Source organism: Streptomyces sp. NPDC091377 (assembly GCF_044757045.1).
GTDB lineage: Bacteria > Actinomycetota > Actinomycetes > Streptomycetales > Streptomycetaceae > Streptomyces.
Genome location: NZ_JBIVUE010000020.1, coordinates 55,931 through 112,939, shown reverse-complemented (window position 1 = coordinate 112,939; position 57,009 = coordinate 55,931). Strand labels below are relative to the sequence as shown.

Below are 57,009 nucleotides of genomic sequence, written 5' to 3'. Positions count from 1 at the left end.
GAGTAGCCGCGCACGCTCTGGGTGTAGAAGACGGAGAAGAAGGTCACGCCCATGAGGGCGAAGAAGACCAGGGCGATGACCGCGACGGCGGCGGAGAAGACCTTGTTCCTGAAGTGGCCGATGTCGATGGAGGGGTGGTCGCTGCGCTTCTCGAAGATCACGAAGGCGGCCAGCACAGCGAGTCCGGCGGCGATGGTGCCGAGCACGGTGACGTCCGTGAAGTCGGCGAGTTCGCCGCCGCGGATGATGCCGTAGACGAGGAGGACCAGGCCGACGACGGACAGGACGACGCCGACGGGGTCGACACGGCCGGGCCGGGGGTCGCGGGAGTCGGGGACGAGCCAGAGCATCAGGGCGACGGCGACGATCACGATCGGCACGTTGATCAGGAAGACCGAGCCCCACCAGAAGTGGTCGAGGAGGATGCCGCCGGTGATCGGGCCGATGGCTATGGCGAGGCCGACGCCGCCGGCCCAGATGCCTATGGCCTTGGGCTGCTCCTCGCGCTCGAAGACGTTCATCAGCACGGCGAGGGTGGCGGGCATCACGAAGGCGGCGCCGAGCCCCATGAGGGCGCGGAAGCCGATCAGTTCGCCGGGGGAACCGGCGGTGGCGGCGAGCGCGGAGCCGAGGCCGAACACGACGAGCCCGCCGAGCATCACCTTCTTGCGGCCGAGCCGGTCGCCGAGCAGCCCGGCGGAGAACAGCAGCCCGGCGAAGACGAGGGTGTAGGCGTTGATGGCCCACTCCAGCTCGCTCTGACTGGCGCCCAGGCCGGTGGGGGCGGGGGTGGAGATGGTCTTGACGGCGACGTTCAGGATCGAGTTGTCGAGCACCACGATCAGCAGGCTCAGCATGAGCACGCCGAGAATCGCCCAGCGGCGCCGGTGGACCGCTTCGGGGACCCGCGGGGCGGGGGCGTCAGGTGTAGTCATGACCCCAGAGCGTAGGCAACTTACGATACGAGACCGTACCGTATCGTAAATCTTTTACCGCCTTCTTACGTACTTTCGACGTGAGGTGGGTCCCCTGGTCCTCACTGGGCCGAGATGCCACCATGGAGGGGATCCGGGGACGCCGTGAGGGCGCCTCGAGATGACGTAAGGAGCGTTGCCATGACGCAGCTCTCGGCTGCCCAGACCGCCTCGCGGAAGGCCCCCGACAGCGCCAGGACGCTGTACGGAGGCAAGGGCACCCGCCGTGTCACCGTCCGCGACATCGCCGCCGCCAAGGAGCGGGGCGAGAAGTGGCCCATGCTCACCGCCTACGACGCGATGACCGCGTCCGTCTTCGACGAGACCGGCATCCCGGTCATGCTCGTCGGGGACTCGGCGGGCAATGTCCACCTCGGCTACGAGACCACCGTGCCCGTCACTCTTGACGAGATGACCATGCTGTCCGCGGCCGTGGTGCGCGGCACCAGCCGTGCCCTGATCGTGGGCGACCTGCCCTTCGGCTCCTACCAGGAGGGCCCGGTGCAGGCGCTTCGCTCGGCGACCCGGCTGGTCAAGGAGGCCGGGGTGGGGGCCGTGAAGCTGGAGGGCGGCGAGCGCTCGCACCGGCAGATCGAGCTGCTGGTGGAGTCCGGGATCCCGGTGATGGCCCACATCGGCCTCACCCCGCAGTCCGTCAACGCCATGGGCTACCGGGTCCAGGGGCGCGGCGAGGAGGCGGCGGCCCAGCTGCTGCGGGACGCCAAGTCGGTGCAGGACGCGGGCGCGTTCGCGGTGGTCCTGGAGCTGGTCCCGGCCGAGCTGGCCGGCGAGGTGACCCGCACCCTGCACATCCCGACGGTCGGTATCGGCGCGGGGCCGGAGACGGACGCGCAGGTCCTGGTGTCGACCGACATGCTCGGACTGACCGGCGGCCGGGTGCCGAAGTTCGTCAAGCAGTACGCCGACCTGCGCGATGTCATGGGCGCGGCGGCGAAGGCGTTCGCCGAGGAGGTCATCGACGGAACGTTCCCGCAGTCGGAACACTCCGTCCACTAGACCCTCCGGGTCCGCCAGGCCCACCGGGTCCACCGGGTCCGCCAGGCCCACCAGGTCCACCAGCCACCGCCGCACCACCCGGGCGGCCCACCGACCCTCCCCCGTCGGCGGGCCGCCCGGCGCTTCCGGAGATCCGCGGGACGGCTGGAGGGCGGCGGGAGGGCGACCCGGGGACAGCCGGAGGACGGCCCGGAGACAACCAGAGGACGAACCCGGGGACAGCCGCGAGATGGCCGGAGGGCGACCGGGGGACGGCCCGAGGACAGCCGGAAGACGCCCAGAAGACGACCCGGGAGCCGCCGGGAAACGGCCGGAAGACGGCCCGGAAGATGGCCGGAGGACGGACCCGAGAGCCGCCGGAAGACGGCCGGAAGACGGCCCGGGGGCCGCCGGGAGACGGCCCGGAAGGCGGCCGGAGGACGACCCGGGAGCCGCCGGAGGACAGCCGGAAGACGGCCCGGAAGACGACCGGAAGGCGGCCCGGGGGACGGCCGGAGGGCGACCCGAGGACGACCCGGGGGACGGCCGGAGGACGACCCGGGGGACGGCCCGGGGACAGCCGGAAGGCGACCCGGGGGCGGCCGGAGGACGAACCGGGGGCGGCCGGAGGACGAACCGGGGGCGGCCCGGGGGCCGTAGGAGGATGGTCGGGGGACGGACCGGGGGCGCTGGGGCGCCGGCAGGGGGCGGTCGGACGTCGCCGGGCTGTCGGTGCTCTGTCGGTCGTTTGTCGGTGGCGCCTGACACGCTCTGGGGCATGACGCGAATCGACAAGAACCCCACCGGCGGCGACATCGCCGTCACCGTCAGGGGACTGGTCAAGCACTACGGCGAGACCAAGGCGCTGGACGGCGTCGACGTGGATGTGCGCGAGGGCACCGTGATGGGTGTGCTCGGGCCGAACGGCGCCGGCAAAACCACCCTCGTACGGATCCTGTCCACCCTCCTCGCCCCCGACGCCGGCCGGGCGACCGTGGCCGGCTACGACGTGATCCGCCAGCCCCGCATGCTGCGCCGGGTGATCGGCCTCACCGGGCAGTACGCCTCGGTGGACGAGAAGATCCCCGGCTGGGAGAACCTCTACATGATCGGCCGGCTGCTCGATCTGCCGCGCAAGGACGCCCGTGGACGCGCCGACGAACTGCTGGAGCGGTTCTCGCTGACCGAGGCGGCCCGGCGGCCCGTCCACACCTACTCCGGCGGGATGCGGCGGCGGCTGGACCTGGCCGCGTCGATGATCGGACGCCCGCAGGTGCTGTTCCTGGACGAGCCGACCACCGGACTCGACCCCCGCACCCGCAACGAGGTGTGGGACGAGGTCAAGAGCATGGTCGGCGAGGGAGTGACCGTACTGCTGACCACCCAGTACATGGAGGAGGCCGAACAGCTCGCCTCCGAGCTGACCGTGGTGGACCGGGGCAAGGTCATCGCGGGCGGCGGGATCGAGGAGCTGAAGGCGAAGGTCGGCGGCCGGACGCTGCGGATCAGACCGGCCGACCCGCTCCAGCTGCGCCCGCTGGCCAGGGAACTGGACGAGCTGGGCATCACCGGTCTGGCCGCGACCACCGTCGACACCGAGCGCTCCAGCGTCCTGGTGCCGATCCTGAGCGACGAGCAGCTCACCGCGGTGACCGGCGCGGTCGTCGCGCGCGGCATCACCCTCAGCGCCATCACCACCGAACTGCCCAGCCTGGACGAGGTGTTCCTGTCACTGACCGGGCGCCGGGCGAGCACCCCGCAGGGCACCGAGACCGCCGAAGACCGTGAGGAGGTCGCCGTATGAGCGCCGTGACCGTCGATCTCAAAGAGACCACACCGCCGAAGGACGACGCCCGGATCTCGCCGCGCGCCCACCTGCGGCACACCGGGGCGCTGCTGCGCCGCAATCTGCTCTGGATCCGGCAGGACCCGGAGTCCATGTTCGACGCCCTGCTGATGCCGGTCGTCTTCACCCTGCTGTTCGTGTACGTCTTCGGCGGCTCGATCGGCCAGGCGCTGGGCGGCGGACAGGACGGATACGTCCAGTACGTCATCCCGGGCATGATCGCGATGATGAGCATGACGCTCTCCCAGGGCGTCGGCACCGGCTTCAGCCAGGACTTCAACTCCGGGGTGATGGACCGCTTCCGGTCGCTGCCGATAGGACGCGGCTCGGTGCTGTTCGCGAAGATCGCGGTCGAGCTGGGCCGGATGCTGTTCGCGACGGCGATCCTGATGGTCGTCGCCGTGCTGGTGGGCTTCGACATCGACAGCTGGACCGGGCTGCTCGGGGCCGTCGCGCTGTCCACCGCGTTCGCCTCGGCGATCATGTGGGTCTTCCTCACCCTGGGCGTGGTGCTGAAGAACGCGCAGTCGGTGCAGGCGATGGGCTTCCTGGTGCTGTTCCCGCTCCAGTTCGGCTCGTCCATCTTCGCGCCGACGGCGTCGATGCCGGGCTGGCTCCAGGCGTTCACCGACTACAACCCGCTCTCCACCCTCGCCGACGCGGCGCGCGGCATGATGGTGGGCGGCCCGGTGGCCCAGGACCTGTGGGTGACGCTGGCCTGGACGGCCGCGATCACCGCGGTGATGGCGCCGGTGGCGATCCACAAGTTCCGCACCAAGAGCTGACCCGGCTCCGCACGGTGCGGGCGAGGCCGTCCGGTGCGCGTCGGACGTCACAGCAGGGCCGCGGCCTCATCCGCGGAGAGGCCGCGGCCCTGTGCGTGGGCGGTGTCGTACGCCTCGTCGCCCAGGGCGGCGCGGGCCGAGGCGGTGGCGCGTTCCCGGGCCCTGCGTTCGCTGGCCGCCTCCACGTGGCCGCTGGACAGCAGGGCCGCGGCGGCCCCCAGGCAGCGGGCGGCGTCCGGGGCCCGGCGGCCGTCGTCGCCCTCGGCGAGCGCGATGGCGGCGACGGTGAGGTAGACGGCCTGCATGGTCGGCTGGATCGCCCGGGACAGCGGGTCGCCGGAGAGTTCCAGCGCCTGCCGGCAGTTGGCGAGGCAGCTCTCGTACTCCCCCTCGGCCGCGTCCAGCCATGCCTCGGCGCCCAGGATGTAGGCGTCGAAGACGGGGAACTGGGCGAGCCGGAAGTCCTCGCGCAGCCGGGTCAGCTCGGCGCGGGCCTCCTGGACCCGGCCGGCCACGGACAGCAGCCCGGACAGGTAGAGCCGGGCGGCGGGCATGGCCTCGCTGAGCGGGCTCTCACTGCGGTCCAGCACCCCGCGCAGCACCGCCTCCGCCCGCTCCACCTCGCCGCCCTCGGCCAGGGCGCCGCCCAGCCGGGCGTGGAGGACGGCCACCTGGGTGCGGGCGCCGAGCCGCTCGGCGTGCTGGATGGCGGTCTCGAAGTCGGCCGCGGCCAGCGCGTGCTCCCCGCGCCGCTCCTGGGCCTCGCCGCGGGCGGAGAGCGCCTCGGCGATGCCCCAGTCGTCCCCGAGCCGGCGGTGCAGGCGCAGCGCCTCCTCGGCGTCGGCGGCGGCGGAGTCGGCCTGGTCGGTGCGGTTGGCGAGGAGGTTGGCCCGGGTGTTGAGGGCGCCGGCCAGTTCCCACTCGTAGCCCGGGGTCTCGCGGCAGGTGCGCACGGCGGCGTCGACGATCTCCTGGAGCCGGTCGATGCCGCCGGTGAGCAGGACGGCGAAGTACCAGCTCGAGCCGGGGCTGCGGCAGACCTGCGGCAGGCCCGGCTCGTACACCTGGGCGATGGTCAGCAGCTTCTGCTGGGCCCGCTCGGTCTGCCAGAGGTCCATCTCGGTGTCCATGCAGCCCAGATGGGCGAGATGGACCCCGCGCCGGGCTTCGAGGAGCGCCTCGCCGGACAGCGGCGGCGGGGCGTCGGTGACCCGCTGCCACACGGGCCGGGCGCGGCGCGGCGGCTCGGTGAACGGGTCGGGGCCGAGGGCCATCACCTCCGCGCACCAGTTGCGGCCCTCGATCCGCAGATCGCGCATCTGCCAGTACCAGATCAGCGCGTGGGTGAGGTTGAGCGCCTCCTGCTCGTCCCGCGCGGCGACGGCGCGGCGCAGCGCGGTCCGGATGTTCTCGTACTCGCGTTCGAGGTCGGCGATGGCGGCGCGCTGTCCGCCGCCGCGCAGCCCGCGGTCCGAGGTGCGGGCGAACTCGCGGTAATACGTCAGATGCGCGCGTTCGGCGCCGGTGCGCCGCCCGGACTCGGCGAGGCGTTCGGCGGCGTACTCGCCGACGGTCTCCAGCAGCCGGTAGCGCATGCCCTCGGCGGCGTCGGGGGCGGCCACGACGAGGGACTTGTCGACCAGGGAACCGAGCGTGTCGAGGGCGGCGGGCCCGCAGACGGCCTCGGCGGCGGCCAGGTCGCAGCCGCCCGCGAAGACCGACAGCCGGCGCAGCACCTCCCGCTCGTCCTCGTCCAGCAGTTCCCAGGACCAGTCCACGACCGCGCGCAGGGTCTGCTGGCGGGGCAGGGCGGTACGGCTGCCGCCGGTCAGCAGCCGGAAACGGTCGTCGAGACGGTCGGCGATCTGGCGCGGGGTGAGCATCCGCAGCCGGGCGGCGGCCAGTTCGATGGCGAGCGGCAGCCCGTCCAGGCGGCGGCAGATCTCGGCGGCAGCCCCGGGGTCGTCCTCGATCCGGAAGCCGGGGCGGGCGGCGGCGCCCCGGTCGGCGAGCAGCCGCAGCGCGAACGGCTCGGGCAGCGGCTCCACCGGGCGCAGCAGCTCCCCCGGCACCCCGAGCGGCTCCCGGCTGGTGGCCAGCACGGTCAGCCGCGGACAGCGCGCCAGCAGTTCGGCGACCAGCCGGGCGGCGGCGTCCACCACGTGCTCGCAGTTGTCGAGGACGATCAGCATCCGGCGCGGCCCGCAGTGCTCGACCAGCCGGTCCACCGGGTCGTCGTGCCGGTCGGCGACCGCCACCCGCATCTCCTCCGCGCCGGCGCCGTAGAGCACGGTCTGCCGGGCGCCGAGCGCGGTCAGCACGGCCTCGGGGACGGCGGCCGGGTCCTCCACGGGGGCCAGCTCGGCCAGCCACACCCCGTCGGGGGCCTGGTCCCGTACGGTCTCGGCGGCCTCCTGGGAGAGCCGGGTCTTGCCCGCGCCGCCCGGCCCGAGCAGGGTCACCAGGCGGGCCGTGCCCAGGTCCCCGTGGATGTCCGCGATGTCGGCGTCCCGGCCGACGAAGGAGGTCAGCCGGGACCGCAGGTTCCCGGGCCGCCGGGCGGCGGCGGGCGGCGGCGCGGGCGGCTCGGCCCGCAGCATCTCGGTGTGCAGGGCCCGCAGCTCGGGCCCGGGGTCGGAGCCGAGGCGCTCCGCGAGCAGCCGTCGTACGGCGTCGTAGGCGGCGAGGGCCTCGGCGGTGCGGCCGGTGTCGCGCAGGGCGCGCAGCCGCAGCGCCTGGAGGGGTTCGTCCAGCGGGTGGGCGTCGCACAGGGCGGTCAGCTCGGGCAGCACCCGGTCGGCGGCGCCGAGCGCGAGGGCGGCGGTCAGCCGGGTACGGCGGGCCTCCAGGCGGCGGGTCTCCCAGCGGGCGGCCTGCGCCGTGCGGTCGGGCAGGTCGGCGAGGGCGGGGCCTCGCCACAGCGCGAGGGCGTCGTCCAGGACGGCGGCGGCCTTGGCGGGGTCGCCGTCGGCGAGTGCGCGCCGCCCCTCGTCGGCGAGCCGCTCGAAGCGGTGGAGGTCGATGTCGTCGGGGGCGGCGACGAGGCGGTAGCCGCCCTCCAGCGATTCCACGGCGTCCGCGCCGAGGGCCCTGCGCAGCCGGCCGACCAGCGCCTGCACCGCGCCGGGCGCGTCGGCGGGCGGCTCGCCGTCCCACACCTCCCCGACCAGGACGGGCACGGTGACGATCCGGCCGGGCCGCGACGCCAGCACGGTCAGCAGGGCGCGAAGGCGTGCGCCGCCGACGGGAACGGCGGTGCCGTCCGGCCGGAACGCCTGAGTGGAGCCGAGTATCCGATAACGCACCGGCCCATTGTCCCTGGGGACGGGGGACGGCGCCCGGGGGTTTACCGTGCCCGGGCGCGTCCGGGGGTACGGTCAGGGGCGCGTTGTCCCCGTCCCCGACCTCTGGAGTACGTCGATGGCCACCCTCTCCGCCCGGTCCGAGCGGCGGATCAGTCCGGTGTTCCTGGGGATCGCCGCCGTGACGGCGGTGACGGGCTGGGCCACCTGGACCGACTTCGCCGAGCAGCCGGGGCTCGCGGTGTTCCTGTTCGTGACCGGGGCGTGGATCGTGTCGCTGTGTCTGCACGAGTACGCGCACGCGCGGACCGCGCTGCACAGCGGGGACATCACGGTCGGGGCGAAGGGCTACCTCACGCTCAACCCGCTGAAGTACACGCACGCGCTGCTGAGCATCGTCCTGCCGGTGCTCTTCGTGATCCTGGGCGGGATCGGGCTGCCCGGTGGGGCGGTGTTCATCGAGCGGAGCCGGATCCGGGGCCGCTGGAAGCACAGTCTGATCTCGGCGGCGGGCCCGCTGACCAATGTGCTGTTCGCGGTGGTGTGCACGGCCCCGTTCTGGCTGGACGCGCTGGACGGGGTGCCGCGGGACTTCCGGTACGCGCTGGCGTTCCTCGCGCTGCTCCAGGTGACGGCGGCGATCCTGAACTTCCTGCCGGTGCCGGGGCTGGACGGCTACGGGGTCATCGAGCCCTGGCTGTCGCACGGGGTCCGGCGGCAGGTGGAGCCGTTCGCCCCCTTCGGGCTGCTGTTCGTGTTCGCGCTGCTGTGGGTGCCGTCGATCAACGGCGTGTTCTTCGACGCGATCTACGCGCTGCTGGAGGGGCTGGGGATCAGCGAGTTCGACAGCTACTGCGGGCGTGATCTCTACCGGTTCTGGCAGGAGGCGAACCCGGTGTGCGGGTTCGGTGCCTGACGCCGGGCGCCCGGCCGGTCAGCCCGTGGGCGACGCCGGCCGGGCGGGCTTGCCGCGCTTGAGGTAGTACCAGGTCATGTTGGACGACAGGCCCGCGAGCAGGACCCACACGATCCCCAGCAGGTTGCCCTGGACGAAGGAGACCACGGCCGCCGCGACGGCGAGGAGGCAGACGGTCAGGCTGTAGAGGGCCAGGCGGGGCATGGGGTGCGGCTCCTGTCGGGCGGTCGGCGGGGACACGGCGGGCTCGGCGGTCCCGGTGGGCTCCGCCGCGCTCCCCAGTGTCCCCCATCCCCCGACACACCGATGCCCCGCCTCGTCCGGCCCGCCGGTGAGGCGCGGCGCACCGGCCGCGGGGCTCCGGCGCACCGGCCGTGGGGTTCAGGCCCACCGGCCTGCGGGGTTCAGGCCCACCGGCCCGCGGGGCTCCGGCCCACCGGCCCGCGGTCACCCGTGAGGCCCCCCGCTCACACGTCCGTGAGTCGGAGGCCGGCGTGTGCCTTGTAGCGGCGGTTCACCGAGATCAGGTTGGCCACCAGGGCCTCCACCTGGTGGGCGTTGCGCAGTCGTCCGGCGAAGACCCCGCGCATCCCGGGGATGCGGCCGGCGAGGGCCTGGACGATCTCGACGTCGGCGCGCTCCTCGCCGAGCACCATCACGTCGGTGTCGATGCGCTCGATCGCCCGGTCCTCCAGGAGCACCGCCGAGAGGTGGTGGAAGGCGGCGGTGACCCGGGACTGCGGCAGCAGCGCGGCGGCCTGTTCGGCGGCGCTGCCCTCCTCCGGCTTCAGCGCGTAGGCGCCCTTCTTGTCGAAGCCGAGCGGATTGACGCAGTCGACGACCAGCTTCCCGCTCAGTTCGGCGCGCAGGGATTCCAGGGTCTTGCCGTGGCCCTCCCACGGCACGGCGACGATCACGACGTCGCTGCGGCGGGCGGTCTCGGCGTTGTCGGCGCCCTCGACCCCGTGGCCGAGTTCCGCGGCGGCGGCCTCGGCGCGCTCGGCGGCCCGGGAGCCCACGATCACCTTCTGCCCGGCGCGGGCGAGCCGGTAGGCGAGGCCCTTGCCCTGCGGCCCGGTCCCGCCGAGCACGCCGACGACCAGCCCGGAGACGTCGGGCAGGTCCCAGGGGTCCTTGGCGGGGGCCTTCTGTGCGGCGCTGTCGCCGGAGGTCGTAGAGGTCATGGGCCGACTCTACGTCTCGTCCCCCGCCCGGCCGGAGCCCCCGCCCCGGGTGAGCCGCGTCACGGGCAGCCGCCGGAAGACGATCCGCTCGTACGCGCTGAAGTCCCCGGTCTCGTGGAGCAGTCCGACGGTTCCGGCGTCGATCCGCACCAGGTCGGAGTAGGCGGCGGGCAGTCCGTCGGCGGTGAACACCGGGCGCCAGGTGACCCCGTGGTCGTCGGAGGCGCGGACGGTCATCAGCGCGCGGAAGTCGAACAGGCCGGGGCCGGAGAAGAGCAGCACGTCGGGGTCGCGGAGTTGGAGCGCGCTGCCCTGGCAGACGGGAGCGGTCAGCCCGGCCTGCGGGCGGAAGGGCAGGACGAGGGTCCGGCCGCCGTCGGTGGAGTGGGCGTCGGCGCGGTTGCCGGGGGCCGGGGAGTCGTTGCGGGTGTTGAAGTAGACCCGCCCGTCGGGGAGTTCCGCCGCGATGGTCTCGTTGACGTTGATGTAGCCGTTGGTGTTCTCGTCGACGTAGCCGAGGTACCAGGTCTCGCCGCGGTCGTCGCTGAGCAGGCAGTGGCCGCTGTTGTACTTGGCCTCCTTGCCGGTGTCGCTGCCGGTGGGCGGCAGGGTGTGGTTGCCGGGGACGACGACCCGGCCGCCGGTGAGCTGGATGCCGTGGCCGGGGGTGGTGGCGTACCAGCGCCAGCCGGTCCGCTTGACCTGGGCGGTGATGTCGCGGGCGGCGGACCAGGTCGCCCCCTCGTCGTCGCTGTGCTGCACCCAGACCCGGCGGCCGTCGGCGTCGGAGACCTGGCCGCGCAGGATCAGGTCCTCGGAGGCGGCGGCGGCGGAGCGGACGTGCACGAGCAGGATCCGGCCGGTGTCGAGGACGACGGGCGCCGGGTTGCCCGCGAGGTCCCCGCCGTGGTCGGCGGCGACCTGGAGCGGCCCCCAGGTCAGCCCGCCGTCGGTGGAGCGCTTGAGGACGATGTCGATGTGCCCGTAGTCCTGGGACGAGCCGACCCGGCCCTCGCAGAAGGCGAGCAGCGTGCCGGAGGCGCCCCGCACGATCGCGGGGATGCGGTAGCTGGCGTAGCCCTCCTGTCCGGCGCGGAAGGGGACGGTGACGGCGGCGGGTTCGGACATGCGCGGCTCCTCGGTGCTGCGGGTGCGGCGGGGGCGGGTGGTACGCGCCCTGTTCCCCGATCGGGCGAATTCCGGATGAACTCCGGGTCACGGGTCGCCGATTGCGGCAGGATGCGGGGGCATGGACGCCGTACGGGTCGCGCTGCTGCGCGAAGTACTCGCCGGGACCCAGTGGTTGGGCGCGACGCGCGGGTTCGCGGGCGCGCTGCGCGGGTCGGTCGTGTCGCACGGCGGCGGGCTGCTGCTGGTGGGCACGCCCGAGTACGAGCCCTGGCATCTGGCCGCCCATCTGGTGGACGAGGCCGCCTGGTCGGGTACGCCCGAACTGGCGCCGACGCTAGTGCGGCACGCGGCGCGGCCCTCGGACCCGGCTCATCTGGCGGTCGGCCTCGGCCGGATCGAGGCGGCCCGACGCGGTGAGACCCTGCTGGTGGTGGCCCCGCACCGGCCGGACGCGCCGCTCCTGGAGCGGGTGAGCGACGCCCGCCGGGCCGGGGTGACGGTGCTGGCCCTCGGTTCGGGCGAACGCGAGCTGTCCGGGATGGCGCACGAGTCGCTGGCGGTCCCGGAGAGCGCCGAGCTGGATCTGGACACCGTCCAGCACCTGGTCAGCGCGGCGGCGGGCGAGAACTGGCTGCCGAGCCCCCGGGGGCGGCGCCGGCTGCGGGACCGGGTGTCCCGGCTGGCCGACCACCTGACGGCCCCGCCACCGGCCCGGTGGTGAGCGGGGCGGGCGCCGCCGGGCGGTGTCCGTGCCCCGGGTCAGGGCGGGTGCTGCCCCGGGTCGGTGTCCGTGCCGCGGGTCAGTCCTCGTCCCGGGGCTTCTCGCCGGACCGGGCGTCGTGCCAGCGGGGGTCGGTCTCCCACTCCAGATTGCGCTCCTGGGCCGTGTCCATCGCGTGCTCGGCCTCCGCGCGCGTGGTGTACGGGCCGAAGCGGTCCTTGGCGGGGCACTCGGGACCTTCCTCGACCTTCTTGTGCTCCAGGCAGTAGTACCACTCGCCCGGCTTTCCGACCGTGCGCTTCTTGAACAGGGCCATGACCGGCTCCTTTCGCCTCTGACATGGTCCCTCATGCCCGCTGGTTAGACTCGCAGGCATGTCAGGCCAGTCGCTGCTCGTCCCAGGGGAGCTGTCTCCCACCCGTTCCGTCCCCGGAAACATCCGGCGCCCCGAGTATGTCGGCAAGCCCGCGCCGACCCCGTACACCGGCCCCGAGGTGCAGACCCCGGAGACCGTGGAGGCCATGCGGACCGCCGGCCGGATCGCCGCGCGGGCCATGGCCGAGGCCGCGAAGCTGATCGCGCCGGGGGTCACCACCGACGAGCTGGACAAGGTGGCGCACACCTACATGTGCGACCACGGGGCCTACCCCTCCACGCTCGGCTACCGGGGCTTCCCCAAGTCCCTGTGCACCTCGGTCAACGAGGTCATCTGCCACGGCATCCCGGACTCGACGGTGCTGCGCGACGGCGACATCGTCAACCTGGACGTGACGGCGTACATCGGCGGGGTGCACGGCGACAACAACGCCACGTACCTGGTCGGGGACGTGGACGAGGAGAGCCGGCTGCTGGTGGAGCGCACCCGCGAGTCCCTGGACCGGGCGATCAAGGCGGTGCGGCCGGGCCGGCAGATCAACATCATCGGCCGGGTCATCGAGTCGTACGCCAAGCGCTTCGGCTACGGCGTCGTGCGGGACTTCACCGGGCACGGCATCAGCACCGCCTTCCACAGCGGTCTGATCATCCCGCACTACGACAGCCCGCACGCGACGACGGTGATCCAGCCGGGCATGACGTTCACGATCGAGCCGATGCTGACGCTGGGCACCCATGAGTACGACATGTGGGACGACGGCTGGACGGTCGTCACCAAGGACCGCAGGCGCACGGCGCAGTTCGAGCACACGCTGGTCGTGACGGAGACGGGCGCGGAGATCCTCACGCTGCCGTAACCGTCCCCGCACATCCGGCAGGCCCGTCGCAAACGCGTCGCGGACCGCCGCAGGCCCGTCGAAGGCCCGCTCTCCTCGGAGGGCGGGCCTTCGGCCGTTGGGGCACACTTTTACCGACAGAGAGTCGGCAACCCATTGACTTAGGTAACCCTAACTATAGAGAATCGGACCCATGGACTCGTTCTCGCCGTTCGCCCCCGCCTCCCCCGTCTCCCCTTTCTCCGCCGTCATCCGCACCGCGTCCCACGAGCAGCACGTGGAGGCGGAGACCTCGACGTTCATGAGCGACCTGCTCGGCGGCAGACTCGGCGTCGACGCCTACGCGCGCTATACCGAGCAGCTCTGGTTCGTGTACGAGGCACTGGAGACCGGCGCCGAGGAACTGGCCGCGGACCCGGTGGCGGGCCCCTTCGTACAGCCCGAGCTGTTCCGGCTGGGCGCGCTGGAGCGGGACCTGGAGCATCTGCGGGGCCCCGAGTGGCGTACGGGCCTGTCCGCGCTGCCCGCCACCCGGGAGTACGCGGACCGGGTGCGGGAATGCGTCCGCACCTGGCCCGGCGGCTATGTCGCCCACCACTACACCCGCTACCTCGGCGACCTCTCCGGCGGCCAGATCATCCGTGACAAGGCGGAGAAGACCTGGGGCTTCGCCCGCAAGGGGGACGGGGTGCGGTTCTACGTCTTCGAGTCGATCGGCAACCCGGCGGCGTTCAAGCGGGACTACCGCACCCTGCTGGACCTGGTTCCGGCCGACGACCTGGAGAAGCAGCGGATCGTGGCCGAGTGCAAGCGTGCCTTCGCACTCAACACGGGGGTCTTCCGGGCGCTCGGCGAGGAGTTCCCGCTGACGGCGTGACCGCCCGGAACCGGCCGGGCGACGGTCAGCGTTCCAGGACCACCCGTCCCCCCACCTCCACCCACCCCTGCGGCTGTGGAGCCGTGAGGAGTTGTGAGCCCGCGCCCTGGGTGATGTTCAGGGCGCGGCCCAGTCGTGCCGTGAGCTGTATCGCCGCGGCCCCGGTCGCCTCGTCCTCGGCGACCCCGTCCCCCCGGCCGGGGAAGCCGCGGGCCCGCATCCGGCCCGCCGCCTCGTCCTCCCAGGCCCAGGCGTAGATCCACTCCCCCTCCGGGGGCACCTCCAGCGCGTCGACCTCGGCGGCGCTCCCGTACTGACGGAACGTGCGGGGCGCGGCCCAGTCGGCGCGCGCCTCGATCCAGCTGAACTCCCCGTCGTTGCGCGCCCCCATCACCCCGGCCTCCGTGACCAGTTCGGGCAGGTCGAGCAGCCAGGCCGCGCCGACACACGGGTATCCGGCGAAGGACAGCCGGGTGCCGGGGGTGTGGATGTCGATGATCCCGCGCTCGGGGTCGTCCACGAACACGGTCTCGCTGAAGCCGACCTTCGCCGCGAACTCCTGCCGCGCCGCCCGCTCGGGCAGCACGGATCCGTCCCGTACGACGCCCAGTTCCTTGCCGAAGCCGCCGTTCGCCGCGCAGAAGACCCGCAGCACGTCGTAATCACTCTCGTTCACGGGGGCATTGAAGCGCATGGGACCGCCCGGCACCTGGTCGGGCGCCGGGCGGTCCGGTGGATCGGCGGGGGTGGGGGTGGGGGTCAGCGGGTCGGCGGGTCGGCGGGTCAGCGGGTCAGCGGGTCACGCCTGGGTACGGCGCTTACGCACCGCCAGGACCACGCCCGCGCCCGCCACGACCGTGAGGGCCGCCGCGGTGCCGAGGGCGGCCACGGGGACGTCCGAGCCGGTGGCGGCCAGGTCGCCGGTGAGACCGCCGGAGGTGGAGCCCGTGGTGCCGGCCCCGCCCGTGGTGCCGGCCCCGCCCGTGGTGCCGCCGGAGCCGGTGCCGGAACCGCCGGTGCCACCGGTGCCGCCCGAGCCGCCTTCGCCGTCGGGGAGTTCGGCGCCCTCGGTCAGTGCCACATGCAGCGCGACCGGGTCGAGGGCCTCGCCCTTCTTGTAGAAGCCGGTGAACGCCTTCTCGCCGGCCGCGGTGACCTTCGTCGTGATGCCGCTGAGGCTGATCACGTCGTTCTTCGCGGTCAGATCGGCGGAGGGGGCCTCGAGGTCGGCGAGGACGACGTCCTCGGTCTTCTTGCCGAGGCTGGTGACATCGGCGGTGAGTTCACCGCTGCCGCCGTCCAGGGTGGCCCGCACCTCGCTGAGGGTCAGGTCGAGTCCGTACGCGCCGCCCGACTTGTGGCCCTTGAAGTTCACCGCGCCCTGGAACTCGGCGGTGAGGGTGTCGGCGTCCAGGTCGTAGGCGCCGGTCGCGTCCGGGAAGGTGAACACCCCGTTGCCCGCGGCCTGCGAGGCACCGCCGGAGACCGTGATGTCCCCCTGGGCGACGCCGTCCACGACGTACGAGCGGAAGGATTCCTTCACACCCCAGCGCAGGGTGCCGTCGGAGAGGTCGCCCTTCACCGGCGCCCCGGTCGGCGCGGTGGCGGTGGGGCTGGGGCTGGGGCTGCCGGAGGGCGAGGTGCCGCCGGTCGGGGTGGGGCTCGGGCTCCGCGTGGCGGTGGGCGACGGGGAGGGCGAACCGGTCGGGGAGCCGGTGGGCGTCGGGGTCGGCTCGGGCTCCGGCTTCTTCTTCTCCACGACCGTCAGGGGGTCGCCGGCCGCGCCCGCGTAGTGCGCGCTGCCGAAGACGTCGGCGGCCTCCTTCGTCAACGTGGTCGCCATGTCCTTCATCGCGCGGGTGACGGTGACGTCGGCTAGCGGCACGTCCTGGGTGGTGGTGCCGGCCCGGGTCACATCGGCGGTGATCTCGGCGTCCGCGGTGTCGAGCCGGACGTCGGACAGGGTGATCTCAAAGCCGTGCTGCTTGGACTCGATCTTCAGGGAGCCCTGGAAGCCGAGGGCGATGGTGTGGGCGGTGGGGTCGTAGGTGCCGGAGCCCTCGGTGAAGGTGAAGGCGCCGTTGTCCGCCGCCTGCGAGGCCCCGGCCGCCGGGGTGAAGCTGCCGCTCGCGTAAGTGGTGACGTACGTGCGGTACGTCTGCTTGATGCCCCAGGTCAGTTCGTAGCCGCTGAGCGGGACACCGGCCGCAGTGGCGGGCGGGGCGGCGGCCGTGGCCAGGGCGGTGGCGCCGAGCGCGGCGGCCGTGGCGACGGCGGCGGCCAGGGCGGTGGTACGGCGGCGGGTTCTGCTGGGCATGGGGTCGATCTCCTGATGAGTCGGGTGTTCGGGGAGGGGTGTGGGGGGGGAGGGAGGTTCAGCTGTCTGTGGTGGGGGTGCGGTCGGTGGCGCCGGTGTTGTCGGTGGCGTCGGTGCGGCCGGTGCGGTCCGTGCGACCGGTGCTGCCGGTGCTGCGGGTGCTGCGGGTGCGGGTGCTGCCGGTGCTGCGGGTGCGCAGGACATAGGCCAGGGCCGCGGCCACGGCCAGCAGCAGGGCGGCGGCGAGGGTGACGGGCAGGGTGGGGAAGCCCGAGCCGTCACCGGCGTTCGCGACCGGCTCGGTGGAGGGGTCCGCCCGGTCACTCGCGGCCGACCGCTCGGGGCCGGGGGACGCCGGGCTGCCGAGGTCGGGGAGGGCGGGGAGCTTCGCGTCCTCGGTGAGGGCGACGGCGAGGGAGACCGGGTCCATCTCGGTGCCCTTCTGATACATCCCGCCGAACGCCTCGGCGCCGCTCGCGGTGAGCTTCGTCGGGGCCTCGGTGAGGGTGACCAGACCGTCCTCGGGCTTGAGGTCCCTGGCGGCGAAGGTGACGAGGGGGACCTCACCGGCGCTCTTCACGCCCTTGCCGTCCACGTCGGCGTGGAGCGTGCCCCTGCCGTCGGTGACGGTGACCCGGAAACCGCTCAGCCGCAGATCGAGGCCGTGTGCTCCGGTGAAACGGATCTCGCCTGTGAACTCGGTTTTCAGGTCTCCGCCGGTGTACGTCCCTTCACCATCGGGGAAGCGGAACAGCGCGCCACCGTCCTGAGCGCCGGACGACAGCGTCCACTCGCCCTGGGCGATGTCCCCGGTGACGTACTCGCGATAGGTGCGGCGCACCCCCCAGTCGACGGCCCCGTCCCGCACCGGCTTCCCGGCGGCACCCCCCTTGCCCTGCGCGTCCTTCGCGCCCCCCTTCTCGCCCTTCTCCCCCTTCTCACCAGGGGACTTGCCCGCCCCCGGCGCCGAGGTCTTCGGGGTCGCCGCGATGTCCGCGGAGAGGCTCACCGGGTCCAGCGGGGTCCCGGCCGAGTAGTAACCGGCGAAGGACTTGGCGCCCTCGGCGGTGAGGGTGGCGGGCAGATTGTTCAGCGCGACGGCCGTACCGCCGCCCTTCATGTCGATCCCGCCCAGGGAGAGGGAGGCGAAGGGCACCTGACGGGACGTCGTGACCGCCCCCGTGCCCTTCGCCTTGCTGGTGACGTCCGCGTACAGGGTGCCGCTGCCGCCGGAGACGCGGACGGTGGGCCGGCTGATGGTCATGTCCAGTTCGTGGGCACCGGAGTCCGTGCGGTGCCCGAGGAAGCGCACCCCGCCGGAGAACCCGGCACGGAACGCCCCGGTGCCCCCGTCGTACGAACCGGTCGCCGAGTGGAACCGGAACTGACTCGCCCCGACCGTCGCCGCACCGCCCGTCAGGGTGTAACTCCCCTGCGCGATGGGCCCGGTGACATACGTCTGGAAGGACGCCTTGATGCCCCAGTCCAGCCGCCCGCCCTGGACCGGGCTGCTCGCGGCCGACGCGGCACCGGCCGGCAGCAGCGCCCCGAGCACGGCGAGGCACAGCACCGCGATCCAGCCGTACCGACGACCCCCGGGCCGACCCTGACGGCGGGACAGCGAGGACGGCGAGGACAGCGAGGACGGCAGGGGCGACAGGGGCGACAGGGACGGCAGAGGCGGCAGAGGCGGCGAGGGCGGCGGGGGTGGGGACATGACGGACCTCCGAACGGACGACGGCGCGCGACAGCGGGCGTGGGGGCCGCACAGGGACCGTCCACCACGCAGGGGTCAGCGAAAGAAACCGGCCAGGAACCGATGCGATCTAGCCAGCAAGGTAAGGCTAACCTAAACTCCATCGAGCGATTCCGGAAGGTCCGGTGCGGAGAGGAATGAGACGGTGCGACCCTTGCGCACACGACTGGCAGGAGCCCTGCTGGCGGTGCTCTCTCTGACCACGGCGGGCTGTACGGCCGCGACCGGCACGGGCGGCGGCACCGGCGGCGGCACCGGCCCGTCGGCCGAGGCGGCGGGTGCGGCGAAGGCGGCGAAGTCGGCCCCCGCCGACCGGATCGAGCCACTCGCCGACCCCGCCGCCCCGAAGCTCCCCGTCACCGTCGCCTCGGCGGACGGCGGGCGGCTGACCGTCCGCGCGGCCGAGCGGATCGTGCCGCTCTCCGGCTCGCTGAGCGAGATCGTCTTCAGCCTCGGGCTCGGCGAACGGGTCGTCGGCCGCGATGTGTCGGCCACCTTCGCCCAGGCCGAGAAGCTTCCGCTGGTCACGCGCGGCCATGACGTCTCCGCCGAGGGCGTGCTCTCGCTCCGGCCCGACCTGGTGCTCGCCGAGACCACGAGCGGCCCCGTGGAGGCGATGGACCAGCTCCGCGCGGCCGGGGTGCCGGTGCTGACGATCGCCCCGGCGAAGGGCCTCGCCGACATCGGCCCGCGCATCCGGGCGGTGGCCGGGGCGCTCGGCGTACCGTCCTCGGGCGAGGCGCTGACCGAGCGTTCCGAGCGGCGGATCGCCGCCGTACGGGAGGAAGCCCCGGCAGCCGGACCCGAACCGCGGGTGGCCTTCCTCTATCTGCGGGGCTCGGCCTCCGTCTATCTGCTCGGCGGGGCCGGCTCCGGGGCCGGTTCGCTGATCGAGGCGGCCGGCGGGGTGGACGCCGGGGCCGCGTCCGGACTGACCGAGGACTTCACACCGATCACCAGTGAGGCCCTGGTGAAGGCCGCGCCGGACGCGATCCTCGTCATGGCCAAGGGACTTGAGTCCGTCGGCGGGGTCGAGGGGCTGGCGAAGGTGCCGGGGGTCGCCCAGACCCCGGCCGGACTGGACCGGCGGATCGTGTCGGTCGAGGACGGGGTGCTGCTCAACTACGGCCCGCGCACCGACCAGGTGCTCGCCTCCGTGATCGACCAGCTCTACGAGGGTGAGGGAAGGTGACGGCTCTGGAGAACGCCCGCAGTTCCCCTCCCGCGGAGTCCGACGCGCCCGTCGGGAAGGCGACCGCCCCGCCCGGGGCCGCCCCCCGGGTCCGCCGCGGCCCGGCCTGGCTGCTCACCCTTCTCCTCGTCGCCGGGCTGCTGGTCCTGGTGCCGGTGGCCGCCGGGATCGGCGCCTATCCGATCCCCGTGGGGGACGTCCTCTCCTCCGTGCAGCACAAGGCGGGCCTCGGCGGCCACGCGCTGGACCGGGTCGCCGAGTCGGTGCTGTGGAACGTCCGGTTCCCCCGGATCGTGCTCGCCCTGCTCGTCGGTGCCTCGCTCGGCTGCGCGGGCGCGCTGATGCAGGGCGTGTTCGGCAACCCGCTCGCCGAGCCCGGCACCATCGGGGTCTCGCTCGGCGCGGCGGTCGGCGCGGTCGCCTGCATCGCGCTGGGCCTGAGCTTCTTCGGCAACTGGACCCTGCCCGCGATGGCGTTCGTCGCCGGGCTGGCGACCGTACTGCTGGTCTACGGGATGTCCCGCGCGGGCGGCCGTACGGAGGTGGTGACCCTGATCCTGACCGGTATCGCGGTGAACGCGTTCTGCGGGGCGCTGGTCGGGCTGTTCATCTTCCTCGCGGACACCGCGGCCGTGAACCAGATCACCTTCTGGCAGCTCGGCTCCCTGTCCCAGGCGACCTGGCCGAAGGTGCTGGCGGTGCTGCCGTGCGCGCTGCTCGGGCTGATGATCGCGCCGGCGTACGCGCGCAAGCTCGATCTGCTCGCGCTCGGCGACCGGCCCGCCCGGCATCTGGGCGTGGAGGTGGAGCGGCTGCGGATCGTGCTGATCCTGGTGGTCGCGCTGCTGACGGCGGCGGCGGTGAGCGTCGCCGGAGTCATCGGCTTCGTCGGTCTCGTCGTACCGCATCTGCTGCGGATGACGGCCGGGCCCGGGCATCGCTTCCTGGTGCCGGGCAGCGCGCTGGGCGGTGCGCTGGTGCTGCTCGGCGCCGACCTCGCGGCCCGCACCCTGGCCGCCCCCGCCGAGTTGCCGCTCGGGGTACTGACCGCGCTGGTGGGCAGCCCGTTCTTCTTCTGGCTGCTGCGCCGCACCCGTCGTAGGCAAGGAGGCTGGGCATGAGGTCCACGGTCGGTGATCCCCGGGCGGTCCGCGCCCGGCGCGCGTTCCGGCTGCGTCCGCGCCGCCCCGCTCCCCCGGCCGCCCCGGTGGCCGGGGAGGTGCTCGCCGAGGCGGAGGGCCTGACGGTGCGGCTCGGTGACCGGGAGGTCCTGACGGAGGTCGGGGTCACGGTCCGGGCGGGCGAGGTGCTGGCCCTGGTCGGCCCCAACGGGGCGGGCAAGTCCACCCTGCTGGGCGCGCTGTCCGCCGACGTCCCGGCCGTCGAGGGGACCGTACGGATCCATGGGCGTCCGGCGCCCGCGTGGCCGGCGGCGGAACTGGCGCTGCGCCGGGCGGTGCTGCCGCAGTCGGCGGCGCTGTCCTTCCCGTTCTCGGTGGCGGAGGTGGTCCGGATGGGCCGGGCGCCCTGGGCCGCGGTGGACCAGGACGACGACGAGCGGGTGGTGGCCGAGGCGATGGCCGCGACCGAGGTGACCGCGTTCGCCGCCCGCCCGTTCTCGGCGCTGAGCGGCGGCGAGCGGGCCCGGGTGGCGCTGGCCCGGGTGCTGGCCCAGCGGGCGCCGCTGCTGCTGCTCGACGAGCCGACGGCGGCGCTGGACCTCAAGCACCAGGAGTTGGTGCTGCGGCTGTGCCGGGAGCGGGCGCGGGCGGGCGACGCGGTGGTGGTCGTCCTGCACGACCTGGGGCTCGCGGCGGCGTACGCGCACCGGGTGGCGGTGCTGCGGGCGGGGCGGATCGCGGCCGACGGGCCACCGGCGGAGGTGTTCTCGGAGGGGCTGCTGTCGGAGGTGTACGACCAGCCGGTGGAGGTGCTGGCGCATCCGCGCACGGGCGCGGTGCTGGTGACTCCGCGCCGGGAGCCTTGACTCCGGCTTGACCGCGCGGGAGGGATTCTTGACTCCCCCGTGGGATCTGTTTTGGGCCACTGTGATCGGGCCGTGCTCTTACACCGTCCATGAGAGCTGAATCACTGTTCGGCCGGTTATCGGGCAAGTAAGGCTCCATTAAGTTAGGCGAGCCTTCCCAACCCTTCCGACCGCCGACAGTGATGTCCGGCCAGCCTGATGGAGCCCGTATGCGCGCCGCCGGACGCTCGTTCGCCGCCACCGCCGCCACCACCGCCACCGCGGCGGCGGTGGCGCTGACCGCCCTCACCGGCTGCACCGAGAAGGGCGGTTCGGGCGACGGCGGCAATGTCATCGAGGTGACCGCCACGGACGACGCCTGCGAGGTGTCGCGGACCGAGGTCCCGGCCGGGCACATCGAGATCGCCGTCGAGAACAAGGGCTCGAAGGTCAACGAGATCTATCTGCTCTTCCCCGACGACCGGGTGGTCACCGAACGGGAGAACATCGGCCCCGGCACCACCCAGCGGGTCACCGCCGAGGTGAAGGCCGGTGACTACCGGATCGCCTGCAAGCCCGGCATGAAGGGCGACGGCATCCGGCAGGACATCAAGGTCACCGGGGGCACCGCCGCCCCGCGCGACCCGCGGCTGGACAAGGCCGTGGCCGCCTACCGGCTCTACGCGCAGACGCAGGCGGACGAGACCCTGCCGCGCGCCCGGGAGTTCGCCGACGCGGTGAAGGCCGGGGACGTCGGGGCGGCACGCACGGCGTACGCCCCCTCCCGTATCGGCTGGGAGCGCACCGAGCCGGTCGCCGAGTCGTTCGGCGACATCGACCCCAAGGTCGATCTGCGCGAGGACGGTCTGGAGGACGGCCAGGACCCGGAGCGGGACTGGACCGGCTGGCACCGGCTGGAGCGCTCGCTGTGGAAGGACGGAAAGCTGACCGACCGCGACTCCGGGCTCGCCGATCGGCTGATCACCGACCTGACGGACTGGCAGCGGCGGGTCGGCAAGGCCGAGATCACCCCGACCTCCATGGCCAACGGCGCCAAGGAACTCCTCGACGAGGTCGCCACCGGCAAGGTCACCGGCGAGGAGGAGCGCTACTCCCACACCGACCTGGTCGACTTCAAGGCCAATGTCGAGGGCGCCCAGACGTCCTACGAGCTGCTCAAGCCGGTCGCCGGGGAGAACGACCCGGCGCTGGTCACCGAGCTGGACCGGCAGTTCGCCGCGCTGAACACGCTGCTGGACGAGTACCGCGAGGACAAGACGTCGTACGACTTCGTCTCCTACGACACCGTCGGCGCCGCCGACCGCAAGGAGCTGTCGGACGCGGTCAACGCGCTCGCGGAGCCGCTGTCCAAGCTGGCCGCCGCCGTCGTGGTCAAGTAGGGGCGGCCACCATGACGCAGCCCGTCGAAGGATCCACCGAGCGACCCACGGGAGAATCCGCCGAGCCGCCCACGGGAGAATCCGCCTCGGGCCCGTCCCGGCGTGCGCTCATCGGCTGGGGCGGGGCCGGGCTCGCGCTCGGTGCCGCCGCGGCCGGGGGCACGGCCGCGCTGGCCCGCACCGACGACGGCCCCGGGCCGTCCGGCGGCGCCGTCGCCTTCCACGGCGCCCACCAGGCCGGGATCGCCACTCCCGTCCAGGACCGGCTGCACTTCGCCGCGTTCGACGTGACGACCGAGGACCGCGCCGCCTTCGTCGGGATGCTGAAGGACTGGACGGAGGCCGCCCGCCGGATGACCGCCGGGCAGCCGGTCGGCGAGGGCGGCTACGGCGGACTGCCCGAGGCCCCTCCCGACGACACCGGCGAGGCCCTCGGCCTGAAGCCCTCGCGGCTGACCCTGACGATCGGCTTCGGTCCGTCCCTGTTCGAGCGGTTCGGGCTGGCCGGTGCCCGGCCGGACGCGCTCACCGAACTGCCGAGGTTCGCGGGCGACAACCTCGACCGCGGGCGCAGCGGCGGCGACCTCTGTGTGCAGGCGTGCGCCGACGACCCGCAGGTGGCCGTGCACGCCGTCCGCAATCTCGCCCGGATCGGCTTCGGCAAGGTCGTCGTGCGCTGGTCCCAGCTCGGCTTCGGCAAGACCTCCTCCACCACCCCGGACCAGCAGACCCCGCGCAACCTCATGGGGTTCAAGGACGGCACCCGCAACATCGCGGGCACCGAGACCGACCGGCTGGAGGAGTTCGTCTGGGTCGGCGACCGGGACGGGCCCGCCTGGATGACCGGCGGCTCCTATCTGGTCGCCCGGCGGATCCGGATGCACATCGAGACCTGGGACCGTGCCTCGCTGAAGGAGCAGGAGGACATCATCGGCCGCGACAAGGGCGAGGGCGCCCCGGTCGGCAGGGCCCGCGAGCGCGACGAGCCGTTCCTCAAGGCCATGCTGCCCGACGCCCATGTCCGGCTCGCCCACCCCGACGCCAACGCCGGGGCGACCCTCCTGCGCCGCGGCTACTCCTTCACCGACGGCACGGACGGGCTCGGCCGCCTCGACGCGGGCCTGTTCTTCCTCGCCTACCAGCGCGACCCGCGTACCGGTTTCATCCCCGTCCAGCGCGGTCTCGCGAAGGACGCGCTCAACGCGTACATCCAGCACGTGGGTTCGGCGGTGTTCGCGATCCCGCCGGGCGTCCGTGACAGCGGCGACTGGTGGGGCCGGTCGCTCTTCTCCCCCGCCACCTCCCCCGACGCCGAAGGGGCGTAGCCCGTGTTCTCCAACTATCTGATCGGTCTGCGCGAGGGCCTTGAGGCCAGTCTCGTCGTCTGCATCCTCATCGCCTATCTGGTGAAGACCGGGCGCCGGGACGCGCTGAAACCCGTCTGGACCGGGATCGGCGTCGCCGTCGCGCTGGCGCTCGGCTTCGGCTGCGCGCTCGAATTCGGCTCCCAGGAGCTGACGTTCGAGGCCCAGGAGGCGCTCGGCGGCATCCTGTCGGTCCTCGCCGTGGTCCTGGTGACCTGGATGGTGTTCTGGATGCGGCGCACCGCCCGGCATCTGAGGTCGGAGCTGCACGGCAAGCTCGACGCGGCCCTGCGGATGGGCACGGGCGCGCTGGTCGCCACCGCCTTCCTCGCGGTGGGCCGCGAGGGTCTGGAGACCGCGCTGTTCGTGTGGACGTCGGTGCGCGCGGCCGGGGACGGCACTCCGCGCCCGCTGCTCGGCGCGGCCCTCGGCATCGCCACCGCCGTGGTGCTGGGCTGGCTGTTCTACCGGGGCGCGCTCCGCATCGACCTGGCCCGGTTCTTCACCTGGACCGGCGCCATGCTGGTCGTGGTGGCGGCGGGTGTGCTGGCGTACGGCGCCCATGACCTCCAGGAGGCCGACTGGCTGCCCGGCCTCACCGACAAGGCGTTCGACATCAGCGGTGCGATCCCGCCCGACAGCTGGTACGGCACCCTGCTCAAGGGGGTGTTCAACTTCCAGCCGGACCCGACCGTCGTCCAGGTCACGGTGTGGCTGCTGTACCTGGTCCCGACCCTCGCGTTCTTCTTCGCCCCGGTAGGGTTCGCCTCCGGGAAGGGGAAGGTGACGTCAGCCGATGAGCAGGGATCGCGGTCAGCGAACGCCGCGCAGGCACCGCAGGATTGACCGGAGCGCACTGATCGCGGCCTGTGCGACGGCTTTGTCGCTCACGGCGAGCGGATGTGTGGTCGTGCACGGCGAGCGCGAGGTGCTGCCGGCGACCAGCCGGGCGGAGGCCGCGAAGGCGCTCGCGGAGTTCACGGACGCGTACAACAAGGCCGACAAGGCGTACGACAGTTCGCTGGACGCCGGTCATGTCACCGGCCCGTTCGGTGCCATCGACGCGGCCCGGCTCAAGGCGGGCAAGGCCAACAGCCCGCAGGGCAATCCGGGGCACGCGCCGCTGACGCTGTCGGACGCGCGGTTCACCATTCCGAAGAAGGCGGGCTGGCCGCGCTGGTTCCTCGCCGACGCCCGGGCCAACAAGGGCGGCGAGGCGCGCTGGCTGTTCGTGTTCACCCGCGACGACCTGGACGACCCGTGGGAGGCGGCCTACCTCACGCTGGTCGCGCCGGACGCGGTGCCCGCGTTCAAGAAGGACAAGGACGGCTGGGCCGAGCCCGTTCCGGCCCGGTCCACCGATCTGGCCATAGCGCCCGAGGATCTGAGCCGGGACTACTCGGCGTATCTGAAGAAGGGCGGCGAGGGGTTCGCCGCCGGGCCGCACACCGACGCGTGGCGGGAGAAGCGGGAGAAGAACGGCAGCCGGCCGGGCCTGGCGACGCAGTACATCGACGAGCCGCTGGGCGACGGCGACTACGCGCCGCTCGCGCTGCGCACCGAGGACGGCGGGGCGCTGGTCTTCTTCGCCACCCGGCACTTCGAGAAGCAGACCGCGCACACGGGTTCCACCGTGCCCACCCCGAACGACGATGTGCTCGCGCTGACGAAGGGCGAGATCAAGCAGTCGCTGACGATGGAGTTCGTCTCCAACGAGGTGGTGCTGAACCCGAAGCGGGGCGCCGGGGAGCAGCGGGTGTCGGTGCTGGGCCGGATCCAGGGGCTGACGTCGGCCCAGGGCGAGTGAGCCCCGGGGCGAGTGAGCCCCAGGGGCCGACGGCCGTGGTGGTGTGGTCAGCGGCGCGAGGGCCAGGCGACGGACGCGTGGTCGGACTCCGTGCCGACGTGCCGGGCGCAGGCGTCCGTGAGGTGTTCCAGCAGGGTCAGCGGATCGGGTAGCTCGTGCTCCGGGCCGCGGACCCAGCGCATGCCCTGGTCGTCGCCGAGCAGCCGGGCCGGGGGGACCAGGACGTAGGAGCCGCGGCAGTGCCAGCGCAGGCCCGGGTGCTCGTCCATGGTCTCGGGGTGGCAGTCCAGCTCACAGGGCCACCACTCGTCCTCGTCCTCGGGGGTGCCGCGGGTGAGGGTGAAGAACTGCATACGGCCGTCGTCGCTCTCGGCGACCGGGCCGACCTCCACGCCCGCGGCGAGCAGCCCCGCCAGTGCCTCGCGCCCCGCCTGGAGCGGTACGTCGAGGACGTCGTGGACCATGCCGGTGGCGGTGATGAAGTTGGCCTGCGGCTGGTGGCGGGCCCAGCGCTCGATCTGGGCGCGGTCGGTGGTGGACTGGGTCTGCCAGGCGAATGACACCGGGTGCCGTGCGGGGGTGGGACAGCCGACCCGGTCGCACGAGCAGCGGTAGCCGGGGGCCGGGTGCGCGGCGGGGGCCAGCGGCAGTCCGGCCGCGGCGGCGGCGAGCAGCAGGGCCTCCCGTCCGCCGTCGTCCGTGGAGGTCTCCTTCGGGCGACGTCCGCGCAGCCACTGGCTGATTTTGCCCTGTCGGCCGGGACGGCCGCCGAACTCCGCGCTCATCTGTCCCCTCGCCTCGCCGTTGTGCCGACAGCATGCCCTATGGTCCCACCCTCGTGCGCTCCGGGGGTGCGGAGCCGACATCCGGGAGACAGCGGAGCACCTCCGGCGGAGGTGGCATCGGGTGCCGTGCCGGGAGCTACCGGGGGGCGATCCCGTACAGCGCGTAGTCGACCAGGGCGTCCGTGTAGTCGTGGGAGAGCGGCCCGGTGAACTGGAGCCAGCGCTGGGCGAGCGGGGAGACGAAGAGTTCCAGGGCGATCCGGGGGTCCACGTCGGGGCGGACCTGGCCGGCGTCCTGGGCGGCGCGCAGGCGCTGGACGTAGAGCTGGAGGGACGGTTCGAGGAACTTGGTGAAGAACTCCCGGCCGAGCGCCTCGTCGGCGACGCCCTCGGAGGCCAGGGCCCGGGAGATCGCCTGGAAGCGGGGGTCCTTGAGTTCGTCGACGGTCGCGCGGAGCACGAGTTTCAGATCGGCGGCGAGGTCGCCGGTGTCCGGGAGGGGCCGCTGGTCGGGGGCCGCGGCACCGGTCTGCTCCGACGTCTGTTCGGCGAGGTCGAGGAACGCCTCCATGAGGACGTCGGCCTTGGACGACCACCAGCGGTAGATGGTCTGCTTGCCGACTCCGGCGCGGGCGGCGATTCCCTCGATCGTGGTCTTGGCGTAACCGCTCTCGACGACCAGTTCCATGGCGGCGGCGTAGATTGCGCGACGGGACTTCTCGCTGCGGCGGGAGGCGTCGGGGGCGGTTCGGCTCTCGGGTCCGGTGGTTGCCATGCCTCGAATTTATCAGGTTGACAAGACGCTGCGTCTCGCGAACCCTGGGGGGCGACACCGAGATGAGACGCTACGTCTCGCTTGCTGGGTGGACGCGTTGGACTCGACGGAAGGAACCCCCATGAGCCGTGGCTCAGGAAACATGCTCGGAGTCGGTGGCACTCGCGCCAACCTCGGCCGCAAGGCGCTGCGCGGCGGCAAGGGCGGCGACCGGTTCGGCGCCGACCAGGACGCGCAGGCGCAGAAGCGCGAACTGCTGCGCAAGCTCCAGGCGAAACAGCAGGAAGGCCAGGAAGGCCAAGAAGGCCAAGAGGGGCAGGAGGGCCAGGACGTCCTGAAGGGCCAGGACGGCCAGGACGGCCAAGAGGGCCAGAAGAGCCAGGTCGGCCAGGAGAGCGGACGTACCGAGGGATAGTCCGGATTCTTCCCGGATCGTCCCTGATCCCGCCCGCTACGCCCCGTGCGGGGGCCAGATGTCCCCCCACGCGGCGTCGCGGGCGGCTTTGTAGAGGTCGCCGTGACGCTTGGTCACCGTCGTACGGGCGAGCCGTTCCTCCCGCTCGCACAGTTCCAGCAGCACCTGGCCCTTGCGCAATTGCGGTTTGCGGACGACCCGGGCGGGGGCGGGCGCGCAGGGCAGGCGGGTGGCGGCGACATAGGCGAACTTCTCGTCCTCGTACGCCAGTGAGCCGCCCTTGACCTGGCGGTGCAGGGAGGAGCGGCTGACCCGGGCCGAGAAGTGGCACCAGTCCGTGCCCGGCACGATGGGGCAGGCGGCGCTGTGCGGACAGGGCGCGGCGATCCGGAACCCGGCGGCGACCAGGCGGTCCCGGGCGGCGATGATCCGGCCGTAGCCGTCGGGGGTGCCGGGCTCGATGACGACGACGGCCCGCGCGGCGGAGGCGGCGCTGTCGATCAGGGCGTCGCGGTCGTCCCCGGTCAGCTCGCCGAGGACGTACGAGACGGTCACGAGGTCGGCGCTGTCCAGGGTGAGCCCGGTGCCGATCCGGGCGCGCTGCCAGCGGGCCCCGCGCAGCGCCGGGTTGGCGGCGGCCAGCTCACGGCCGAGGGCGAGCGCGGGCTCGGCCCAGTCGAGGACGGTGACCGCCCGCTCCCCGGCCCAGGTGGCGCTGACGGCCCAGGTCGCCGCCCCGGTCCCGCCGCCCACGTCGACATGGGTGCCGGGCGTCCAGCCGGGCACCGCCTCGGCGAACGCGTCCAGCGCGGCGCTGACCGCCGCGAAGGTGGCGGGCATCCGGTAGGCGGCGTAGGCCGCGACGTCCGCCCGGTCCCGCAGGATCGGCGCGTCGGTCGGGGTCCGGCCCCGGTAGGTGGCGATCAGCCGCTCGACCGCCTGCGCGGCCTGTTTCGGCGGCAGCCCGTCGAGCAGCCCGGCGAGGGCGGCACGGAGCGATTCGGGGACGGACAGGGCGGCGTTCACCGTGCGATTCTCTCAGCTACGGGGACGGAGCCGGACCGCCGGGCTGTCCCGCCGGCCGGCCCCGGACCGCCCGCGCCAGACGGGTGGCCGCCGCTGCCCGGGGGCGGCTGTCGGCGGGGCGGCGGACCGGGTGGACCGTGTTGGCCAGCAGGATCAGGAACGTGTCGGTGGCGCGGTCGAGGACGAGGGACGTGCCGGTGAAGCCGGTGTGCCCGGCGGCGCCCCGGCCGGACAGCTCACCCATGAACCAGGGCTGGTCGACGGCGAAGCCGAGGCCGGGCGGGGCAAGGAGGAGGTCCACGAAGTCGGAGCCGAGGAAGCGGGCGGGACCGTACGCGCCGCCCGCGAGCAGGGCGCGGCACAGCACGGCGAGATCGCGGCCGGTGGAGAACAGGCCCGCGTGTCCGGCGACCCCGCCGAGCGCCCAGGCGTTCTCGTCGTGGACCTCGCCGCGCAGCATGCCCCGGTCGGCCTTGGCCCAGGGCCTGCGCTGGTCCTCGGTGGCCGCCGCGCCGGGCCGGGGGCCGTAGCCGGTGGCGGTCATGCCGAGCGGGCGGGTGATGCCGTCGCGGACGAGGACGTCCAGGGCGCGGCCCGAGACCCGTTCGAGGACGTGCTGGAGGATCAGCATGTTCAGGTCGGAGTAGAGGTGGACGCCGGGCCGGGCGACGGGTTCCTGCGCGCGCAGCAGCGCCATCCGGCCGGCCGCGTCGACGCAGTGGTACAGCGGGGCCTCGGGCCGCAGCCCGGAGGTGTGGGTGAGCAGTTGCCGTACGGTGACGCCGTGCCGGGCGACGCCCCGGAAGTCGGGGAGGTAGGCGCCCACCAGCGCGTCGATGCCGAGGGTGCCCCGTTCGATCTGCTGGACGGCGGCGAGCGTGGTGCACAGCTTGGTGAGGGACGCCACGTCGAAGGGGGTGTCGAGGGTCATCGGCACCCGCCGCTCCGGCGGGAGTTCGATCCCGGCGCCGCTCTTCGGGTCGTGGGCCGCGTACCGGACCGCGTACCCGGCCGCCTCCCGGACCGCGACCACCGGGCCGCGCCCGGCGATCACGACCACGCCGGGTGCCCAGGGCCGCGGGCCGTCGGTGAGGGCGCGCGTCTCCCGGACGAGGAGGGCGATCTCGGCCGGGTCGAGTCCGGCGCGCTCCGGGGTGCCGTCGCGCAGCCTGGCGGTGCTCAGCTCTCCTCCCCCGCGGTCGGTTCCGTGCGCGCGGGGGTCCGCGGGGCGTCCCGGCCGGTCCACGGACGGCACATTCCCAGGAAGCAGCCCACCGCCAACAGCGCGGCGGCCAGTTGGACGACGGCCATCGGGACGGCGGTGTGCTCCCCGGCGACCCCGACCAGCGGTGAGGCGATCGCGCCGATGAGGAAGGACGACGTGCCGAGCAGCGCGGAGGCGGACCCGGCGGCGTGCTTGACCCGCAGCAGGGCGAGGGTCTGGGCGTTGGGCAGGGTGAGGCCCATGGCCGACATCAGCACGAACAGGCCGCCCGCGACCGGCCACAGGCCGACCTCGCCGAAGACCCCGGAGGTCATCAGCAGCAGGGCCGTCGCGGCGAGGACGACGATGCCGAGGCCGACGGCGAGGACCCGGTCCAGGCTGACCCGGCCGACCAGCACCCGTCCGTTGATCTGGCCGCAGATCACCAGGCCGATGGAGTTGAGCCCGAACAGCAGGCTGTACGTCTGCGCGGAGGCGCCGTAGATCTCCTGGACCACGAACGGGGAGGCGGCGATGTACGCGAACAGCGAGGCGAAGGCGAAACCGCCCGCGAGCATGTACCCGGCGAAGGGCGGGTCGGCGAGGAGCCCGCGCATGGCGCGCAGCGCCTGTCCGACCCCGCCCGCGTGCCGGTCGGCCGGTGCGAGGGTCTCGGGCAGTCGCGCCGAGACGACGAGGGCGAGCAGCACGCCGACGACGGTGAGGACGAGGAACACGCCCCGCCAGTCGGTGCCCCGCAGGATCTGCGCGCCGATCAGCGGCGCCACGATCGGCGCGACCCCGGAGATCAGCATGAGGGTGGAGAAGAACCGGGCCATCTCCACACCGTCGTAGAGATCGCGGACGACGGCCCGCGCGATGACGATGCCGGCCGAACCCGCGAGGCCCTGCACCAGCCGGAAGGCGATGAGCGCCTCGACGGTGGGGGCGAACGCGCACAGCAGGGTGGCGACGACGTAGAGGGCGAGTCCGGCCAGCAGCGGGCGGCGCCGGCCCCAGCGGTCGCTCATCGGGCCGACCACGAGCTGGCCCAGCGCCATGCCGGCGAGGCAGGCGGTGAGGGTGAGCTGGACGGTCGCGGCGGGGGCGTGCAGGGAGTCGGTGACCTCCGGCAGCGCCGGGAGGTACATGTCCATGGCCAGCGGGGGCGTGGCGGTGAGTCCGCCCAGGATCAGGGTGACCAGCAGGCCGGTGCGGCGTGCGGCACGGACGGGCGACCGCCGCGTCCTCGGCGCTGTGGCGGTCGCCTGTGCGAGATCCGGTATGTGTGCCCGGCTGTCGGGCATGTCGGTTCCCCTCCCTCGGATGGTGGTCCGGTCCCTATGCTCTCAGCTCGAACGGCGTGCGAAGCTCGGACGGGGATTCGTCCGTACGGGCGGCGACGAGGGCGGAAGGAAGGCTGGGCGGCGATGACGGCTGACAGCGTGCGGTGGGGGATTCTGGCGACCGGCGGGATCGCCGCCTCGTTCACCGCGGACCTGGTGGATCTGCCGGACGCGGAGGTGGTGGCGGTCGCCTCGCGCTCCGAGGACTCGGCGCGGGCCTTCGCCGAGCGGTTCGGGATCCCGCGCGCCTACGGCACCTGGGACGCGCTGGCCCGGGACACCGACGTGGATGTGGTCTACGTCGCCACCCCGCACGCGGCGCACCGGGCGGCGGCCGGGCTGTGTCTGGAGGCCGGGCGGGATGTGCTGTGCGAGAAGGCGTTCACCCTCAACGTCCGTGAGGCCGAGGAGTTGGTGGCGCTCGCGCGGCAGCACGACCGCTTCCTGATGGAGGCCATGTGGATGTACTGCAATCCGCTGATCCGGCGGCTGACGGCGCTGGTGGCGGACGGGGCGATCGGCGAAGTGCGCGGTGTGCGGGCCGATTTCGGGCTGGCGGGCCCGTTCCCGCCCGCGCACCGGCTGCGGGACCCGGCGCAGGGCGGCGGGGCGCTGCTGGACCTCGGGGTGTACCCGGTGTCGTTCGCGCAGTTGCTGCTGGGCGAGCCGGACGGGATCACGGCGAGCGCGGTCCTCTCGGACGAGGGCGTCGACCTCCAGACGGGGGCGGTCCTGTCGTGGGAGAGCGGGGCGCTGGCCACGCTGCACTGCTCGCTCGTCGGCGCCACCGGCACCACCGCGTCGGTGACCGGCTCGCTGGGCCGGATCGACATACCGGAAGGTTTCTTCCATCCGGAACGGCTGGTGCTGCACCGGGCGGGCCGTGACCCGGAGGAGTTCGTCCCCGGCCCGGCGGACGGGCCGCGCTCCACGCTCAAGCACGAGGCCCGTGAGGTGATGCGCGCGCTGCGGGCCGGGGAGAAGGAGTCCCCGCTGGTGCCGCTGGCGGGCACGCTCGCGGTGATGCGGACGCTCGACGCGGTCCGGGAGCGGATCGGGGTCCGCTATCCGGGCGAGGCCCCCGGCGGCCGGCCGGAGGCGGACCTCACCGGGGATCGCGCGCCCGCCTGAGCCGCGGACCGGGGGCGGGGTTCCCGTAGCCTCCGGGGCCATGGATACCCATGAGGTCAAAAACGCCGGGGAAGGCGCGGGGCGCCCGGAAGGTCCGCGCAGCGCCGTCGTGACCGGGGCGGGCTCCGGGATCGGGCGGGCGGTCGCCGTCGAACTGCTGCGCGCCGGGTGGTCGGTGGCGCTGGCGGGGCGGCGCCCCGGGCCCCTGGAGGAGACGGCGGCGCTGGTGCCGGAGGGCGCCGCCCTCGCCGTCCGCACCGATGTGGCCCGCCCGGAGGAGGTGGCCGCGCTGTTCTCGGCGACGGTCGGCCGGTTCGGGCGGCTGGATCTGCTGTTCAACAACGCGGGCACGTTCGGGCCCGGCGGGGTGCCGGTCGAGGAGTTGCCGTACACGGCCTGGCGGCATGTGGTGGACACCAACCTCAACGGGGCGTTCCTGTGCGCGCAGGCGGCGTTCCGGCAGATGAAGGAGCAGGACCCGCGCGGCGGCCGGATCATCAACAACGGCTCGATCAGCGCCCACGCGCCCCGCCCCCACTCGGTCGCCTACACGGCCACCAAGCACGCGCTGACCGGACTGACCAAGTCCCTGTCCCTGGACGGCCGTCCGTACGGCATCGCCGTCGGCCAGATCGACATCGGCAACGCGGCGACCGACATGACCGCGTCGATGCAGACCGGCGCGCTCCAGGCGGACGGCTCGGTGGCGCCGGAGCCGGTGATGGACGCGGCGGACGTGGCCCGGACGGTACGGCACATGGCGGAGCTGCCGCTGGAGGCGAACGTGCAGTTCGCGACCGTGTTGGCGACGACGATGCCGTACGTGGGGCGGGGGTGAGGCGAGAGGCCGGGTGGGGCCCCTTCCTGGGCGGGGCCCGGTAGCCGGGTCAGGCGGGTGTCCGGGCCGTTCAACCGGAGCCGTCCGGTCCGCGGTATTGCGGCCGATGACGCCCCTGTGCTCAACTTTCCCTCACCAGAGCTTCACACTTGGGGGTCCGGTCCTCCGTGTCCGGCTCCAAGAGGGCGTGTCCGTGGCCCGCTCGAAGGGGGGAGGCGGCCGTCCCGTGACCCGGGAGGGGGTGGACCTCGCACGACCGCGAGGGACGCACCGGTGCATGGGACGGCCGCGCCAGCCCTGCCGTCAGCAGACCGCGCCGGGGCCCGGTAGGACCGCTCAGGCTTGACCCGTCTCGAACCGCGAGATGTGGCCGTCCGGCTCCACCACGAAGCGCCAGCGGGTGCGCATCTCGCCCCAGGTGTCGTTGCGGTAGCGGGCGACGACCGAGCGACCGCTGTCGGACTCGACGTCCAGATGGCCGTTGGAGGAGAAGATCTCCCGGTCGATCCAGTCGTCCAGATCCCGGTCGGAACCGTCGTCGGACATCGTGGCGTCGGGGGTGAGCAGGGCCAGGAAGGCGTGCCGGTCGTGGGCGTTCACGGCGGTGACGAACGCGCGGACGGCCGGATCGCTGAGCTTGGCGGTCTGAATCGTCATAGCGGCAGCGTCACACCGCCCACCGGGCGCCGCCACCCGGACCGGCCGACCGGACCCGCCACCCGAACGGACTGCCGGGGGAGCCGGGGCGGGGGCGCCGGTGCGACGGTGGAGGGACCGGGCCGACCCGAGCGCCCGCCCCGCCCCGGGAGCCATCGTGACCTGTTACGACCGACGTGATCTGGGACTGCTGCTGCTCCGGCTGAGCACCGGCGGCCTGCTGGCCGCGCACGGCGCGCAGAAGCTGCTGGGCTGGTTCGGCGGCCATGGGATCGAGGGCACCGGGCAGTTCATGGAGTCCGTCGGCTACCGGCCGGGCCGCCGGAGCGCGATCGCCGCGGGCCTCGCGGAGGCGGGCGGCGGGACCCTGCTGGCCCTGGGCCTCGCGACCCCGGCGGCGGGCGCGGCGGCGGCCGGGGCGATGACGGGCGCGGCGGCCGTGCACACGCCGAACGGCTTCTTCGTCCAGGACGGCGGCTACGAGTACGCCGCCGCGCTGGGCCTGGCCGCGACCGGACTCGGGGTCGCGGGACCCGGCCGGCTCTCCCTGGACCACGCGCTGGGCCACACCCTGGACCGGGGCTGGATGGTGCCCGCGGCGCTGGGGACGACGGCGGCGGTGACGGCGGTGGTGGTCGGTCTGCGGACCCGGCGGCTGCGCCGGGAGACGGTCGGCGAGCAGGAGGCCCTGTTCGACGAGCGGGACGCCCTGGCGGGCGAGTGACCCCACCCGGCGGACCGCCGGCCGGCCGGCCGTCCCGGCGGGACTGTCAGCGGCACCTGACAGGCTGCGCCCATGGACGAACGGAACACGACGACACGGGACACGGGGGCCGGGACGGACGGGGCGGACGGGACGGGCAGCACGGCCGGGACAGGCAGCACGGCCGGGACAGGCAGCACGGCCGGGACAGGCAGCACGGCCGGGACAGGCAGCACGGCCGGGACAGGCAGCACGGCCGGGACGGGCAGCACGGCCGGGACGGGCGGTACGGACGACACAGCCGGGGCAGCCGGGGCAGCCGGTACGGACGAGACAGCCGGCGCGGACGATGCAGCCGGCGCGGACGATGCAGCCGGTACGGACGACACAGCCGGCGCGGACGATGCAACCGGCGCGGACGGTCTCTGGGTGGCCGTGGACGCCCTGCACGGCTGGCTGGAGCAGGGCCGCGAGGGCGACCGCGCGGACCTGCTGCTGCGGTTGCTGAAGCTTCAGGAGGAGGTCGGCGAGGTCGCCCAGGCGGCGATCGGCGCGATCGGCCAGAACCCGCGCAAGGGCGTCACCCACACCTGGGACGACGTGGGCGCCGAACTCTGCGACGTGGCCATCACCGCCCTGGTCGCCCTGCGCTCCCTGACCCCCGACGCCCCCGCGGTCTTCGCCGGTCATCTGGAGCGGGTCCGGACCCGGTCCGTGGGGAGCGGGTCCGGACAGGCGCCGTGACCGCGGGGGCGGCGTCCGGTCACACGGTCAACGGCGCCCCCTTGGGCGGCTGTTGCGCGAGCCGTCCCGTGCGGTGCAGCCCGTACAGGGCCGCCGCGCAGGCCGCGCCCAGCGCGCTCAGGGCGAGCCAGGGCAGGGCGGGCAGGCCCGCGGCGCGGGCGGCGTCGAGAGCGGCGCCGGTGGCCAGGTTGCCGACGGTGATGCCGATACCGCAGATGGTGTTGTAGAGGCCGTAGTGGGTGGCCACGAGCCGGTCGCCGGAGAGCCGCACGATGGTGTCCATCTCGAACGGGTAGGCGATCATCGTGCCGACGGCCAGCAGCAGCGCGGCCAGGGTCGGCGGCACGGCGGCGAGCAGCCATCGCCCGGCCCCCGGCTCCGGCACGGGCACGGCGGTGGCGAGCAGCAGCGGCACGAAGGCCAGCCCCATCACCGCGAGTCCGAGCACCAGCGCCTGTCCGGGGGCGCAGCGCGCCGCGCACCACGCGGTGACCCTGGTCTGCCCGACGATCGTGCTCAGCCCGGACACCGCGAACAGCACGGCCACCGCCGCCGTCCCGGCCTCCCCCTCGCCGCCGAGCCGCCGTACCTCCAGCGGCAGCGCCAGATACACCTGGAAGGTCAGCACGTAGGAGCCGATCATCGCGGCGGAGAAGAGCAGGAACGGGCGGTTGGCGAGGATCCCGCGCCACTGCGCGAGCACCCCCCGGCCCTTCTCCCCCTCCGCCGTCCCCGGCGTGCGGGCGCGGCGCGGGGGCAGCGCCCGGATCTGGACGACGCTGAGCACCGCGAAGATCCCGGCCGACACCAGGCAGGTGATCCGGAAGTCCACGCCGGTCAGCACCATGCCCACCAGCGGTCCGAGCAGGATGCCCGCCTGGTAGAAGACGTTGAACAGCGCGAACGCCTCCACCCTGCGCTCCTGACCGGCCCCGGCCGCGAGATACGCCCGTACCGCCGGGTTGAAGAGCGCCCCGGCCAGTCCGGTGGCCGCCGACGCGGCGAGCAGCGCGGGCAGCGAGTCCACCAGCCCGAGGGTCGCGAACCCGGCGGTGCGCAGCACGCACCCGGCGACGATCAGCGGCTTGTAGCCGAACCGGTCGGCGAGCGTCCCGCCGAGCAGGAACATGCCCTGCTGGCTGAAGTTCCGTACGCCGAGGACCAGTCCGACGATCCATCCGGCCAGCCCGAGGGTGCCGGACAGATGCGCCGCGAGGTAGGGCATCAGCATGTAAAAGCCGAGGTTGATGGTGAACTGGTTCGCCATCAGGAGCCGTACGCCGCGGTCGTAGGACCGCAGCTGACCGAGCGTCCCCCTCACCGGCCCGCCGCCTCTCCGGCCGCCTCCGCGCCCGGCCGCCCGTCCCGCTCGCCCGGCTCGTCGCGCTCCTCCAGGGTGAGGGGGTCGACGACGGCGGTGCAGCGGGTCCAGCGGGTGACCTCCTTCTCGCCGAGCCGGCCGATCAGTTCGGGCTCGGGGGCGGGCGGTCCGGCCAGCAGGCCGTGCGCGGCGCAGTAGTCGTCGTCGTAGACCGTGCCGAGGTAGCGCTGCGGTCCGTCGGGGAAGACGGCGACGATCCGGGCGTCCGCCGGCATCGTCCGGGCCAGCCAGCCGGCCACCAGCGCGACCGCGCCGACGCTCCAGCCGCCGGTGGCGTAGTGCGAGGAGGCGAGTTGGCGGCAGGTCCACACGGCCTCGTGCGGGGCGACCCAGTGCACCTCGGAGAACTGCTCGTAGGCGACATTGCGCGGATGGATGCTGGAACCGAGCCCGCGCATCAGCCGGGGCCGGGCGGGCTGGCCGAAGATGGTCGAGCCGGTGGTGTCCACGCCCACGACGGTCAGCTCGGGGTAGAGCTGGCGCAGCACGCGGGAGACGCCCGCGGAGTGCCCGCCCGTGCCGACGCTGCACACCAGGACGTCGATGTGGCCGAGTTCGGCGGCGAGTTCGAGGGCGAGGGGGGTGTAGGCGGCGACGTTGTCGGGGTTGCCGTACTGGTCGGGGCACCAGGAGCCGGGGTGCTGCTCCAGGAGCCGGGCCACCCGGTCCCGGCGGGCCTGCTGCCAGCCGCCGGTGGGGTGCGGCTCGGCGACCACGTTGACCTGGGCGCCGTACGCCGTCAGCAGCCGGGTCATGGAGAGTTCCAGGCCGGGGTCGGTGACGAGGGTGACCGGGTGGCCGTGGACCATCCCGGCCAGCGCCAGGCCGAGGCCGAGGGTGCCGCTCGTGGACTCGATGATCCGTCCGCCGGGGCGCAGATCGCCGCGGGCGCGGGCGCGCTCCACCATGTGCAGGCCGGGACGGTCCTTGATGCCGCCGGGGTTGAAGCCCTCCAGCTTCGCCCAGAAGCCGCGTCCGGCCGGGGCCAGCGGCTTCGACACCCGCAGCAGCGGGGTGTTGCCGACCAGTCCGGACAGCGCGGAACGGCCGGGTGCGTCGGCGGTGCCGGTCGTGGCACGGGCCGAGGTCTTGGTCAGGGAATGCATGTCTGTGGGTTCACTCTCGCTCGATGACGGTGAATGCGGATGCGGTGTCATCTCGCGGCCCGGGACGACGGAACGGAGCCGTCCGCCGTGGCTCGGTGCCATGGCTCGGCGGTGGCGTCCTGCGTGGAGGTGTCCGGGCGCGCGGCAGCCGGGGCCCGGGAGGCCGGGCCGGCTGCGGGCGGAGGGTCTAGATCCGCCAGCGGGAGGTGCGGGCGAGGGCCGCGCGTCCGGTGCGGGTGCCGCGCCGTCCGGGCGCGTCCCGTCGCGGGAGCGGGGGTACGAGGGTCCGGGCCGCGGTGGCGCGTGGCGCGGGGGCGTCGGGTTCGCCGGGGGTGCGTTCCTCGGCGGACTGCTCGGTGGTGCGGACGACCAGGTCGGCGGCGCAGGTGTCGGCGCCGTGCGGGGCGTGCGGGTGGTGCGGCTGCCCGTCCGAGGCGAGCGGCGCGGAACCGGCGACGGGGGGCGGCGTCGCGGGGGTGCCGTGTTCGTCGGGCAGTCCGTGCAGCACGGAGCAGAGCACGAGCGCCGTGACGAGGGCGCCGCGGATCAGGGCGAGGAGCCTGCGGGAGGCGTGCGGGAGTCGGGGGGTCGGCACAGGGTGGTCCTCCGCGCCGCGTGCCGTGCCGCCGCCGGAGGGCGGGGACGGGCGCGGGCATGGGTGGGGGGTGGGCCGGACCGGGGCTGCCGGTGGCCCGTCGGAGAACGCTCGGGGCCCGCCGCGATGGACGGGCGGGGAGGGTCTCCTAGACCTGCCGCACCAAGGAGGCCGCTATCAGGGCGACGGGTGAGGTGCCGTGCGCGGGGGCGGCCGTGGCGGGTCCGCCCGGGGGCGCGGCATGGCTGTCCGCCCGGTCGGATTCGCGAACCGAACGGGGGAGGCACGGCGGTACGTGGGCCGTGCCCGCGCTCTGCTGGGGCTGGCCGGACAGACAGCGCTCGTCCGGGTGGGACGGGTCGCTGTCGTGCGGGTGGCCGGTGTCCCCGTCCGTCGGCGCCGGGGCCGTCGCGGGCGCGCTCGCGGCGATGCCGAGATGGCCGCCGGCGCCCTCGGCCTGCATACCGTGGCTGACGAGGATCCCGAGGAGCAGGACGACCAGGGCCGACAGCCGCAGCGACGGACCGACGCGGAGCCGGTTCGCGAACCTGCGCCGGGACGCCCGAGCCGTGACCATGCCGTGATCCTAACCGCTCGGGAACCGGTGATCGTCCGTCAGCGGCGTGCCGTCGGACAACTCCTCGGAGGAATGGCCGGTTTGCGGCGGCGAGCACGGCGAAGGGCCTCCCGACCGCGTTCGAACTCCCGTCCCCCCAGAAGGGGCCACACCCACCCAAAGATCATATGATCACTCTTAGTCGTCACATGATTACCGAAATCCACATAGGGCAGTTACGAAGCGAGGAACTACGGGGACGAGGGGATGAGGGATGGGGGGTGCAACGCCCGTGTGGACGCGTCGTGTTGCGTACCCCCTGCTGCTCCTCGCGACCGTCGCCACCGCGACCGCGGTGCTCGTGCTCGGCCTCGACCGGGCACTGTCCACGACGGCGTTCCAGTACGGCGTGATCGCCTATCTCATGATCCTGGAACGAGCGATCCCCTACGACCGCTCCTGGCACCCGACCACCCGTGAATGGGGCTGGTACGGCGTCTACTTCCTGCTCACCATGGTCGGCAGCGTCGTCGCCCAGCAGTTCGTGGACGCCCTCGTGGGTCTCCTGTCGCCGGGCGAACCGAGGGCGCCGCTGGCCGTGGAGATCCCGCTGGCGCTGCTGGTGGGCTCGCTGGCCAGTTACGCGGTGCACCGCCTGGGCCACACCGTGCCGCTGCTGTGGCGGCTGCACGGGGTGCACCACGTCCCGGAGAAGGTCAACGTCGCCAACAACGGCGTCAACCACGTGGGGGACGTGTTCGTCGCCCAGACCTTCGTCCAACTGTCGCTGAGCCTGCTCGGCTTCTCGTCGGCGACCGTGTTCGCGACGGGCCTCTTCGTCATCACCCAGGGGTACTTCATCCACGCGAACGTCGATGTGCGCCTCGGCCGGTTCAATCTGCTGCTGGCCAGCCCGGAACAGCACCGGCTGCACCACAGCACGGACCTCACGGAAGCCGGTCACTACGGCTCGGACCTGGCCGTCTGGGACCGAATATTCGGCAGCTACACCTGGTTTCCGGACCGGAAGCCGCGCGCCGTGGGTCTGTCCGCCCCCGCCTCCTTCCCGAGGACCGGGGCCGTCTTCGCCAGCCACGCCCAGTTCTGGCGAGGCCCCACGACCTGACACCGCGCCACTTCGGACACCAGTCGTCGCGTACGAGGCACCCGTCCGCGCCGGGACGCCCGTCCGTGCCGGGACCCCCGGCCCGTGCGGCACCCGGCCCCGGTGAGGGACCCGCCCCGTAGCACGCGCCCCCGTCAGAACCTCCCGCCCGCCGCGGCCGGCTTCCGCCGCGACCGGGCCGTCGCCCTGCCCTTTTCCCGCGCGCCGCCCTGCCTCACGAGGTGGGCCGGCCCGCCCAGACACCCGAAGGACTCGGCCATGTCGGATCCATGCGACGCCGTCACCCAGAACGCCGCTGCCCCTACCGCCGCCCCCGCCGCCTCCGCCGCTCCCGCCACGACGACCGACGTCGGACGCGACACCGGACGCGAGAAGATCGCGATCATCGGCATCGGCTGTCGGCTGCCCGGTGGTGCCTCCGACCACCGGACGTACTGGCAGAACCTGATCGACGGCAAAGACTGCATCACACCGACACCCAGAGACCGTTACGACACGACGACCCTCGGCGCCCGTGACAAGTCCAAACCGGGCCGCCTGGTCGGCGGGCGCGGCGGATACATCGACGGGTTCGACGAGTTCGACCCCGCGTTCTTCGGCATCAGCCCGCGCGAGGCCGCGCACATGGACCCCCAGCAGCGCAAGGTGCTGGAGGTGGCCTGGGAGGCGCTGGAGGACGGCGGGCAGAAGCCGGGCGAACTGGCCGGGCAGGACGTCGGCGTCTACGTCGGCGCCTTCACCCTGGACTACAAGATCCTCCAGTTCGCCGACCTGGGCTTCGAGACACTGGCCGCGCACACCGCGACCGGCACGATGATGACGATGGTGTCGAACCGGGTCTCGTACTGCTTCGACTTCCGCGGCCCCAGTGTCTCCCTGGACACGGCGTGCAGTTCGTCGCTGGTGGCGGTCCATCTGGCCTGCCAGAGCCTGAGCCGCCGCGAGACCGGCCTCGCCCTCGCGGGCGGCACGCTGCTGCACATGGCGCCGCAGTACACCATCGCCGAGACCAAGGGCGGCTTCCTCTCCCCCGAGGGCCGCTCCCGCACCTTCGACGCCGCCGCCGACGGCTATGTGCGGGCCGAGGGCGTCGGCATGATCGCCCTCAAGCGCCTCGACGACGCCCTGCGCGACGGCGACCCGGTGCACGCCGTGATCATCGGCAGCGGCGTCAACCAGGACGGCCGGACCAACGGCATCACCGTGCCCAGCGCCGACGCCCAGGTCACCCTGATCCGGCGGGTCTGCGCCGAGGCCGGGATCGCCCCCGGCAGCCTCCAGTACGTCGAGGCGCACGGCACGTCCACCCCGGTCGGCGACCCCATCGAGGCCGAGGCGCTGGGCCGGGCCCTGTCGCTGGGCCGGACGCCGGGCGCCGCCTGCTACGTGGGGTCGGTCAAGACCAACATCGGGCACACCGAGTCGGCCGCCGGGATCGCCGGGCTCATCAAGACCGCGCTCAGCCTCGAACACCGCAAGATCCCCCCGCACATCAACCTGGAGCGGCTGAACCCGGCGATCGACCTCGCCGCCCTGCCGTACGAGATCCCGACCCGGGTGGTGGACTGGCCCGCACACGAGGGACCCGCGCGGGCCGGGGTCAACTCCTTCGGGTTCGGCGGGACCAACGCGCATGTGCTGCTGGAGGCCGCGCCCCCGAGGGACCACGAGCGCCACAGCCCGTACACCGGCACCGACACCGGCACCGACACCGGCACCGACGCCGTACCGGCCGTACCGGCGTACTCCGTCCTCCCGCTGACCACCCGGGACGCCTCGCTGCTGCCCCGGGCCGCCGCCGGGATCCGCGCCGAACTGGACCGGGGCACCGACCCGGCCGACCTCGGGTTCACGCTGGCCCGCAGACGGCAGCACCTCGAAGCGCGGCTGTCGGTCGTGCACGACTCCCCCGAGGCGCTGGCCGAGGCGCTCGACGCGTACGGGCGCGGCGAGCCGCACCCGCGGGTGCTGACCGGGCAGCGGCGCGAGGACACCCGGCTGGTGTGGGTGTTCACCGGGATGGGCCCGCAGTGGTGGGCCATGGGCCGGGAGCTGTTCGCGACCGAACCGGTGTACCGCGCGGCCGTCGAGGAGTGCGACCGGGAGATCCGGGACCTGACCGGCTGGTCGCTGGTGGAGGAGCTGTCCGCCGACGAGGCCGACTCGAAGATGGGCGAGACCTGGCTGGCGCAGCCCGCCAACTTCGCCGTCCAGGTGGGGCTCGCGGCCCTGTGGCGCAGCCGGGGCGTGACCCCGGACGCGGTCGTCGGGCACAGCACCGGCGAGGTCGCCGCGTTCCACGAGGCCGGGGTCTACACGCTGCGGGAGGCCGTCACGGTCGTCGTGCACCGCAGCCGGCTCCAGCAGAAGCTGGTGGGCACCGGGACGATGCTGGCGGTGAGCCTCTCCGAGGCGGAGGCCCGGCGCTGGGTGGAGCCGTACGCGGACCGGGTGTCGGTGGCCGCCGTGAACAGTCCGACGGCGATCACCCTCGCCGGGGACGAGGAGGCGCTCGCGGAACTGGCGGCGGGCCTCGGGGCCGAGGACGTCTTCGCCCGGTTCCTGACCGTGCGGGTGCCGTACCACAGCCCGCGCATGGACCCGATCAAGGACGAACTGCTGGCGTCGCTCGCCGGGCTGGCGCCGCGCGCGGCGCGGGTGCCGCTGTATCTGACGGGCGGTCCGGCCGCGGCGGAGCGGGGACGGGCCGAGGGGCCGGAGCTGGACGCGGAGTACTGGTGGCGCAATGTGCGCGACAGCGTGCGGTTCCGGGACGCGGTCGACCGGCTGGTCGACGACGGCTACGGGCTGTTCCTGGAGGTCGGTCCGCACCCGGTGCTGGGGCACTCGATCGCCGAATGCCTGGACGCGCGGGGCGCCGAGGGGCACAGCGTGCCCTCGATCCGGCGCCAGGAGGCGGAGCGCGAACGGTTCGCCCTGTCCCTCGCGACCCTGCACAACCTGGGCGTGGACATCGACTGGTCGGTGCTGCACCCGCGCGGGCGGCCGGTGCCGCTGCCCCGCTACCCGTGGCGGCGGGACCGGCACTGGACCGAGCCGGCGCCGGTCGAGCAGATCCGCCTCGGCCGCCGTGACCACCCCCTGCTGGGCCGTCGGCTGGCCACGGCGGAACCGGCCTGGGAGGCCCGGCTCGACACCGAGGCCCTGCCGTACCTGCGCGACCACCGCATCCAGGGCAACGCCCTCTTCCCGGCGGCGGGTTACGTGGAGATGGCGACCCAGGCGGTACGCGCGATGACCGGCGGCGGCGAGGCCGTGATCGCCGATCTGGAGCTGCGCAAGGCGCTGTTCCTCAGCGACTCCGACGCCGAGGGGGCCACCGCCGTACAGCTCGGCTTCTCCCCCGGCAGCGCCGCGTTCACCGTGGCCACCCTGCCCACCGAGGAGGGCCGGGAGCCGGTCGTGCACGCCCGCGGGGTGATCCGCGCCGGACAGCGCGCGACGGGCCGGGAGCGGCTCGACACCGCGGCGCTCCGGGCGCGCGGGCTGCGCCGGTTCGACGGCCCCGACTGCTACGCGGCCCTCGCCGGCCTTGGCTACCACTACGGTCCGGCGTTCCAGGGCATCGAGGAGGTGTGGGTCGGCCCCGGCGAGGCGCTGGCCCGGATCCGGCCGACGGACCCGATCGGCGACGACGCCGCCGGGCACCATATGCACCCGGTGCTGCTGGACGCCTGCTTCCAGACCCTGCTGACCCCCCGGCTCGTGGCCGACCCCGCCGACGGGGGCGGCGGTATCCGGCTGCCGCTGTCGATCGGCGAGATCCGGATGGCCGCCGTCGGCGACCGCCCGCTGTGGGCGCACGCCGTGGTCACGCACGAGTCCGCCGGTGAACTCGTCGGTGACATCGCTGTCCACGACGACGACGGCCACCCCCTCGGCCGGATCAGCGGCTTCCGCGCCGCCGATGTCGAGCAGGTGTCCGCGGCCGTCGGTCTGCACACGGTCGACTCCTGGCTGGCCGATGTCACCTGGGTCGACACCCCGCACCTGGACGACGGGCCCCCGACGGCCCCGAACTGCCTGCTGCTGGCCGACGCGCAGGGTGTGGCGGACGAACTGGCCGCGCTGATCACCGCGCGCGGCGGCGTCGCCCACCTCGTCCGGCCGGGCGACGCCTACTCCCTCGCCGCCGGGCTGCGGGAGTCGACGGTGCGGCCGGGCTCGGCGGCCGATCTGGAGCGGCTGTTCGCGGAGCTGGAGGCGGCCGGTCCGGTCAGGTACGAGCAGGTCGTCCATCTGTGGAACCTCGATCTGCCCGCGTTCGACGCGGTGGGTGACGCCGACGCCCTGCGCGCGCTGTCCGGGACCGGCGGCTACTCGCTGATCGCGCTCGCGCAGGCGCTGCCCGGCGACGGCCGGCTGCACATCGTCACGCGCGGCAGCCAGGCGGTCGTACCGGGGGATCCGGTCGAGCCGCTGGGCGCCCCGGCCTGGGGCATCGGACGGGTGCTGTGGCAGCAGGAGCTGTCCGGGCGGCGCGGGAAGCTGATCGACCTGGAGCACGCCCCGGCGGACCGGGCGGCGCGGGCCGTGGCGCTGCTGCGGGAGCTGACCGCCGACGACGTCGACGACGAGATCGCGCTGCGCGGCGGGCGCCGGTTCACCAGCCGGCTCGCCCCGGCCTCCGGACTGACCCGCCCGCTGCCGCTCAGGCTGCGCGCCGACGGGGCGTATCTGGTCACCGGTGCCTTCGGCGCGCTGGGGCGGCTGCTGTGCCGGGCGCTGGTCGGCTGGGGGGCGCGGCGGCTGATCCTGGTCGGCCGGACCCGGCTGCCGGAGCGGGAGCACTGGCGGGAGACCGACCCGCGGTCGGCGGCGGGGCGGGGCATCGCCTTCGTACGGGAGCTGGAGGCGCTCGGGGCGCAGCCGGTGCTCGCGCCGCTCGACGTGAGCGACGAGCGGGCCCTCGCGGGGTGGCTCGCGCAGTACCGGCGGCGGGAGGCGCCGCCGATCCGGGGCGTGTTCCATCTGGCGGGGCAGGTCCGGGACACGCTGCTGCCGGAGATGGACCGGGAGACGTTCCAGGCGGTCCACGACCCGAAGGTGCTCGGCGCGTACGCGCTGCACCGGCAGTTGCGCGACGAGCCCCTCGACCACTTCGTGCTGTTCTCCTCGATCGCCGCGCTGCTGACCACCGCCGGGCAGACCAACTACGCGGCGGGCAACGCCTTCCTGGACGCGCTGGCCCACCACCGGCGGGCGCGCGGGCTGCCCGGGCTGAGCCTGGACTGGGGGCCGTGGGCGACCGGCATGATCGAGGAGCTGGGGCTCATCGAGCACTACCGTGCCGTGCGGGGCATGAGTTCGCTGTCGCCGGACGCGGGGATGACCGTGCTGGAGCGGGTCATCGGGCAGGACCGGGCGCAGTTGCTGGTGGCGACCGTGGTGGACTGGCCGGTCTTCCTGGCCTGGTACGGCACCCCGCCGCCGCTGGTGGCCGAGCTGGCCGCCGAGCGGGGCGGCTCGGGCGCCGCGAACGGTGAGCAGAGCAGCTTCCTGGACGCGTTCCGGTCGGCGGACGGGTCGGCGCGGCGGGCGCTGGTGGCCGAGCGGTTCACGGCGGTGGTCGCCGGGGTGCTGCGGGTCGGCGCCGAACAGGTCGAGCCGGGGGCGGCGCTGGGCGCGCTGGGCCTGGACTCGCTGCTGGCGATGGAGCTGCGCTCACGGGTCCACGCCGAACTGGGGCTGGCGCTGCCGGTGGTCACGCTGCTGGGCAGCGCCCCGGTCGGCGAGCTGGTCGACAAGCTCCACGAGGGCATCGCGGAACTGGTCGCGGCCGACACGGGCGCGGGCGAGGGCGGGGCGGTGGTCGAGCGGTACGAGGACGAGGGACGGCATCCGCTCACCCAGAACCAGAAGGCGCTCTGGTTCCTCAAGCAGCTCAACCCCGACGGGTTCGCCTACAACATCGGCGGGGCGGTGGAGGTGCGGGTCGCGCTCGACCCGGAGCTGATGTTCGAGGCGTTCCGCACGCTGATCGAGCGGCATCCGAGTCTGCGCGCGAACTTCGTCCACGAGGAGGGTCAGCCGGTGCAGGTGGTGGCGCCCGCCGCCGAGGCCGCGCTGCGCCAGGACACCGCGCTGTTCGATGTCGAGAGCGTGCCGTGGGACGACATCCACGCGCTGATCGTGCGCGAGTACCGCAAGCCGTACGACCTGGAGCGCGATCCGCTGATCCGGCTGCGGCTGTTCCGGCGCGGCCCGGACCGGTGGGTGCTGATGAAGGCCGTGCACCACATCATCTCGGACGCGATCTCCACCTTCACGTTCATCGAGGAACTCCTCGCGGTCTACGAGACGCTGCGCCAGGGCCGTACGCCCGCGCTGCCGCCGGTCGCGGCCCGCTACCTCGACTTCCTGAACTGGCAGAACCGGCTGCTGGCCGGGCCGGACGCGCGCCGGATGCTGGAGTACTGGAAGGGGCATCTGCCGGCGTCGGTGCCGGTGCTCGACCTGCCGACCGACAAGCCGCGCCCGCCGGTGCAGACCCACAACGGGGCGTCGGAGTTCTTCGTGCTGGACGAGGAGCTGAGCGCCCGGGTGCACGCGGTGGCCCGGGAGCACAACGTCACCGTGTTCATGGTGCTGCTGAGCGCCTACTACGTGCTGCTGCACCGCTACTCCGGGCAGGACGACATCATCGTCGGCAGCCCGGTGACGGGCCGTACCCAGGAGGAGTTCTCCTCGGTCTACGGTTATTTCGTCAACCCGCTGCCGCTCCATGTGCACCTGGGTGACGGGCCGTCGGTGGAGGAGTTGCTCCAGCGGGTGCGGGAGGTGGTGCTGGGCGGGCTCGACCACCAGGAGTACCCGTTCGTGCTGCTGGTGGAGGAGCTGGGGCTCCAGCACGACCCGAGCCGCTCGGCGGTGTTCCAGGCGATGTTCATCCTGCTCACCCACAAGGTCGCCAACCAGAAGTACGGCTACCGCCTGGAGTACATCGAACTGCCCGAGGAGGAGGGCCAGTTCGATCTGACGCTGTCGGTGTACGAGGACGAGGCGGAGCGCCGTTTCCACTGTGTGTTCAAGTACAACACCGACCTGTTCCTGCCGGCGACGATGCGCCGGCTGGCCACGCACTACGTCCAGCTCCTGGACGCCCTGACCCGCTCCCCCGCGTCCCGTCCGGCGGCCCGGCTGGAGCTGCTGGGCGCTCCGGAGCGGCGGGCGATCCTGTCCGGCTGGAGCGGCGCCGATCGCCCGGCCGCCGGGTCCGGGGTGCCGGTGCACGAGCTGATCGTCCGCCGGGCGGCCGAGCGGCCCGACGCGCTCGCGGTGCGGGTCCCGGGGAGCGCCGGGGGGCTGACCTACGGCGAGTTGGAGCGGCGGAGCGGGCGCGCGGCCGGGCGGCTGCGTGAACGGGGTGTCGGCGCAGGCACGGTGGTCGCCGTCTGCATGGAGAAGTCGCCGGAGCTGATCGTGGCGCTGCTGGCGGTGCTGCGGGCGGGCGGCGCCTATCTGCCGCTCGACCCGGGCAACCCGGACGACCGGCTGGCGTTCCTGACGGGGCACGCGGGGGCGGCGTACGTCGTCGTGGCTGAAGGGGCTGAAGGGGCTGAGGGGGCTGAGGGGGCGCGGGAGCGCTTCGCCGGGCAGCGGCGGGTGCTGACGCTCGCGGAGCTGACCGCCCCCGGTCCCGGCCCGGCGCCGGAACCGGCCGTGGCGCCGGACAGCCCGGCCTACGTCATCTACACCTCCGGTTCCACGGGCCGCCCCAAGGCGGTCCGGGTCAGCCACCGCAATCTGGCCTCGGTGTACGACGCGTGGCGGCGGGAGTACCGGCTGGAGGACGACGTACGGGTCCATCTCCAGATGGCGAGCCCCGCGTTCGACGTGTTCACCGGTGATCTGGTGCGGGCCCTGTGCTCGGGCGGGACGCTGGTGCTGGCCGACCGGGATCTGCTGTTCGACACGGCCCGGCTGTACGGGGTGATGCGCGCCGAGGGGGTGGACTGCGCGGAGTTCGTGCCGTCGGTGGTGCGCGCGCTGATGGCGCACTGCGCGCAGGACGGGGTGCGGCTGGACTTCATGCGGCTGCTCGCGGTGGGCTCGGACACCTGGAAGGTGGAGGAGTACGAGCGGCTGCGCGGCCTCGCGGGTCCCGCGACCCGGGTGGTCAACTCGTACGGCCTGACCGAGGCGAGTATCGACAGCACCTATTTCGAGGGTCCGGCGGACGGGCTGGAGCCGGGGCACATGGTGCCGATCGGTCGGCCGCTGCCCGGTACGGAGGTGTATCTCCTGGACGCCCATGGCGAGCCGGTGGCGCCGGGGGTGGCGGGCGAGCTGTGGATCGGCGGGGCCGGGGTCGCGCTCGGCTATCTCGGCGACCCGGAGCAGACCGCCGAGCGGTTCGTGGAGCGCCGCCTGGAAGTCGCCGGAGGCGCCGGAGGCACCGGAGGCTCGGCGGGCGTCGTACGACGGCTCTACCGCACCGGTGACCTGGCGCGCTGGGACGCGGCGGGCGGGCTGCATCTGCTGGGGCGGGCGGACGCCCAGGTCAAGGTGGCCGGGCACCGGGTGGAGCCGGGCGAGATCGAGTCGCAGCTCGCGGAGTGGCCCGAACTGGCCCAGGCGGTGGTGGTGGTCCGCCCGGACGGGCGGGGCGAGAACACTCTGTGCGCGTACGGGGTCGCGGCGCCCGGCGCCCGGCTCGACTGGCGTGAGCTGCGCCGCCGACTCGGGGAGCGGCTGCCGACGTATCTGATCCCGGCGTCCTTCACCGAACTGCCCGCGCTGCCGCTGACCGCCAACGGCAAGGTGGACGTGGGCGCGCTGCCCGAGCCCCGGTTCGTCACCGGGCAGGAGGCGTACGAGCCGCCGGTGACGCTGTACGAGACGCGGATGGCGGACCACTGGCGGACCCTGCTGGGGCTGGAGCGGGCCGGGCTCCAGGACGACTTCTTCGAGGCGGGCGGCAGCTCCATCAAGCTGATCGAGCTGATCCACGGCCTCCAGGGCGAGTTCGGTATCAGCATCCCGGTCAGCCAGCTGTTCAAGGTGACCACGCTGCACGGGATGGCGCGGACGGTCGAGGACATCATCACCGGCCGGCTGCCCGGCGCCCAGCCCCTTCTGCGGATCAACCGGGAGGCGGGGCCGCCGGTGTTCTGCTTCCCGCCGGCCGGCGGACACGGGCTGGTCTACCGGCGGCTGGCGGAACAGCTCCCGGAGTACGAGCTGGTCGCGTTCAACTACCTCGCGCAGGACGACAAGGTCGCCCGGTACGCCGATCTGGTGGTCGGGCTGCGACCGCAGGGGCCGTGCGCGCTGCTCGGCTACTCGCTCGGCGGGAACCTGGCCTTCGAGGTGGCGAAGGAACTGGAGCGGCGCGGGCGGGCGGTGAGCGAGGTCGTCATCCTCGACTCGTACCGGATCGACGGCACCTTCCGGCCGGGCCCCGAGCACCTCACCGCCTTCGAACAGGAGCTGCGTGACCATCTGCGCAAGCACACCGGGTCCGAGGCGGTGGCCGAGGAGACCCTCGAACAGGCCCGTGACTACATCGAGTTCTGCGGCCGTACCCCCAATCTCGGGGTGGTCGGGGCGCGGGTCACCGTGATCTCCGACGAGCGGAAGACCGCGTTCTACGCGGCGGGCGAGTCCGGTTCCTGGCACGGCACCTCGACCGCCGCCGCCGAGGTGCTGCGGGGCGCCGGAGCCCACGCCGACATGCTGGACCCGGGGTGTGTGGAGCACAACGCGGCGCTGGTGCGCGAGGTGCTGACCGGGTCCGGCGGCGCGGTGGCGGGCGCCGGGGGCAGGCAGGCCGTGCTGATCGAGCAGGCCACCGCGCCCGCGGTCGAGCAGACCACCCCGGTGGCCGAAGGGGCGGGGTCGCATGCGCCGTAGTGACCGGCCGCAGTGGCAGGCCCGCACCCGGGGGTCCGGGGGCAGGCCCCGGGTGATCGTGGTGGGGGCGGGGATCAGCGGGCTCGCCACCGGCTGCTACGCGCAGATGAGCGGTATGGAGACCCGGGTCTTCGAGAAGCATGTGCTGCCCGGCGGCTGCTGCACGGCGTGGGCCCGGGACGGCTACGTCTTCGACTACACCATCGAGTGGCTGATCGGGACGGCCCCCGGCAACGAGGCCCATCAGATCTGGCGTGAGCTGGGCGCGCTCGACGGGAAGTCGATCCGCAACTTCGACGTGTTCAACACGGTCGTCGACGAGGACGGCCGGACGGTGTCCTTCTACAACGACCCCGACCGGCTGGAGCGGCATCTGGTGGGCCTGTCGCCCGCGGACGCCCGGCCCATCCGGTCGTTCTGCCGGGATCTGCGCCGGTTCGGCGGCCTCGACCTGTTCCCGTTCCTGAAGCCGATGCCGCTGCTGACGGTGCGGGAGAAGGCCCGGCTGGCGCGGAAGGTCGTACCGGCGCTGAATCTGTTCCGGCGCACGGCGGGCACGCAGATGGAGACGTTCGCGGCGCGGTTCGAGGACCCGTTCCTGCGGCGGGCGCTGCCGTTCATCTTCTTCCAGGACCACGAGGTCTTCCCGCTGCTGCCGTACCTGTTCAACATGGCGGGCGCCCAGCGGCTCAACACGGGCTTCCCGCAGGGCGGTTCGCTGGGTCTGGCCCGTTCGATCGAGGAGCGCTACACCGGGCTCGGCGGGCGGATCGACTACCGGGCGCGAGTGGAGCGGATCCTGGTCGAGGACGGCCGGGCCATCGGGGTCGAACTGCGCGGCGGGGAACGGCACTACGCCGACCAGGTGGTGGCGGCCTGCGACGGCGCCACCACCGTGGCCCGACTGCTGGACGGACAGCACTCAAGTCCCCGGGTGGACCGGCTCTTCGACTCGCTGGTGGAGCGCGAGGACCTGCTCTACCCGGGGGTGGTGTCGGTGTTCGTCGGCTTCGACGGGGATGTGGCGCCGGACGCCCCGCACAGCACGACGTATCTGCTCTCCGACGCCGACAGCGCGCTGCTGCCCGGGGTCCTCCAGAACAGTGTGGTGGTGCAGTTGCGGTCCCGGTTCTCCGACGGACTGGCACCGCCCGGGAAATCGGTGATCCACTGCACCTATTTCAGCGACTACGACTCCTGGAAGACGCTGCGCCACACCGACCGCCGCGCCTACCGGGCCCGCAAACAGGTCGTCGGGGAATTCATGCGGAAATTCCTGGACCGGCACCATCCGGGAATCGCCGAGCGGATCGAGGTGCTCGACGTGGCCACGCCGGTCACCACCGAGCGGTACACCGGGAACCGGCGCGGCAGCATTCTCGCCTGGAAATCCTTCACCGACGCCGACGACGTGGTGCAGAAGCTGATCGACAAGGACCGGCTGCGGCTGCCGGGGGTCGAGGGGCTCTGGCTGGCCGGCCAGTGGTTCACCGGCGGCGGGCTGATCCGGGTCGCCTCCGGGGGGCGGTTCGTCGCCCAGTACATGTGCCGGGAACTCGGACTGGAGTTCCGGGCGTGGGAGAGCAGCGGCGCACAGCCGTGGCATCCCGGGAAGCTGGGCGAGCTGCCCCAGCTCGACCAGACCATGAGGTGAGGAGAGCTTGAGCACACCAGACAAGAGCCGGGGCCGGTCCGAGCAGGCCCGGCGCCGGGAGACGATGATCATCATCGGGGCCGGTCTGGGCGGGCTGTCCACCGGCTGCTACGCCCAGATGAACGGCTACCGGACCCGCATCTTCGAGATGCATGAGATCCCGGGCGGCTGCTGCACGGCCTGGGACCGCGGCGACTTCACCTTCGACTGCTGTGTGAGCTGGCTGCTGGGCAGCGGCCCCGGCAACGAGATGCACCAGATCTGGCTGGAACTGGGCGCCCTCCAGGGCAAACAGATGCGCCATTTCGATGTGTTCAACGTGGTGCGCGGGCGGGACGGCCGGGCGGTGTACTTCTACTCCGACCCGGACCGGCTGGAAGCGCATCTGCTGGAGATCTCACCGGTCGACGCGAAACGGATCCGGGATTTCTGCGCGGGTCTGCGGAAATTCCGCAAATGCCTGTCCGTGTATCCGTTCCTCACCCCGGTGGGACTGATGGGCCGGGCCGAGCGCTACCGGATGCTGGCGTCCTTCATTCCCTATTTCAACGTCATCCGGAAATCCATCACCGTCCTGATGACGGACTACTCTGCGAAATTCCGGGACCCGCTGCTGCGCGAGGCGTTCAACTTCGTGCTCTACGAGAAGCACACCGCGTTCCCCGTGCTGCCGTACTACTTCCAGATGGCGTCCCACGCCAATCTGTCGGCCGGGGTGCCGGAGGGCGGCTCGCTCGGTCTGTCCCGCTCCATCGAGCAGCGCTATCTGCGGCTCGGCGGCGAGGTCACCTACAACACCAGGGTCGAGGAGATCCTGGTCGAGGACGACCGGGCGGTGGGGGTGCGGCTCAGCGACGGGGAGGAGGTCCGCGCCGACATCGTGGTCTCGGCCGCCGACGGCCACGCCACCACCATGAAGCTGCTGAAGGGCCGCTATCTGACCGAGGAGTACGAGCGGCTCTACACCAAGGTCATCGACGAGGACGGCATGGTCTTCCCCGGCTATGTCGCCCTCTTCCTCGGACTGCGCCGACCCTTCCCGGAGGGCGACCCCTGTACCACCCATCTGCTCACCGAGGAGGAGGCCGCCCGGCTGACCGGCATCCGCCACCCCAGCGTCAACGTCCAGTTCCGCAGCACGCACTACCCCGAACTCTCCCCCGAGCACTCCACCGTCCTCTACGTCACCTACTTCAGCGACGTCGAGCCCTGGCGGGAGCTGAGCGACGGCCCCGAGCAGCGCACCCGCAGCCGTGGCGGCACCGAGCTGCACACTCTGCCGGTGCGGCGCGGGAAGGCGTACTACGAGGCCAAGCACCGGGTGCGGGACGCGCTGCTCGATCTGCTGGAGGAGCGGTTCCCGGGGCTGCGGGACGCGGTGTCGGTGCGGGATGTGTCCACCCCGCTCACCCAGGTCCGCTACACCGGCAACTACGACGGCACCGTCCTCGGCTGGCAGCCGTTCGTGGAGAGCGGCGAGACGATGGAAGAGGTCGTCAAGAAGTACGGCCCCGCCCTGCCGGGCCTGAAGGACTTCTACATCTCCGGAGTGTGGGCCACCACCGGCGGGCTCATCCGGGCCGCCGCCGCGGGCCGGCACGTCATGCAGTTCGTCTGCCGTGACGACGGCAGGGAGTTCACCGCCGACATCGACCGGTCGGGCCCGCTGCCGACCCATGTCGTCATCCCCGTAGGTCCCCAGAGGAAGGAAGAGACCCCTGATGAGCCCGCACCCGGAACCGCTCCCGTATCCGTTCGTGTCCCCTGAATGCCTGGAGCTGTCTCCGCGCTACGCCGAGCTGCGCCCCGGACCGCTGCCCCGGGTGCGGCTGCCCTACGGGGACCCGGCCTGGCTGGTCACCCGGTACGCGGACGCCCGCTCCGTGCTGGCCGACCCCCGGTTCGGGCTGGCGGGCGGGGTGGACCGGGACCAGCCGCGGATGCGGCCCCTGAGCACCAGCGGGGTGGGCCTGCTGTCCACCGACGCGCCCGAGCACACCCGGCTGCGGGCGATCGTGGCCAAGCACTTCAGCGTCCGCCGGGTCGACCAGCTCCGGGACCGGGTGCGGGAGATCGCGGTGGAGCTGATCGACCGGCTGGAGGAGAAGGGGCCGCCCGGCGACCTGGTCAACGACTACTCGTTCCCGCTCACCATCACCCTGATCTGCGATCTGCTGGGGGTGCCGGGCGACGACCACCGCCGGATCCAGAAGTGGCTCGACGTGATGCTGGCGCACGCCGTGACGGTCGAGGACTTCCTGACCGAGTCGGAGGCGTTCGGGGCGTATCTGTCCGAACTGGTCGAGCTGCGCCGCCGGGAGCCGGGCGAGGATCTGCTGACGTGTCTCGTCGCGGCCCACGACGAGGGCCGGCTCACCTTCGACGAACTGTTCGAGCTGGCGGCCGAGTTGCTGACCGCCGGGTTCGTGACGACGTACAACCAGATCTCCAACTTCGGCTATCTGCTGCTGCAACGGCCGGAGTGGATGGCGCGGCTGCGGGAGGAGCCCGAGCGGATCCCGGTGGCGATCGAGGAGATGCTGCGGTACGTGCCGATGCCCAACGGGCTCACCTTCTGCCGGTACGCGACGGAGGACGTCGAGGTGGGCGGGGTCCTGGTCCGCGCGGGTGAGCCGGTCCTGGTGGACAACTCGGCGGCCAACCGGGATCCGGAGGTCTTCCGCGACCCCGACACCCTGATCCTGGACCGCGAGCAGGAGGCCCCGCACCTCAGCTTCGGCCACGGCACCCACTTCTGCGTCGGCGCCCGGCTGGCCCGCCTGGAGCTCCAGGTCGCCCTGGAGACCCTGCTGCTGCGTCTGCCCGGCCTCAAACCGGCCGTACCGCCGGAGGCCCTGAAGTGGAAGTCGGAGGCCATGCTGAAGGGGCTGTACGAACTGCCGGTGAGCTGGTGACCCCCTGACGGACACCGGCCCACGCCGCCGGAGCCCCTGACCGCGGTCGGGTCGGGGGCAGGTCCGCTCAGCGGCGCCCATGGGTACGCTGGACCGTCATGGACGCTCTGCTGTCGTTCCTGATCATGTTCGGTGGGCTCGCCGTGGTGGTGGGCCTCTTCTCGCTGCTGGCCGTGTGGATCCGCAGACGGGGGACCGTGGGCGGAGCGATGAGCGCGGCGCTCGCCTCCTACGAGGAGGCGTTCCGGATCACCTCCCACGAGTCCCACATCGAGCTACGCGTCCAGGCCGAGCGCAAGGCACCGCTGCGGCAGCGTCGGCGGCGGTGAGCAATGGCCGGGTAGGTGACCTGCTGGAGGTACTGGACCGGGGCTCCCCCGGTCTCCCGGGGGGTCAGGTGAAGGTGACCGTCACCGTGAGACACGGCCGCCGGAATCATCCGTGTCTTCCAGGAGTTGGCGCACGAGCGGCACAAGTGCGTCATCGTCGTCACCCACTCCCACCGACTGGCCACCGAGGCCGACGAGACCCTCACCCTCCGTCAGAGCAGCACGGCTCCCAGGACGGCCGCGGCCGCGGCGAGGACGAGCACCGCCGCGTTGACGGTGACGTCCAGCCGTTGGGAGCGGTGCTCGGCCACCCGGTCCAGGGTGAAGACGGCCGGGTCGTCCGGCACATGATGGACCGTCACCTCATGGCCGTAGGACCGGGTCAGGTCCGGCCGCTCCGAAGTGATGTGGGCGGTGACGGCCCGGCCGTCGGCGGTGGTGAACGCCACGACCGGGGTGAGGGTGGTGGCGGTGTGGCCGTCCTCGTCGGTGCTGACGTCCTTGAGCACCGCGACGACCCGTCCCGGCACGGCGGTCATGGTGGACAGCCGGTGGATACGGCGGTTGGTGTCGCGGATGTTCTCGGGGAGGTAGAAGGCGGCCAGGACCGCCAGCGCCCCGCAGGAGCCGATCAGGGCCCACGGCCATCCCCGTTCGATCGCGACGACGACCACCGCCCCGACGTACATCAGGAAGACCGCGAAGTGCGGCCAGCACAGTCCCCGGCCGCTGTCCCCGAGGTGGGTGCTGAGCCGGAAGGCGTGCGGCCGGCCCCGCGGGTAGGAGACCTCGACCTCCCGGCCCGGCCAGGCGAGGGAGATCGCCTCGCCCCGCTCACCGTCGTTCGTCACGGTGACGTCCTGTCCGGTGGCCGGGTCGGGGTAGGAGACGACCACCGATATCCCGCCGCGCCGCGAACCGCCGTGCCGGGGCTCCCGCACCCGCTCGATCCGCCCCCTGACCCGCACCATGCGCTGGGGCCGGGTCATCCCGGCCAGTGACCGCACGTAGCCGATCAGCGCCAACGAGCCGAACACCGCGCACCACAGCGCCAGATACCCGTACCAGCCCATGCGCGTTCCTCCTGCGACGGCGAGCGATCGTGCCCAGATCTACCACGCCCGGCCCGGGGCGGGCCCGGGAGTGTCCCCGGCCGGGGTTCGCTGTGCGGTCAGCGTGCCGGGCCGCGCCGCACGACCTCGCCCCGCCCGTCCGCCTCCAGCCAGGCCGAGCCCCCGGGACCGGTCACGGCGACCCTGAGCGTGAGGGAGCCGGTGGCGCCCTTGGCGGTGAGCCGCCAGGACCGCGGGGAGTCCACACCGAGGGTGGTCCTGGCCTCCCGGACCAGCGCGGGGACACGGTCGTAGGGCAGGGAATCCGGATCGAACCCCGGGGCGCGGGAGTCACTGGGCACGAACACGACGGAGAGCGTGCGTTCCTCCACGACGATGGTGAGTGCCGCGCCCCCGCGTTCCGTGCCTCGGTCCGTGCCCCGGTCCCCGTCCTCGGTGAGGGAGCCGACGGCCCGGCGCAGTTCGCCGTCGTCGAGCATGGACCGGCCGGGGCCGAGGGTGACCGTGCCGGACGCCGAGGTCACGGTGCTGGTGGACGAGGTGATGGAGACGGACGGCTGCTGGGCGGGGCGCCGCGCGGTGCTGTCCTGGTCGAACAGGTCGGCGCGGAAGAGCAGGACCACGGCGGCGGCACCGAGCAGCACGCCGAGGAGTGTGAGGAATCCGCCGCCGGATCCGTTCGGGGGTGCGCTCAGCAGGACCGGCCCGGACGCCCGGTCGATCCGGGCCCCGGCCGCCCGCTCCTCCCAGTGCGGCGTCGGCCGCTTCACGATCCGCACCTGCCACGGCCGGTCCGGCGGGTACTCGACCACGAGGACCCCGCCGGGCCGGTGGTCGGGGAGTTCGGCGACGTTGATCGCCTGGCTGACCTCCACGCGGTAGGCGCGTGCGGCGTCCGGTGCGACGGTGAGCACGAACCGCACCGGTACGTCGCTCTCCACGTCCTTGAACGCCTCCCGGCTCTCGATCACCGCGAGCGCCGTGCTGGGCGCGACAGCCGCCTCCCGGGCACGCCGCGGCCGACCGGCG

General features: G+C 73.3%; 46 protein-coding genes (2 of these 46 only partly in view). 25 read left to right on the top strand and 21 right to left on the bottom strand.

The features are described 5' to 3' along the window. Positions 1-935, bottom strand: partial view of an MFS transporter gene (locus ACIQNG_RS32605; RefSeq protein ID WP_401490019.1) — the 5' portion only. It extends 658 nt beyond the left edge of the window; only the first 935 of its 1,593 coding nucleotides appear in the window; the start codon lies at positions 933-935; the stop codon falls past the left edge of the window. Positions 936-1,115: 180 nt separating this feature from the next. Between ACIQNG_RS32605 and panB the strand changes: the two genes are divergently transcribed. The 3 genes from panB to ACIQNG_RS32590 all read left to right on the top strand — a co-directional run bounded on the left by panB (position 1,116) and on the right by ACIQNG_RS32590 (position 4,601). Continuing rightward, positions 1,116-1,991, top strand: a complete 876-nt coding sequence (panB, locus tag ACIQNG_RS32600; RefSeq protein WP_401490017.1) for a 3-methyl-2-oxobutanoate hydroxymethyltransferase — start codon at positions 1,116-1,118, stop codon at positions 1,989-1,991. Between the two features lie 757 nt (positions 1,992-2,748). Continuing rightward, entirely contained in the window at positions 2,749-3,774 is a 1,026-nt protein-coding gene (locus ACIQNG_RS32595; RefSeq protein WP_401490014.1) for an ATP-binding cassette domain-containing protein, read from the top strand. Further along, positions 3,771-4,601 carry an ABC transporter permease gene (locus ACIQNG_RS32590; RefSeq protein ID WP_401426729.1) on the top strand — a complete coding sequence of 277 codons (831 nt, stop codon included), beginning with the start codon at positions 3,771-3,773 and terminating at the stop codon, positions 4,599-4,601. Before ACIQNG_RS32595 ends, ACIQNG_RS32590 begins: the two co-directional genes overlap by 4 nt. 47 nt (positions 4,602-4,648) lie before the next feature. Here ACIQNG_RS32590 and ACIQNG_RS32585 read toward each other — a convergent pair whose 3' ends face one another. Then, positions 4,649-7,906 (bottom strand): BTAD domain-containing putative transcriptional regulator, encoded by a 3,258-nt coding sequence (locus tag ACIQNG_RS32585; protein ID WP_401490012.1) that lies wholly within the window; start codon positions 7,904-7,906, stop codon positions 4,649-4,651. 115 nt (positions 7,907-8,021) lie between these two features. Between ACIQNG_RS32585 and ACIQNG_RS32580 the strand changes: the two genes are divergently transcribed. After that, positions 8,022-8,819: a site-2 protease family protein gene (locus tag ACIQNG_RS32580; protein WP_401490010.1), complete on the top strand. Its 798-nt coding sequence runs from the start codon at positions 8,022-8,024 to the stop codon at positions 8,817-8,819. Positions 8,820-8,837: 18 nt separating this feature from the next. Here the strand turns inward: ACIQNG_RS32580 and ACIQNG_RS32575 are convergent, their stop codons facing one another. The 3 genes from ACIQNG_RS32575 to ACIQNG_RS32565 form a co-directional block, all read right to left on the bottom strand. Beyond that, positions 8,838-9,023: a hypothetical protein gene (locus tag ACIQNG_RS32575; RefSeq protein ID WP_401426720.1), complete on the bottom strand. Its 186-nt coding sequence runs from the start codon at positions 9,021-9,023 to the stop codon at positions 8,838-8,840. Positions 9,024-9,286: 263 nt separating this feature from the next. After that, positions 9,287-10,003, bottom strand: coding sequence for an NADPH-dependent F420 reductase (gene npdG / locus ACIQNG_RS32570; protein ID WP_401490007.1), 717 nt, complete (start codon positions 10,001-10,003; stop codon positions 9,287-9,289). A 9-nt stretch (positions 10,004-10,012) separates the two neighbouring features. After that, positions 10,013-11,131 carry an exo-alpha-sialidase gene (locus ACIQNG_RS32565; protein WP_401490005.1) on the bottom strand — a complete coding sequence of 373 codons (1,119 nt, stop codon included), beginning with the start codon at positions 11,129-11,131 and terminating at the stop codon, positions 10,013-10,015. 121 nt (positions 11,132-11,252) lie between these two features. Between ACIQNG_RS32565 and ACIQNG_RS32560 the strand changes: the two genes are divergently transcribed. Continuing rightward, the gene (locus ACIQNG_RS32560) at positions 11,253-11,855 is read left to right on the top strand and encodes a hypothetical protein (RefSeq protein ID WP_401490003.1); all 603 of its coding nucleotides are present in this window, start codon (positions 11,253-11,255) and stop codon (positions 11,853-11,855) included. Positions 11,856-11,934: 79 nt separating this feature from the next. On the opposite strand, the gene ACIQNG_RS32555 is transcribed toward ACIQNG_RS32560, so the two are convergent. After that, a complete protein-coding gene (locus ACIQNG_RS32555) occupies positions 11,935-12,171 on the bottom strand; it encodes a hypothetical protein (protein WP_401426711.1) in 237 nt (78 codons plus the stop codon). 58 nt (positions 12,172-12,229) lie between these two features. Between ACIQNG_RS32555 and map the strand changes: the two genes are divergently transcribed. After that, the gene (gene map, locus ACIQNG_RS32550) at positions 12,230-13,087 is read left to right on the top strand and encodes a type I methionyl aminopeptidase (protein ID WP_401426709.1); all 858 of its coding nucleotides are present in this window, start codon (positions 12,230-12,232) and stop codon (positions 13,085-13,087) included. A gap of 172 nt (positions 13,088-13,259) precedes the next feature. Then, entirely contained in the window at positions 13,260-13,943 is a 684-nt protein-coding gene (locus ACIQNG_RS32545) for a heme oxygenase (biliverdin-producing) (RefSeq protein ID WP_401426707.1), read from the top strand. 25 nt (positions 13,944-13,968) lie between these two features. On the opposite strand, the gene ACIQNG_RS32540 is transcribed toward ACIQNG_RS32545, so the two are convergent. The 3 genes from ACIQNG_RS32540 to ACIQNG_RS32530 form a co-directional block, all read right to left on the bottom strand. After that, entirely contained in the window at positions 13,969-14,637 is a 669-nt protein-coding gene (locus tag ACIQNG_RS32540) for a PhzF family phenazine biosynthesis protein (RefSeq protein WP_401490000.1), read from the bottom strand. Between the two features lie 105 nt (positions 14,638-14,742). Beyond that, positions 14,743-16,260: an HtaA domain-containing protein gene (locus tag ACIQNG_RS32535; RefSeq protein WP_401489998.1), complete on the bottom strand. Its 1,518-nt coding sequence runs from the start codon at positions 16,258-16,260 to the stop codon at positions 14,743-14,745. A gap of 58 nt (positions 16,261-16,318) precedes the next feature. Beyond that, positions 16,319-17,977 carry an HtaA domain-containing protein gene (locus ACIQNG_RS32530; RefSeq protein ID WP_401489995.1) on the bottom strand — a complete coding sequence of 553 codons (1,659 nt, stop codon included), beginning with the start codon at positions 17,975-17,977 and terminating at the stop codon, positions 16,319-16,321. Between the two features lie 193 nt (positions 17,978-18,170). Here ACIQNG_RS32530 and ACIQNG_RS32525 point away from each other — a divergent pair, with 193 nt between their 5' ends. From ACIQNG_RS32525 to ACIQNG_RS32495, 7 genes are all read left to right on the top strand, one after another. After that, entirely contained in the window at positions 18,171-19,208 is a 1,038-nt protein-coding gene (locus ACIQNG_RS32525; RefSeq protein WP_401489993.1) for a hemin ABC transporter substrate-binding protein, read from the top strand. A gap of 110 nt (positions 19,209-19,318) precedes the next feature. Continuing rightward, a complete protein-coding gene (locus tag ACIQNG_RS32520) occupies positions 19,319-20,329 on the top strand; it encodes a FecCD family ABC transporter permease (protein ID WP_401490063.1) in 1,011 nt (336 codons plus the stop codon). Further along, positions 20,326-21,195 (top strand): heme ABC transporter ATP-binding protein, encoded by an 870-nt coding sequence (locus ACIQNG_RS32515; protein WP_401426694.1) that lies wholly within the window; start codon positions 20,326-20,328, stop codon positions 21,193-21,195. The genes ACIQNG_RS32520 and ACIQNG_RS32515 overlap by 4 nt, the downstream gene beginning before the upstream one ends. A gap of 209 nt (positions 21,196-21,404) precedes the next feature. After that, positions 21,405-22,574, top strand: coding sequence for an iron uptake system protein EfeO (gene efeO / locus ACIQNG_RS32510; RefSeq protein WP_401489990.1), 1,170 nt, complete (start codon positions 21,405-21,407; stop codon positions 22,572-22,574). Positions 22,575-22,585: 11 nt separating this feature from the next. Next, the gene (efeB, locus tag ACIQNG_RS32505; protein WP_401489987.1) at positions 22,586-23,899 is read left to right on the top strand and encodes an iron uptake transporter deferrochelatase/peroxidase subunit; all 1,314 of its coding nucleotides are present in this window, start codon (positions 22,586-22,588) and stop codon (positions 23,897-23,899) included. A 3-nt stretch (positions 23,900-23,902) separates the two neighbouring features. After that, positions 23,903-24,784 carry an iron uptake transporter permease EfeU gene (efeU, locus tag ACIQNG_RS32500; protein ID WP_401426685.1) on the top strand — a complete coding sequence of 294 codons (882 nt, stop codon included), beginning with the start codon at positions 23,903-23,905 and terminating at the stop codon, positions 24,782-24,784. Beyond that, on the top strand, positions 24,735-25,745 hold the full coding sequence (locus tag ACIQNG_RS32495) for a hypothetical protein (RefSeq protein ID WP_401489985.1): 1,011 nt from the start codon (positions 24,735-24,737) through the stop codon (positions 25,743-25,745). The genes efeU and ACIQNG_RS32495 overlap by 50 nt, the downstream gene beginning before the upstream one ends. Before the next feature lie 47 nt (positions 25,746-25,792). On the opposite strand, the gene ACIQNG_RS32490 is transcribed toward ACIQNG_RS32495, so the two are convergent. Both ACIQNG_RS32490 and ACIQNG_RS32485 read right to left on the bottom strand, forming a co-directional pair. Then, positions 25,793-26,530 (bottom strand): bifunctional DNA primase/polymerase, encoded by a 738-nt coding sequence (locus ACIQNG_RS32490; RefSeq protein WP_401426679.1) that lies wholly within the window; start codon positions 26,528-26,530, stop codon positions 25,793-25,795. Between the two features lie 136 nt (positions 26,531-26,666). Beyond that, entirely contained in the window at positions 26,667-27,305 is a 639-nt protein-coding gene (locus tag ACIQNG_RS32485; RefSeq protein WP_401426677.1) for a TetR/AcrR family transcriptional regulator, read from the bottom strand. 121 nt (positions 27,306-27,426) lie between these two features. On the opposite strand from ACIQNG_RS32485, the gene ACIQNG_RS32480 reads away from it, so the two are divergent. Beyond that, positions 27,427-27,720 carry a DUF6243 family protein gene (locus ACIQNG_RS32480; protein WP_401489981.1) on the top strand — a complete coding sequence of 98 codons (294 nt, stop codon included), beginning with the start codon at positions 27,427-27,429 and terminating at the stop codon, positions 27,718-27,720. A gap of 36 nt (positions 27,721-27,756) precedes the next feature. Here the strand turns inward: ACIQNG_RS32480 and ACIQNG_RS32475 are convergent, their stop codons facing one another. The 3 genes from ACIQNG_RS32475 to ACIQNG_RS32465 are packed head-to-tail and all read right to left on the bottom strand — an operon-like array spanning position 27,757 to position 31,257. After that, positions 27,757-28,746, bottom strand: a complete 990-nt coding sequence (locus tag ACIQNG_RS32475) for a small ribosomal subunit Rsm22 family protein (protein WP_401489979.1) — start codon at positions 28,744-28,746, stop codon at positions 27,757-27,759. A 16-nt stretch (positions 28,747-28,762) separates the two neighbouring features. Continuing rightward, positions 28,763-30,001 carry a serine hydrolase domain-containing protein gene (locus ACIQNG_RS32470; RefSeq protein ID WP_401489978.1) on the bottom strand — a complete coding sequence of 413 codons (1,239 nt, stop codon included), beginning with the start codon at positions 29,999-30,001 and terminating at the stop codon, positions 28,763-28,765. Continuing rightward, positions 29,926-31,257 carry a multidrug effflux MFS transporter gene (locus ACIQNG_RS32465; RefSeq protein WP_401489976.1) on the bottom strand — a complete coding sequence of 444 codons (1,332 nt, stop codon included), beginning with the start codon at positions 31,255-31,257 and terminating at the stop codon, positions 29,926-29,928. Before ACIQNG_RS32465 ends, ACIQNG_RS32470 begins: the two co-directional genes overlap by 76 nt. Positions 31,258-31,380: 123 nt before the next feature. On the opposite strand from ACIQNG_RS32465, the gene ACIQNG_RS32460 reads away from it, so the two are divergent. Next, positions 31,381-32,427: a Gfo/Idh/MocA family protein gene (locus ACIQNG_RS32460; protein WP_401489974.1), complete on the top strand. Its 1,047-nt coding sequence runs from the start codon at positions 31,381-31,383 to the stop codon at positions 32,425-32,427. A gap of 40 nt (positions 32,428-32,467) precedes the next feature. Continuing rightward, entirely contained in the window at positions 32,468-33,265 is a 798-nt protein-coding gene (locus ACIQNG_RS32455; protein ID WP_401426659.1) for an SDR family oxidoreductase, read from the top strand. Positions 33,266-33,601: 336 nt separating this feature from the next. Here ACIQNG_RS32455 and ACIQNG_RS32450 read toward each other — a convergent pair whose 3' ends face one another. Next, positions 33,602-33,922: a nuclear transport factor 2 family protein gene (locus ACIQNG_RS32450; protein ID WP_401489972.1), complete on the bottom strand. Its 321-nt coding sequence runs from the start codon at positions 33,920-33,922 to the stop codon at positions 33,602-33,604. A gap of 157 nt (positions 33,923-34,079) precedes the next feature. Here ACIQNG_RS32450 and ACIQNG_RS32445 point away from each other — a divergent pair, with 157 nt between their 5' ends. Together ACIQNG_RS32445 and ACIQNG_RS32440 are read left to right on the top strand one after the other, a co-directional pair. Then, entirely contained in the window at positions 34,080-34,646 is a 567-nt protein-coding gene (locus ACIQNG_RS32445; RefSeq protein WP_401426655.1) for a DoxX family membrane protein, read from the top strand. 408 nt (positions 34,647-35,054) lie between these two features. Beyond that, on the top strand, positions 35,055-35,369 hold the full coding sequence (locus tag ACIQNG_RS32440; protein WP_401490060.1) for a MazG-like family protein: 315 nt from the start codon (positions 35,055-35,057) through the stop codon (positions 35,367-35,369). 19 nt (positions 35,370-35,388) lie between these two features. Here the strand turns inward: ACIQNG_RS32440 and ACIQNG_RS32435 are convergent, their stop codons facing one another. From ACIQNG_RS32435 to ACIQNG_RS32420, 4 genes are all read right to left on the bottom strand, one after another. Further along, positions 35,389-36,690, bottom strand: a complete 1,302-nt coding sequence (locus tag ACIQNG_RS32435) for an MFS transporter (protein ID WP_401489970.1) — start codon at positions 36,688-36,690, stop codon at positions 35,389-35,391. Continuing rightward, complete coding sequence (locus ACIQNG_RS32430; RefSeq protein ID WP_401489968.1) at positions 36,687-37,856, bottom strand: PLP-dependent cysteine synthase family protein; 1,170 nt, start codon at positions 37,854-37,856, stop codon at positions 36,687-36,689. The genes ACIQNG_RS32435 and ACIQNG_RS32430 overlap by 4 nt, the downstream gene beginning before the upstream one ends. Positions 37,857-38,043: 187 nt before the next feature. Next, entirely contained in the window at positions 38,044-38,451 is a 408-nt protein-coding gene (locus ACIQNG_RS32425) for a hypothetical protein (RefSeq protein WP_401489966.1), read from the bottom strand. Positions 38,452-38,599: 148 nt separating this feature from the next. After that, positions 38,600-39,028: a hypothetical protein gene (locus ACIQNG_RS32420; RefSeq protein WP_401489964.1), complete on the bottom strand. Its 429-nt coding sequence runs from the start codon at positions 39,026-39,028 to the stop codon at positions 38,600-38,602. A gap of 253 nt (positions 39,029-39,281) precedes the next feature. Between ACIQNG_RS32420 and ACIQNG_RS32415 the strand changes: the two genes are divergently transcribed. The 6 genes from ACIQNG_RS32415 to ACIQNG_RS32390 all read left to right on the top strand — a co-directional run bounded on the left by ACIQNG_RS32415 (position 39,282) and on the right by ACIQNG_RS32390 (position 54,907). Beyond that, a complete protein-coding gene (locus tag ACIQNG_RS32415) occupies positions 39,282-40,133 on the top strand; it encodes a sterol desaturase family protein (RefSeq protein ID WP_401426642.1) in 852 nt (283 codons plus the stop codon). Between the two features lie 258 nt (positions 40,134-40,391). Then, complete coding sequence (locus ACIQNG_RS32410; protein ID WP_401489962.1) at positions 40,392-50,009, top strand: amino acid adenylation domain-containing protein; 9,618 nt, start codon at positions 40,392-40,394, stop codon at positions 50,007-50,009. Continuing rightward, on the top strand, positions 49,999-51,663 hold the full coding sequence (locus ACIQNG_RS32405; RefSeq protein ID WP_401489960.1) for a phytoene desaturase family protein: 1,665 nt from the start codon (positions 49,999-50,001) through the stop codon (positions 51,661-51,663). The genes ACIQNG_RS32410 and ACIQNG_RS32405 overlap by 11 nt, the downstream gene beginning before the upstream one ends. A 64-nt stretch (positions 51,664-51,727) precedes the next feature. Beyond that, positions 51,728-53,431, top strand: a complete 1,704-nt coding sequence (locus ACIQNG_RS32400; protein WP_401490059.1) for a phytoene desaturase family protein — start codon at positions 51,728-51,730, stop codon at positions 53,429-53,431. Continuing rightward, entirely contained in the window at positions 53,385-54,578 is a 1,194-nt protein-coding gene (locus ACIQNG_RS32395; RefSeq protein WP_401426636.1) for a cytochrome P450, read from the top strand. The genes ACIQNG_RS32400 and ACIQNG_RS32395 overlap by 47 nt, the downstream gene beginning before the upstream one ends. Positions 54,579-54,676: 98 nt before the next feature. Then, the gene (locus ACIQNG_RS32390) at positions 54,677-54,907 is read left to right on the top strand and encodes a hypothetical protein (protein WP_401426634.1); all 231 of its coding nucleotides are present in this window, start codon (positions 54,677-54,679) and stop codon (positions 54,905-54,907) included. 212 nt (positions 54,908-55,119) lie between these two features. Here the strand turns inward: ACIQNG_RS32390 and ACIQNG_RS32385 are convergent, their stop codons facing one another. After that, positions 55,120-55,980, bottom strand: a complete 861-nt coding sequence (locus tag ACIQNG_RS32385; RefSeq protein ID WP_401489958.1) for a DUF3592 domain-containing protein — start codon at positions 55,978-55,980, stop codon at positions 55,120-55,122. 98 nt (positions 55,981-56,078) lie between these two features. Then, a protein-coding gene (locus ACIQNG_RS32380; protein WP_401489956.1) for a DUF3592 domain-containing protein crosses the window boundary here: on the bottom strand, positions 56,079-57,009 show its 3' portion. The gene runs 185 nt beyond the window's last position; the window shows 931 of its 1,116 coding nt (coding positions 186-1,116); its start codon lies beyond the right edge, outside the window; the stop codon is at positions 56,079-56,081.

Excerpts from the sequence above, each read along its gene's own strand:
- npdG (WP_401490007.1), bottom strand. The coding sequence starts at position 10,003 with ATGACCTCTACGACCTCCGGCGACAGCGCCGCACAGAAGGCCCCCGCC.
- ACIQNG_RS32590 (WP_401426729.1), top strand. The coding sequence starts at position 3,771 with ATGAGCGCCGTGACCGTCGATCTCAAAGAGACCACACCGCCGAAGGAC.
- ACIQNG_RS32565 (WP_401490005.1), bottom strand. The coding sequence starts at position 11,131 with ATGTCCGAACCCGCCGCCGTCACCGTCCCCTTCCGCGCCGGACAGGAG.
- ACIQNG_RS32390 (WP_401426634.1), top strand. The coding sequence starts at position 54,677 with ATGGACGCTCTGCTGTCGTTCCTGATCATGTTCGGTGGGCTCGCCGTG.
- map (WP_401426709.1), top strand. The coding sequence starts at position 12,230 with ATGTCAGGCCAGTCGCTGCTCGTCCCAGGGGAGCTGTCTCCCACCCGT.
- ACIQNG_RS32430 (WP_401489968.1), bottom strand. The coding sequence starts at position 37,856 with ATGCATTCCCTGACCAAGACCTCGGCCCGTGCCACGACCGGCACCGCC.
- efeO (WP_401489990.1), top strand. The coding sequence starts at position 21,405 with ATGCGCGCCGCCGGACGCTCGTTCGCCGCCACCGCCGCCACCACCGCC.
- ACIQNG_RS32465 (WP_401489976.1), bottom strand. The coding sequence starts at position 31,257 with ATGCCCGACAGCCGGGCACACATACCGGATCTCGCACAGGCGACCGCC.
- ACIQNG_RS32540 (WP_401490000.1), bottom strand. The coding sequence starts at position 14,637 with ATGCGCTTCAATGCCCCCGTGAACGAGAGTGATTACGACGTGCTGCGG.
- ACIQNG_RS32455 (WP_401426659.1), top strand. The coding sequence starts at position 32,468 with ATGGATACCCATGAGGTCAAAAACGCCGGGGAAGGCGCGGGGCGCCCG.
- ACIQNG_RS32535 (WP_401489998.1), bottom strand. The coding sequence starts at position 16,260 with ATGCCCAGCAGAACCCGCCGCCGTACCACCGCCCTGGCCGCCGCCGTC.
- ACIQNG_RS32515 (WP_401426694.1), top strand. The coding sequence starts at position 20,326 with ATGAGGTCCACGGTCGGTGATCCCCGGGCGGTCCGCGCCCGGCGCGCG.
- ACIQNG_RS32485 (WP_401426677.1), bottom strand. The coding sequence starts at position 27,305 with ATGGCAACCACCGGACCCGAGAGCCGAACCGCCCCCGACGCCTCCCGC.
- panB (WP_401490017.1), top strand. The coding sequence starts at position 1,116 with ATGACGCAGCTCTCGGCTGCCCAGACCGCCTCGCGGAAGGCCCCCGAC.
- ACIQNG_RS32575 (WP_401426720.1), bottom strand. The coding sequence starts at position 9,023 with ATGCCCCGCCTGGCCCTCTACAGCCTGACCGTCTGCCTCCTCGCCGTC.
- ACIQNG_RS32385 (WP_401489958.1), bottom strand. The coding sequence starts at position 55,980 with ATGGGCTGGTACGGGTATCTGGCGCTGTGGTGCGCGGTGTTCGGCTCG.
- ACIQNG_RS32530 (WP_401489995.1), bottom strand. The coding sequence starts at position 17,977 with ATGTCCCCACCCCCGCCGCCCTCGCCGCCTCTGCCGCCTCTGCCGTCC.
- ACIQNG_RS32410 (WP_401489962.1), top strand. The coding sequence starts at position 40,392 with ATGTCGGATCCATGCGACGCCGTCACCCAGAACGCCGCTGCCCCTACC.
- ACIQNG_RS32460 (WP_401489974.1), top strand. The coding sequence starts at position 31,381 with ATGACGGCTGACAGCGTGCGGTGGGGGATTCTGGCGACCGGCGGGATC.
- ACIQNG_RS32400 (WP_401490059.1), top strand. The coding sequence starts at position 51,728 with ATGATCATCATCGGGGCCGGTCTGGGCGGGCTGTCCACCGGCTGCTAC.
- ACIQNG_RS32595 (WP_401490014.1), top strand. The coding sequence starts at position 2,749 with ATGACGCGAATCGACAAGAACCCCACCGGCGGCGACATCGCCGTCACC.
- ACIQNG_RS32480 (WP_401489981.1), top strand. The coding sequence starts at position 27,427 with ATGAGCCGTGGCTCAGGAAACATGCTCGGAGTCGGTGGCACTCGCGCC.
- ACIQNG_RS32555 (WP_401426711.1), bottom strand. The coding sequence starts at position 12,171 with ATGGCCCTGTTCAAGAAGCGCACGGTCGGAAAGCCGGGCGAGTGGTAC.
- ACIQNG_RS32405 (WP_401489960.1), top strand. The coding sequence starts at position 49,999 with ATGCGCCGTAGTGACCGGCCGCAGTGGCAGGCCCGCACCCGGGGGTCC.
- efeB (WP_401489987.1), top strand. The coding sequence starts at position 22,586 with ATGACGCAGCCCGTCGAAGGATCCACCGAGCGACCCACGGGAGAATCC.
- ACIQNG_RS32490 (WP_401426679.1), bottom strand. The coding sequence starts at position 26,530 with ATGAGCGCGGAGTTCGGCGGCCGTCCCGGCCGACAGGGCAAAATCAGC.
- ACIQNG_RS32420 (WP_401489964.1), bottom strand. The coding sequence starts at position 39,028 with ATGGTCACGGCTCGGGCGTCCCGGCGCAGGTTCGCGAACCGGCTCCGC.
- ACIQNG_RS32495 (WP_401489985.1), top strand. The coding sequence starts at position 24,735 with ATGAGCAGGGATCGCGGTCAGCGAACGCCGCGCAGGCACCGCAGGATT.
- ACIQNG_RS32450 (WP_401489972.1), bottom strand. The coding sequence starts at position 33,922 with ATGACGATTCAGACCGCCAAGCTCAGCGATCCGGCCGTCCGCGCGTTC.
- ACIQNG_RS32395 (WP_401426636.1), top strand. The coding sequence starts at position 53,385 with ATGAGCCCGCACCCGGAACCGCTCCCGTATCCGTTCGTGTCCCCTGAA.
- ACIQNG_RS32580 (WP_401490010.1), top strand. The coding sequence starts at position 8,022 with ATGGCCACCCTCTCCGCCCGGTCCGAGCGGCGGATCAGTCCGGTGTTC.
- ACIQNG_RS32560 (WP_401490003.1), top strand. The coding sequence starts at position 11,253 with ATGGACGCCGTACGGGTCGCGCTGCTGCGCGAAGTACTCGCCGGGACC.
- ACIQNG_RS32415 (WP_401426642.1), top strand. The coding sequence starts at position 39,282 with ATGGGGGGTGCAACGCCCGTGTGGACGCGTCGTGTTGCGTACCCCCTG.
- ACIQNG_RS32545 (WP_401426707.1), top strand. The coding sequence starts at position 13,260 with ATGGACTCGTTCTCGCCGTTCGCCCCCGCCTCCCCCGTCTCCCCTTTC.